This window comes from Kitasatospora sp. NBC_01300, assembly GCF_041435235.1.
In the GTDB taxonomy this organism is placed as follows: domain Bacteria; phylum Actinomycetota; class Actinomycetes; order Streptomycetales; family Streptomycetaceae; genus Kitasatospora.
The window spans coordinates 1,759,510-1,815,857 of sequence record NZ_CP108408.1 but is presented as its reverse complement, the minus strand read 5'-3'; the positions used below and the strand labels follow the sequence as shown (position 1 = coordinate 1,815,857).

Below are 56,348 nucleotides of genomic sequence, written 5' to 3'. Positions count from 1 at the left end.
CGCCCAGCAGGTCACCGACGCGCTCACCCCCTACGCGACCGCCGTCAACCTGCGGATCACCACCGTCGTCGGCGGCATGTCGATCAACCGCCAGGCCAACGCCGTCCGCCGTGGCACCGAGGTCCTGGTCGCCACCCCCGGCCGGCTCGACGACCTGATCGGCCGCGGTGACGTCAACCTGTCCGACGTCGCCATCACCGTCCTCGACGAGGCCGACCAGATGGCCGACATGGGCTTCCTCCCGCAGGTCAGCAAGCTGCTGGAGCAGGTCGCCGAGGGCGGGCAGCGGATGCTGTTCTCCGCGACCCTGGACCGCAACGTCGACCGCCTCGTCAAGCGCTTCCTCACCGACCCGGTCACCCACTCGGTCGACCCGTCGGCCGGCGCGGTCACCACCATGGACCACCACGTCCTCCAGCTGGACCAGGCCGACAAGGCGTCCACCACCGCGCACATCGCCTCCCGCGACGGGCGCGTGATCATGTTCGTGCACACCAAGCACGGCGCCGACCGCCTCGCCAAGCAGCTGCTCGCCACCGGCGTCCGGGCCGCGGCCCTGCACGGCGGCAAGTCCCAGCCGCAGCGCAACCGGGTCCTCGACCAGTTCCGCGACGGCCACGTCACCGCGCTGATCGCCACCAACGTCGCCGCCCGCGGCATCCACATCGAAGGCCTCGACCTGGTCGTCAACGTCGACCCGCCGGTCGACCACAAGGACTACCTGCACCGCGGCGGCCGCACCGCCCGGGCCGGCGAGTCCGGCACCGTCGTCACCCTCGTCCTGCCCGAGCAGCGCCGCGAGGTCAACCGGCTGATGACGGTCGCGGGCATCCGCCCCACCGTCACCAAGGTCCGCCCCGGCGACGCCGACCTCGCCAAGATCACCGGCGCCCGCACCCCCAGCGGTGTCGCGGTCGCCGTCGCCGTCCCCGCGCCCGCCGAGGCCCCCGCCGCCAAGGCCGACGCCAAGTCCGGCAACCCGCGCCGCCGCCCCGGCAAGCGCTCCGCGCTGCCCGCCGACGTCGACATGAACGGCAACCCGCGCCGCCCCCGCCCCAAGCAGCGCATGGGCGGCGCCGCCGCCCAGGGCGACCGCCCCCAGGCGGCCGGCTTCATCGGCCGCTCCTCCGGCCGCGCCAAGCCCGGCAGCGGCGCCAAGTCCGGCTCCAACTACGGCACCGGCCGCCAGCGCCGCGCCTTCGACTAATCCCCGGCGAACCACCGACGGCCCGGCCCCCTCACCCGAGGGGGCCGGGCCGTTTCGTCGCGGGGCCCGTCTGTCTGACGGACACCATCACCCTGCGGCGGTCCGAACCTCCGTTGATGTTGGTCATGTGCAATGCTATGTACATCACCAACATCGATCGACGGAGGTATCCGGATGTCCGTGACACAGATCGACATCGATGAAGAGGCGCTGGAACGAGCAATGACGCTCGCCGGAGTTCGGACCAAGAAGGACGCCGTCAACCTCGCACTGCGCTTCTACGCCGAGCGGCAGGAACGTGCTGCCCGGATCAGCCGGCATTTCGAGCGGGCTCAGCACTGGGGCGCCGTCGAGGACGCAGAGCGGATGCACCGAGCCGAGAAGGACGCCCGGTGATCTATCTCCTCGACACCTCTGGACTTGTCCGGCTGTTGGGCGAGCCCAAGCTCCTGGCCGTTTGGTACGACGCGATCGACGCAGGCTCGATCGCGTCGTGCTACCCGCAGCGCGCAGAGTTTCTGTACAACGCGCGCAGCGGCCGGGAGTACGACGAGATCACCGAGATGTTCGCCGACCTGTACCCGGACGTCTCGGTACCGAAGAACGCTGGGCGCTGGATCGACACGGTTCAGCGGCGCATGGCCCTCGCCGGGCAGCACCGTAGTGCCTCCGCGGTCGACCTCATGATCGCGGCGACGGCCGCACACCACGGCCTCACGGTCCTCCACGACGATGCGGACTACCGCACTGTGGCGCGGCACGCCGCTGATCTGAGCGAGCACAGCATCCTCGATCACGAGTGAGCCGGCCCCGTGGTCAGGCAGTGAGCGTCTGGGGCATCGTGGCGGCCGTACGCGCCTCGTCGTAGCGCTCCAGGAGGAGGGCGGCCAGTTCGGGGGCGGGGCCCAGGACGGCGGCGACGGCGTCCGCTCCGGCGGCGGCCTCGGCGATGCGGTCGGGCAGCAGGCCCGGGGCCAGCAGGTAGGGGGAGACGGCGGTGCGGGCGGCGCCCGCGGCGCGCAGGACGGCCAGGGCGTCGGGCACGCGCGGGCCGGTGGCGGAGGCGTAGGCCACCTCGACGGCGGCCCAGCCGCGGCTGCGGCGCCACCCGGCGGCCACCGCGCGGGTGGCGGCGTCGGCGGCCTGGTCGGAGGAGCCGGCCGCCGCGAGCACCACGCCGGTGCGGGCCCGGACGGCGGCCGAGCGCACGTCCACCCCGGCCTCGGCGAGGCGGCGGTCCAGGGCGGCGAGCAGCAGCGGCGACGGGCCCAGGACGGCGGCGACGGGCAGGGCCGCGCCCGCCGTGCGCAGGGCGGCCGGGACGTCGTGCTTGGCGTGGTAGGCCCGGTTGAGCAGCAGCGGGACGGCCACCGCGTCGTCGAGCCGCCCGACGACCTGCGGGATGCGGGGCGCGCAGTGGTCCAGGTAGGCGGTGGCGACGTCCAGCCCGGGGCGCAGCGCCCGCACCTCCTGGACCAGTGCGGCCACGGTCGCGGCGTGCCGCGGGTCGCGGCTGCCGTGGGCGATCAGCAGGAGGGCGGGCATGGGCGTCGGCCTTACTTGACGGCGGCCAGCAGGCCGCGGTTGCGCAGCACCCGGCGCTCGACCGGGGTGAAGACGAGCAGTTCGATGGCGATGCCGACGAACAGGATCAGGATGATGCCGAGCAGCACCCCGGACATGTCGGAGAACTCGCGCTGGTCCTCCAGGAACCGGCCCAGGCCCCGGCCGAGGTCGGGGGAGGAGGCGACGAGTTCGGCGGCCATCAGGGAGCGCCAGGAGAACGCCCAGCCCTGCTTGAGGCCGGCCAGGTAGCCGGGCAGCGCGGCGGGGATCAGCACGTGCCGGGCGCCGGTGAGGCCGGTGGCGCCGATGGTGCGTCCGGCGCGCAGGAACAGCGGCGGCACCTGGTCGATGCCGGCGACCAGGCCGTTGGCGATGGAGGGGACGGCGCCGAGCAGGATCACCGCGTACATCATCTGGTCGTTGATGCCGAGCCAGATGACCGCGGCCGGCACCCAGGCGACCGAGGGCAGCGACTGCAGGCCCTGGAGGACCGGGCCGATGGCGGTGCGCACCGGCCGGACGCGGGAGACGACCAGTCCGATCGGGGTGCCGATGACGACGGCGAGCAGGAAGCCGGACAGTCCGCGCCAGACGCTGGTCCAGATGATCGAGAACAGCGTGCCCTGGTACCAGAGCTCCTGGGCGGAGTGCCACACGTCGGCCGGGCTGGGCAGCTTGTAGGCGGAGGTGAGGTGCAGGCTGTACGCGCCCTGCCACAGGGCGAGCACCACGAGGACGCCGATCAGCGGGGGCAGGGCCTTGGTCCGCAGGGCCTCGCCGAGCGAGCCGCGCTGGGCGGAGACGGCGTCGAGGGCGTCCAGGCCGGCGCCGACCCCGGCGGTGTCGGTGGCGGCGGCCCCGTCGGTCCGGTCGGCCTTGCCGGCCTTCTCCAGGACCGGGGTGCTGTCAGTGCTGGCCATGGCGACGGATCTCCCCACGCAGTTCTTCGGTGATCTCGATGGACAGGTCGGCGACGCCGGTGGACTCGATGCGGCGCGGCTGCGGCAGGTCGATCCGCCACTCGCGGGCGACCCGGCCGGGGCGGGAGGAGAGCAGGACGACGCGCTGGGCCAGGCGCACGGCCTCGCGCACGTTGTGGGTGACGAACAGGACGGACAGCTGCCGCTCGGCCCAGATCCGGGTGATCTCGTCGTGCAGCACGTCGCGGGTGATGGCGTCGAGCGCGGCGAACGGCTCGTCCATCAGCAGCACCTGGCTGCCCTGGGCGAGCGCGCGGGCCATCGCGACGCGCTGGCGCATGCCGCCGGACAGTTCGTGTACGCGCTTGCCGTACGAGCCCTTGAGGCGGACGAGTTCGAGCAGGCGCTCGGCTTCGGCGCGGCGCTCGGGGCGGGGGACGCCGGCCAGCTTGAGGGCGAGTTCGATGTTGCGGCCGGCGGTGAGCCAGGGGAACAGCGCGTGCTCCTGGAACATCAGCGCGGGGCGGCCGCCGGGCACCTCGATGGCGCCGGCGGTGGGCTGGTCGAGGCCGGCGACCAGGTTGAGCAGGGTGGACTTGCCGCAGCCCGAGGCGCCGAGCAGGGTGACGAACTCGCCGGGCGCGACGTCGAGGGTGATGTCGTCCAGGACGTGGGTCTGCGCGCCCGGGCGGCCGAAGGACTTGTGCACGTGCGAGATCCGGACGGCGGGCGCGGCGCCGCCGGCGTCGGCGCCGGCGGTGTCCGCCGAGGTGGTCAGTGCCGGGGTCATCCGGACACCTCCTGCGTGAGTGGTCTGGCTGAGGGCTGGCGGGGCGGGAGCGGGGCCGGGGCCCGGCCCCGCCCGTCCCGGTGGGCATCGATCGCGGATCGACCGGGCGGGCGGGGGTCCGGACCGCGGAGTCGGGGGCGGACCCGGCGCTGTTCGGCGTTGCTCGGCACCGCTCGGTGCCGTCTCGGTGCCGTTCTCGGCGCCGGGTGGCGCTACTTGGCGCCGAGTCCGGCGTCCGCCACGGGGCCCTGGCCCTTGGCCGCGAGCACCTTGTTGAGCAGGGTGAGGTCGTAGATGCCGTTCAGGTTGGCCCCCGCGCCAGCGGAACTTGATTTGGGCAGCTTGAGCAGCCCGGCGGTGACGGCGTGGTCGGCCTCGGCCTGGAGGGTGTTCGCCAGCGGGTCGTCGAGGAAGTCGATGTCGGCCCAGGCCGGGTCGAGGATGGCCGGCTCCAGCGCGTTGCCGGCCTCCTTCTTGATCGCCTCGTTGGCGTCGGCCTTGGCCTTGTCCGGGTTGGCCTTGATGAAGGCGTTGGTGTTCACCGAGCCGCGCAGCACGGCCTCCACCACGTCCGGGTGCTCCTTGAGGAACTTCTGCGAGACGATGATGTTGGTGATCACGAACTTCCTGTCCGGCCAGACGTCCTTCTCGTTGAGCAGGACCTTCGCGCCGAGGGTGACCAGCTTGGAGGCGGTGGGCTCGGGCACCCAGGCGCCGTCGATGGAGCCCTGCCGGTAGGCGTCGGGGGTGACCTTGTTGTCGGTGCGCACCACCGAGACGTCGCCGGCGCCGGACGCCGCGTCGACCTTGAAGCCCTTGCCGGCCAGGTAGTTGAGCAGCGCCACGTCCTGGGTGTTGCCCAGCTGCGGGGTGGCGATCTTCTTGCCCTTGAGGTCGTCCAGCGAGGAGATCTTGTCCGGGTTGACCACCAGCTTGACCCCGCCGGAGGCCGAGCCGCCGATGATCTTCAGGGACTGGCCGTCGGACTTGGTGTAGCCGTTGATCGCGGGGGAGGGGCCGATCCAGCCGATGTCGATGGAGCCGGCGTTGAGCGCCTCGATCTCGGACGGGCCCGCGTTGAAGACCTGGGTCTTGATCTGGGTGGCGCCCAACTCCTTCTGGAACAGCCCCTCCTGGAGGCCGACCAGGGCGGTGCCGTGGGTCAGGTTCGCGAAGTAGCCGATCTTCACGGTGTCCGCGGACAGCTTCGCGCCGGAGGTGCCGGCCGAACTGGCGGCGGAGTCGGCGCCCGGCTTCTTGTCGTCCGCCTTGGAGCCGTAGCTGCACGCCGACAGCAGGGTCACGGCGGTCAGGCCGGCCACGGCGGCCACCGCGGAGCGTCTGATCCGGCCGGCGTTGGGGCGGGCGTGGGTATGCGAGGGGGCCAGGTTCGGTGCCATGGTGAAGTCCTGTTCATCGACGGACCGTCAGGAGGCGGTCTCGGGGACGTGGCGGTCGCCCGTCGGGGCGGCCGGGGGTCGCAACTCAGCGCTGTCGGCCCGCACATCGGGTCAGGCCGCCCTGGCCGCTGCCGAGGACGCCGCTGCCGATGCGGCCGCCTTCCTTGTCCATGTCCGAGAACGCCTCGCTGGGCATCAGACCCAGTCCTCCTCGGCGCCGGAAGGAATCGATTCAGTGGTGGCGCGTACGGTCGCGAAGGCCTCGCCCGCCATGCCGGCGGTGAGGGTGGTGCCGTCGGCCGGGTCGATCAGCAGGAACGAGCCGGTGCGGCGGTTGTCGGAGTAGGCGTCGAGCGCCAGCGGCTCGGCGGTGCGCAGCACCACGTGGCCGAGGTCGTTGACGTTCAACCCCTCGGCGCCGGAACGCTGTTCGAGGGTGTCGCCCGCCTTGGTCGGCAGAGCGATGCGGTAGGTGATGTCCTTGACCAGCGCGCGCACGGTGCGGGTGGTGTGCTTGAGCAGGACCTTGTCGCCGACGCGCAGCGGGCGCTCGTCGAGGTGGCTGACGGTGGCCTCGATGTCCCTGGTGGGCACGGGGAGCGCCCCGGCGGCGATCAGGTCGCCGCGGGAGACGTCGAGGTCGTCGGCGAGCCGGACGGTGACCGACTGGGGCGCCCAGGCGAGGTCCGTCTCGCGGCCGAGCGCGTCGATCCCGGCGACGGTGGTGGTGTGGCCCGAGGGCAGTACCGTCACCGGGTCGCCGACCCGCAGCACGCCGGAGGCCAACTGCCCGGCGTAGCCGCGGTAGTCGGGGTGCTCCTCGCTCTGCGGGCGGATCACGTACTGGACCGGGAAGCGGGCCGGCGCGGCGCCGGGGTCGCTGCCGACCGGGACGGTCTCCAGGTGCTCCAGCAGGGTCGGGCCGCCGTACCAGTCCATGTGCGCGGACGGCTCGACGACGTTGTCCCCGGCAAGGGCGGAGATCGGCACGGCCACCACGTCGCCCACGCCGAGCGAGGCGGCGTAGGCGGTGAACTCCTCGGCGATGGCGGCGAAGACGGGCTCGGCGTAGTCGACCAGGTCCATCTTGTTGACGGCCAGCACCACGTGCGGCACCCGCAGCAGCGCGGCGACGGCGGCGTGCCGGCGGGTCTGCTCGACGACGCCGTTGCGGGCGTCGACCAGCACCACGGCCAGTTCGGCGGTGGAGGCGCCGGTCACCATGTTGCGGGTGTACTGCACGTGCCCGGGGGTGTCGGCGAGGATGAACCGCCGCCGGGGGGTGGCGAAGTAGCGGTAGGCCACGTCGATGGTGATGCCCTGCTCGCGCTCGGCGCGCAGGCCGTCGGTGAGCAGCGCGAGGTCGGGCGCTTCCTGGCCGCGGCCCAGCGAGACGCGTTCGACGGCCTCCAGCTGGTCGGCGAGCACGGACTTGGAGTCGTGCAGCAGGCGGCCGACCAGGGTGGACTTGCCGTCGTCGACGGATCCGGCGGTGGCGAAGCGCAGCAGCGACGTGGCGGTGGCTTCCTGGGTGGTGCTGGTCATCGTTAGAAGTACCCCTCGCGCTTGCGGTCTTCCATCGCGGCCTCGGACAGCTTGTCGTCGGCCCGCGTCGCGCCGCGCTCGGTGAGGCGGCTGGCGGCGATCTCGGCGATCACGGCCTGGATGTCGGTGGCGTCCGAGTCGACGGCGCCGGTGCAGGACATGTCGCCGACGGTGCGGTAGCGGATCAGCCGCCGCTGGACGGGCTCGTTCTCCTTGGGGCCGCCCCACTCGCCGGCGGTCAGCCACATGCCGCCGCGGGCGAAGACGTCCCGCTCGTGGGCGTAGTAGATCTCCGGGAGGTCGATGCCCTCGCGCTCGATGTACTGCCAGACGTCCAGCTCGGTCCAGTTGGACAGCGGGAAGACGCGCACGTGCTCGCCGACGGCGTGCCGGCCGTTGTACAGCGACCACAGCTCGGGGCGCTGGCGGCGCGGGTCCCAGGCGCCGAACTCGTCGCGCAGGGAGAACACCCGCTCCTTGGCGCGGGCCTTCTCCTCGTCGCGGCGCCCGCCGCCGAACACCGCGTCGAAGCGGTTCGTCTCGATGGCGTCGAGCAGCGGGACGGTCTGCAGCGGGTTGCGGGTGCCGTCCGGGCGCTCGCGCAGCCGGCCGTCGTCGATGAAGTCCTGGACGTGGGCGACGTGCAGGCGCAGGCCGTGCTCGGCCACGACGCGGTCGCGGTAGGCGATCACCTCGGGGAAGTTGTGGCCGGTGTCGACGTGCAGCAGCGAGAACGGCACGGCGGCCGGGTGGAAGGCCTTGAGCGCCAGGTGCAGCATGACGATGGAGTCCTTGCCGCCCGAGAACAGGATCACCGGGCGCTCGAACTCCCCCGCGACCTCGCGGAAGACGTGCACCGACTCGGCCTCCAGCGCGTCCAGGTGGGACAGCGCGTACGGCGTGTCGTCGGTGCGGACCGGGCTGTCGGTCGCGGTGGTCATGCGAGACCCCTCTCGGTCAGGAAGGCGTGCAGCTCGGCGGCGGACTCGGCGACCGCGCGGCCCTGCGTCTGGATCCGCAGCTCCGGCTTCTCCGGCGCCTCGTACGGGTCGTCCACGCCGGTGAGGCCGGCCAGCTCCCCGGCGGCCTGCTTGGCGTACAGGCCCTTGACGTCGCGTTCGGCGCACAGCTCGACCGGGGTGGCGACGTGGACCTCCAGGAACTCGGTGCCGGCCGCCGCGTGCCGCTCGCGCACCGCGGCGCGCGAGTCGGCGAACGGGGCGATCACCGGGGCGAGCACCTTGACGCCGTGGGCGGCGAGCTTCTCGGCGACGAAGCCGATCCGGGTCACGTTGGTGTGCCGGTCCTCGCGGGTGAAGCCGAGGCCCTTGGAGAGGAACTCGCGGATCTCGTCGCCGTCCAGGACCTCGACCTGGTGGCCCTCGGCGCGCAGCCGTCCGGCCAGCGCGAAGGCGAGCGTGGTCTTGCCCGCGCTCGGCAGCCCGGTCAGCCACACGGTGGCGCCGCGCTCGCAGGGGGCGGCCGCGGGGGCCGCCTCCGCGGCTCCGTCGGCGGCCCGGGTGTGAGCTGTCACAGTCTCAAGTCCTTCGTCGGTAGTGGGGGGGTGGGTCAGAGGTGGATGCCGCACTCGGTCTTGCCGGAGCCGGACCAGCGCCCGGCCCGGGCGTCCTCGCCCTCGGCGGGCTTGCGGGTGCAGGACAGCGGCGAGCAGCCGATCGAGGTGTAGCCCTCCCACAGCAGCGGGTTGAGCAGCACCCCGTGGGCGGCGACGTAGGCGTCCACGTCCTCCTGCGTCCACCGGGCGATCGGGGCGATCTTGACCTTGCGGCGCCGGGCGTCCCAGGACACCACCGGGGTGTCCGCCCGGCTCGGGGACTCGTCGCGGCGCAGCCCCGTCGCCCAGGCGTCGTAGCCGCCGAGGCCGCGGTTGAGCGGCTCGACCTTGCGCAGCGAGCAGCACAGGTCCGGGTCGCGGTCGTGCAGGTGCGGCCCGTGCTCGGCGTCCTGCTCGGCCACGGTGCGCAGCGGCCTGAGGGTGATGACGTTGACCGGCATGGTCGCGGCCACCGCGTCCCGGGTGCCGATGGTCTCCGGGAAGTGGTAGCCGGTGTCCAGGAACACCACGTCCACGCCGGGGAACACCGAGGAGGCGAGGTGGGCGACGACCGCGTCCTCCATCGAGGAGGTGACGCAGAAGCGGCGGCCGAAGGTGTCGGCGGCCCAGGCCAGGATCTCCTGGGGCGTCGCCTCCTCCAGCTCGCGGCCGGCCCGGACGGCTATCTCCTCGTAGTCAGTCGTCGCGCTGGTCACCGGACGAACCCCCGTCGTTCGCAGTCGAGTTGGCCGAAGCCGCGGCCGCAGGCGCGGCCGGGGCGGTCGGGGACAGCAGGCCGAGGAACTTCAGTTGGAAGGCGCGGCGGCACCCGTGGCACTCCCAGGCGCCGTGCCCGACCTCGGAGGGGCGCAGGTCCTCGTCCCCGCAGTAGGGGCAGAAGAACGGCGCGGCGCGTTCGCTCACGACAGCTGCTCCTCGCCGGCCCGGGCCGCCCACTGGGCGAAGCGCTCGCCCTCGGTGCGGTCGGCCTGGTAGCGGGTCAGGACGCGCTCGACGTAGTCGGGCAGGTCGTCCTTGGTGACCTTGAGGCCGCGGACCTTGCGGCCGAACCCGGCCTCCAGGCCGAGCGCGCCGCCCAGGTGCACCTGGTAGCCCTCGACCTGCCCGCCGTTGCCGTCCGGGACGAGCTGGCCCTTGAGGCCGATGTCGGCGACCTGGATGCGGGCGCAGGCGTTCGGGCAGCCGTTGATGTTGATGGTCAGCGGTTCGGCGAAGTCCGGCAGGCGCTTCTCCAGCTCGTCGATGAGCGTGCGGCCGCGCTCCTTGGTCTCGACGATGGCGAGCTTGCAGTACTCGATGCCGGTGCACGCCATGGTGCCGCGGCGGAACGGCGACGGGGTGACCCTCAGATCCAGCGCCTCCAGGCCGGCCACCACCGAGTCGACCTGGTCCTCGGCGATGTCGAGGACCAGCATCTTCTGTTCGGCGGTGGTGCGCAGCCGGTCGCTGCCGTGCGCGGCGGCGAGGTCGGCGATCTGGCCGAGCAGCCGGCCGTCGACCCGGCCGACGCGCGGCGCGAAGCCGATGTAGTACCGGCCGTCCTTCTGCCGGTGGACGCCGACGTGGTCGCGCCAGCGGCCGCTGGGCTCCTGCGGCGCGGGGCCGTCGACCAGCCGGTACCCGAGGTACTCGTCCTCCAGCACCTGGCGGAACTTCTCCACGCCCCAGTCGGCGACCAGGAACTTCAGCCGGGCGCGGTTGCGCAGCCGGCGGTAGCCGTAGTCGCGGAAGATGCCGATGACGCCGCCGTAGACGTCGGCGACCTCGTCCAGCGGGACCCAGGCGCCCAGGCGCACGCCCAGCTTGGGGTTGGTGGACAGCCCGCCGCCGACCCACAGGTCGAAGCCGGGCCCGTGCTCGGGGTGGACCACGCCGACGAAGGCGACGTCGTTGATCTCGTGCGCGACGTCCAGCAGCGGGGAGCCGGAGACGGCGGACTTGAACTTGCGCGGCAGGTTGGAGAAGTCCTTGTTGCCGATGAAGCGCCGCTGGATCTCCTCGACGGCGGGGGTGCCGTCGATGATCTCGTCCTCGGCGATGCCGGCCACCGGGGAGCCGAGGATGACGCGCGGGGTGTCGCCGCAGGCCTCGGTGGTGGACAGGCCGACGGCCTCCAGCTTCTGCCAGATCGCCGGGACGTCCTCGATCCGGATCCAGTGGTACTGGACGTTCTGGCGGTCGGTCAGGTCGGCGGTGTTGCGGGCGTACTGCTCGGAGACCTCGGCGATCGCCTTCAGCTGGGCGACGGTCAGCCGGCCGCCGTCGATCCGCACGCGCAGCATGAAGTACTCGGCGTCGAGCTCGTGCGGCTCCAGGATCGCGGTCTTGCCGCCGTCGATGCCCTCCTTGCGCTGGGTGTACAGGCCCCACCAGCGCATCCGGCCGCGCAGGTCGGCGGGGTCGATCGAGTCGAAGCCCCGGTGCGCGTAGATCGTCTCAATACGTGTCCGTACGTTGAGACCGTCGTCGTCCTTCTTGAACTGCTCATTGGCGTTCAGGGGGGTGAAGTGGCCCATGCCCCACTGGCCCTCGCCGCGGTGACGGGTCACCTTGCGAGGCGCGGCGGGGCGGCGCGCGACGGCGCGGTCGGCCGTGGGCTCGGCGGTCTCGGGGGTGGTGGCCATGGTGAAGTCCTTCGGGGCAGATGGCTCTGACGCCGGGTGGGTCGCTGGGGGTGCGTGGCGGTGCGGTGCTGCTGTGACCTGCGGGTATTCCCAGGTCCGGAGAGAGCAGTGACCGTGGCCGGCCGGGCGCCTGCGCGTCCGCTCCAGCGGGGACGGCGAGGTGGGTGGCGCCGGGTGCGGTGGTGCGGCGGGGTGGGCTCAGATCGCCGGACAGATGGCGCTGGACACGCGAAGGAGATCGACGTGGAGTCGACCAACTAGGGTGGTTCCGGCGCTCGGCATGGCAAGAGATTGGCACGGCGCGGGACTCGCGGTCCACTAACATCCGAATGGCGGACGCTGAGGTTTCGCCATGTGAGACCGCCGGGAATCCCCGCCGCTCCCCGCCCCGACGTCCGTCCACGCGCCCGTACCCCGGGGGAGATCAACCGCGCGGCCCCGGCCCGATACCGTTAGACCCGTGCAAGCAGCAGGCGAGACGAGCAGACCGAACCCCGAACGGCCCTCCCGGCGCCGGGGCAAGGGCTCCCGACGCGCGGCCAAACAGGCCGCCTGGCGCCGCACGGCGTGGGAGCTGGTCAAGGACACCACCAACACCTGCGTCGAGTACCGGGTCACCGGACTCGCCGCGGAGGCGGCCTTCTTCACCCTGCTGTCGATCCCACCGCTGCTCCTCGGCCTGGCCGGCACCCTCGGCTACCTCGACGAGTTCCTCGGCGCCGGCACCATCGACCGGCTCAAGCACGACATCGTCTCGGCCTCCGGGACGGTCCTGTCGGACTCGTCCGTCAAGGAGGTCGTGGTGCCGCTGCTGGACCAGGTCTTCGCCCACTCCCGGCCCGACCTCGTCTCGATCGGCTTCCTGCTGTCGCTGTGGTCCGGCTCCAGAGCGCTCTACATCTTCATCGACACCATCACCGTCATGTACGGGCTCGACGGCAAGCGAGGCATCGTCAAGACCCGGCTGATGTCCCTCGGCCTCTACTTCGGCGCCCTCGTCATCAGCTCCCTGGTGCTGCCCCTGCTGATGGCCGGACCCGGACTCATCGAGAACGCCGTGCCCGGCGTCGCCGGACTGGTCGGCGCCGCCTACTGGCCGGTCGCCATCGTGCTGCTGATCGTCTCCCTCACCACCCTCTACCACCTGGCCGTCCCCGTCTCCACGCCCTGGCGCGAGGACGTCCCCGGCGCGCTGGTCGCCCTGGTGGTGCTGGTCGTCTGCAGCGTCGCCCTGCGGATCTACCTGGTCAGCTCGGTCGAGGTCCCCTCCGTGTACGGCTCGCTGGCCGCGCCGGTGGCCGTACTGCTGTGGATCTTCGTGGTCGCCCTGGCCGTCCTCATCGGCGCCGCCATGAACGCCGCCATAGACCGCCGCTGGCCCACCCTGGAGACCGCCGACGCCCGCGCCGAGAACGAGCGCGCCCAGGAGGAGGCCGCCGCCGCCGTGGTCCGCGAGGTCGCCGCCCGGCGCGCCGCCGAACGGGCCCGGCGCGCCCGCGAACTCGGCCTCGCCGAAGGCGCCGAGGAGGAGTGGGGCGAGGAGGACGGCGACGACGTCGACGTCCCCTCCGAGTACCCGGAGCGCTGGGCCGACGTCCTGGCCGCCGACAACGTCCGCGGCCGGCTCACCGCCCGCGGCGGGCCCCACCACCGGCCCGGGCCGCCCCCGCCGGACAGCGACCGGCCGTCCGGGCCGCCGCCGGAGCGGCGGGCGCCCGACTACCCGCCCCGGCCGCCGTGGGAGCGGCAGTAGCGGGGCAGGACGGCGGCACCACGACGAACGGCACAGGGCCTCCTCCGCGGGATGCGGGGGAGGCCCTGTGCCGTTCGTCGTCTCCTGACGTCCGGTCGTCTCCTGGTGCCGGTTCGCCGGTTCGTTCCTGCCCGTTGCCCGTTGCCCGTTGCCCGTTGCCCGTTCGCCGTTGCCCGCTGCCCGGAGGGCGGCTCGCGGCCGGCGGTGGGTCAGGCGGTCGCCGGGTTCGGCGGGAAGGGGGACTGCGGGGCCGGGTGGTACCCGTACGGGGACTGCTCGGCCGGAGGGTACGGGGCGGCCGGGTTGACCTCGGTCCGGTCCGGATCCGGGCCCGGGCCGGCCGGGCGTGGGAGCGTCAGCTCCGGGGCCGTCGCGTTCGGGCCGTTCGGCGCGGTCGGGCTCGCGTTCGGGTTCGGATCCGTCGCGGCCGGACCGCCCGGGGCCGCAGACCGGCCCGCCGGCCCGGCCTGCGCCGGGAGCGGATCCGGGCTCGGCGGCGCCGGCTCCAGCGCCGTGCGTCCGGCCGAGTCGCTCAGCTTGATCAGCAGCGCCACGATCAGCCAGTTCGCCAGCAGCGACGAACCGCCCGCCGCCAGGAACGGCAGCGCCTTGCCGGTCAGCGGCACCAGCCCGCTCACCCCGCCGACCACCACGAACACCTGCAGCGCCAGCGCCGTCGACAGCCCCGTCGCCAGCAGCTTGCCGAACGGGTCGGTCAGCCCGACCGCCGTCCGCAGCCCGCGCTGGACCAGCAGCAGGTACACCAGCAGCACCGCCGTCACCCCGGCCAGGCCCAGTTCCTCACCGATCGTGGTGAAGACGAAGTCGCTGCGCCCGGCGAAGCCGATCAGCCACGGCCGCCCCGAGCCCAGGCCCGTCCCGGTCAGGTGCCCGGTGCCCAGGCTGAACAGCGCCTCGGCGGGCTGGTCGGAGATGATCGCCGGGTCGTGGTGCTCCTTGTAGATGTCGAGCGGGTGCAGCCAGGCCTCGACGCGCCCGTGCACGTGCGGCTCCACGGTGCCGACCACGGCCGCGCCGCCGACCGCCATCAGCAGGCCGAGCACCACCCAGCTGGTGCGCTCGGTCGCCGCGTACAGCATCACGACGAAGACGCCGAAGAAGATCAGCGAGGTGCCGAGGTCGCGCTCGAAGACCAGCACCAGCAGGCTGACCACCCAGATCGCCAGCACCGGGCCGACGTGCCGCCCGCGCGGGAGGGTCATCCCCCAGATCTTCCGGCCGGCCAGCGCGAGCGCGTCCCGGGAGGCCATCAGGTACCCGGCGAAGAAGATCGTGATCGCGACCTTCACGAACTCGTCCGGCTCGAAGGAGAGCCCGAACAGGCGGATCCAGCGCTTGGCGCCGAAGTCCTCCGGCCGGCCCGGGAAGAACGCGGGCGCCGCCAGCAGGATCAGCGCCCCCGTCATCAGCAGGTACACGTACCGCTGGAAGAACCGGTGGTGCTTGATCAGCGCGATCAGCGCGATCGCCACCGCGACCGAGACGAACACCCACATCAGCTGCGAGGGCGCGGCCGGGAGCTTCTGGTAGTCGCCCTTCCTGGCGTGCGCCGCCGCGTAGGAGATGTCCAGCCGGTCCAGCAGCATCAGCCCGAAGCCGGTCAGGAAGACGCCCAGCGGCAGGATCAGCGGATCCGCGTACGGGGCGAACCGCCGCACCGCCAGGTGCGCCACCCCGGCCAGTCCGCCCAGCGCCAGGCCGTGGACCAGCAGCCCGGGCGGCATCTTGCCGGTCAGTGCCAGATCGGCGTCGATGTGCCCCGCCAGACAGACGGCCACCGCGAGCGCCAGCAGGCCCAGCTCGATGTTGCGGTGGCGCGCCGCCAGCCGGCGGCCCTCGCCGCGTGCAGTGCTTTGCACCCTTGTCGTCCCCTTGTCATCACCCGCGTGGCCGGTATCGCCGACGGTGCATCCTGCCAGACGAACACGGCCCCGCGCCGGTTGCGGTCCGGGGGCCGTCGAGGCCGGAACTTTGCCTGGGCAAAGCTTTTTCCGGGCTCGGTAAAGCTTTGTTCAGGTGCAGGTATAGAGGCGGGCCCCGGGTGCGGCGGGCCCCGGCCGGGAGGCCATCATGGCCGGGCGCCGCGGTCCGGTCCGCGGCGCCCGACGGACCGCCGCACGGCGCCGGCGGCGGCAGGGCGCGAACGAGGTGGGCGGACGGATGGACGGCGCGGTGCGAGTGCTCGCCTACAGCGGACCGCCGCCCTGGCAGTGGTCCGACCTGGCCACGTCGTGGACGGCCGAACCGCTCGTGCTCACCCTCTCCGTGCTGCTCGGCGGCTGGTACCTGGCCGCGGTGCGCACCGTCCACCGGGCCGGCGGCGAGCGCTGGCAGCCGTCCCGCACCGCCGCCTTCCTGGGCGGGCTGCTGCTGTGGATCTGGTGCACCTGCTCCGGCCTCGGCGTGTACGAGCGGATCCTGTTCACCGACCGGGCCGTCCAGGTCGTGCTGCTGCTGATGCTCGTCCCGCTGCTGCTCGCGCTCGGTGCGCCGGTCTCGCTGCTGGTCGCGGCCGCGCCGCCGGCCCGGCGCGAGCGCGTCCTGCGGGCGCTGCGCAGCCGGCCGTCCAAGGTGCTGATGTTCCCGGCCGTCTCCACCGCGCTGCTGATGGCCCCGCCGTGGCTGCTCTACTTCACGCCCTGGTACGAGGAGTCGGTGTCCAGCGCGTTCGGGAACGTGCTGCTGCACCTGGCGCTGGTGCTGCTCGGGCTGGCGTACTTCTGGCCGCGGCTGCAGATCGACCCGGTCGGGCGCGAGTACCCGCACCTGGTCGGGCTGTTCATCACCTTCGCCGAGGTGATCTTCGATGCGGGGCTCGGGCTGGTGCTGATCTACGGCGGTCACCTGGTCGCCGAGCACTACTACGTGGCGCTCGGGCGGCCGTGGGGGCCGAGCCTGGCGCAGGACCAGACCTGGGGCGGCAACATGCTCTGGGTGCTGGGCGACCTGGTCGGGCTGCCGTTCCTGGCCGCGCTGGTGCGGCGGATGGTGGTGCAGGGGCGGGAGGAGATCAAGGCGGTGGACGCCGAACTCGACGCCCGTTTCGAGGAGGCCGCGGCGCAGGCGCAGGCGGCGGGGCTGCCGGCCGAGGAGGAGGCCGGGATGCGGCCCTGGTGGCTGGACGACCCGAACCTCAAGCACCGGTACGGCGGCTAGCCGGCTCCGGCGGGTTCCTCGGTGCGGGTCCGCACTTTTGTAGGTCCAATGTTGGCCCCTTGTGGCTCCCTTCACCGCGTTTCCGCAGGTCAAAAATCACTTGGCCCCGCCACCCCGACCAGCTAGCGTTTCTCCCGTCCAGATCGGGGGCCTTCACGGCCGCCCGAGGAGCAGAGAGCAGGAGGTGAACCCCGTGGTCGTTGTCGCCCCGATAGCTGCCTTGGGCAGCACTCGCGTTCACCTCCTCTTCCCGGCCGCCGGCTGACCCTTTCCGCGCCAGCCGCAGCCCGCCGGGATCATCTCCTCCCGAAGGGCCCACCGCGTTGTTCAACGCTGCCTCCACTTCGTCGTCCCCCTCTGGCTCCCTCTCCGACGAGCTGCCGCTGTCCGGCTACGGCTGGACGCCCGAGCTCGCGGAACTCTTCACCCCGCTCGCCGAGGCCGGTCTGATCCCGGCCCGGATCGTCCGCGTCGACCGCGGCCAGTGCGACGCCGTGCTCACCGATCCGGAGACGGGCGAGCCGCGCACCGTCCGGCTCGACACCCGCCCGGTCGGCGACGCCGACATGATCAACTGCCCGTGCACCGGCGACTGGGCCGCCGTGGACCTCCACGCCCAGCCGATGGCCGCCGTCAGCGCACTGCTGCCCCGCTCGACCGCGATCATCCGCAAGGTGGCCGGCAAGCGCTCCGACGGCCAGGTGCTCGCCGCCAACGTCGACACCGTCCTGATCGCCGCCTCACTCGCCGCCGATCCGGACCTCGGCCGGATAGAGCGCTTCCTCGCCCTGGCCTGGGAGTCCGGCGCCGACCCCCTGGTCGTCCTCACCAAGGCCGACCTGGTGGACGACGCCGAGTTCATCCGCGCCGACGTCGAGGCGGTCGCGCCCGGCGTGACCGTGCTCGTGGTCAGCGCCGAGACGGGCGAGGGCATGGACGTGCTGCGCGCCTGCGCGCCCGGCACCACGGCCGTGATCGGCCAGTCCGGCGTCGGCAAGTCCACGCTCACCAACGCGCTCGCCGGCGTCACGGCGATGGCCGTCCAGGAGGCCCGCTCGGTCGACCAGAAGGGCCGTCACACCACGACCACCCGCGAACTGATCCCGCTGCCCGGCGGGGGTGTGCTCATCGACACCCCTGGGCTGCGCGAGGTCGGCCTCTACGGTGGCGAGGGCGTGGACCTGGCCTTCGCCGACATCGCCGGACTGGCCGAGGACTGCCGCTTCCATGACTGCGGGCACCACACCGAGCCCGGCTGCGCGGTGCAGGCGGCGCTCGCCGACGGCACCCTGCCGCAGCGCCGGATGGACAGCTATCTCAAGCTCCAGCGCGAGAACGAGTGGATCGCCTCCCGCTCGGACGCCCGACTGGCCTCGGCCCGGGCGAAGAAGTGGAAGTCGCTCTCCAAGTCGATGCGCGCCGCGGGAGGCCCCGTGAAGCGCTGACCAGGAGCCGACCAGGAGTTCAGGAGGCTGCAGCCGGCCTCCGCCCGGGCCACCAGGCTCGGCGGAGGCCGGGCGGGCCGGCAGCCGGAAGTGCTTCAGGGCCACTGAGGTGGCGTCGTCCACGGTGAAACCCGGGTCACCGAGGGCGGCGAGCCGCCCTGGCCGGAGGCCAGACCGCGAGCAACGCGCGCGTGCACCGAGCGCTGCGGCGTGGTCTTCTCCCGGCGTGGGCTCGACGGTGCGGGCCTCCCGGTGCGGGCTTAGCGGCGTGGGCCTCCGCTGTGGCCCTCGGTGTGGTCCCCACACCGGGCCCCTGTGAGGGGCCCCCAGCGCGGGGACCAGGGTGGGCCCCCTGTGGAGGGCCCCCGGCGCGCGGGCCCTCCGGGCCGGTGCTCGGGATGGGTGGGTGGAGGTGGGCGGAGGGTGGGGTGGGGGAGGGGGGAGGGGGGAAGCCCCCAACGGCCATGTCCGATTCCCGCCAGTCACCCCCGCCCCAGTGCCGCAAACTGGACAGCGTGATCGACGACGACATCCGGTACCGAGCCGTGGACAGCCGAGACGCCCGCTTCGACGGCGTCTTCTTCACGGCCGTCACCTCCACCGGCATCTACTGCCGACCGAGCTGCCCCGCCGTGACCCCCAAACGCGTCAACTGCGTCTTCTACCCCAGCGCCGCGGCCGCCCAGGGCGCCGGCTTCCGCGCCTGCCGCCGCTGCCGCCCCGACTCCGTGCCGGGTTCCCCGGAGTGGAACCACCGCGCCGACCTGGTCGGTCGCGCGATGCGCCTGATCGGCGACGGCGTGGTGGACCGCGAGGGCGTCGCGGGCCTGGCCAGCCGCCTCGGCTACAGCTCCCGCCAGCTCCAGCGCCAGCTCATCGCCGAGCTGGGCGCCGGCCCGATCGCGCTGGCCCGCGCCCGCCGTGCCCAGACCGCCCGCCTGCTGCTGCAGACGACCGAACTCCCGGTCACCGACATCGCGTTCGCCGCCGGCTTCGCCTCGGTGCGCCAGTTCAACGACACCGTGCGCGAGGTCTACGACCGCACCCCCAGCGGTCTGCGCGCCGAGGTCGTGGCCGGCCGCCGCGTCGCGACCCCGGCCGGCGGCCTCACCCTGCGCCTGGCCTACCGCGGCGCGCTCGACAGCGACCACCTGATCGACTTCCTCGCCCTGCGCGCCGTCCCCGGCGTGGAGGAGGTCGTCCCCGGTCCGCGCCCCGGCGTCCGCACCTACCGGCGCACCCTGGCGCTCCCGTACGGGCACGGCATCGCCGAGGTCGACGGGCTGGCGCCGGGCGAGCCGCGCACCCGCGGCTGGCTCGACTGCCGCCTGCTGCTCGCGGACCTGCGCGACCTCCCGACCGCCGTCCAGCGCCTGCGCGGCCTGTTCGACCTGGACGCCGACCCGGACGCGGTCGACGAGCAGCTCGGCGCCGACCCCGTGCTCGGCCCCCTGGTCCGGGAACGCCCCGGCCTGCGCTCGCCCGGCCACGTGGACCCGCACGAGCTGGCCGTCCGCGCCGTGCTCGGCCAGCAGATCACGGTCAGCGCCGCCCGTACGCTGGCGGGCCGGCTGGCCGAGAAGTACGGCACCGCGCTGCCCGAGCCGAGCGGCGGCCTGCGGCTGCTGTTCCCGACGGCGGCGGTGCTGGCCACCGCCGACCCGGAGGACTTCGCGATGCCCGCCGCCCGCCGCCGCGCGCTCACCGGCCTGTGCGCGGCCCTGGCCGAGGGGGCGGTACGACTCGACGGCGGGGTGGACCGGGAGGAGTCCGCGGCCAAGCTGCTGGCCCTGCCCGGCATCGGCCCCTGGACCGTCGGCTACCTGAGGATGCGGGCCCTCGCCGACCCCGACGTCTTCCTCCCGGGCGATGTGGGCGTCAAGCACGGCCTCGTCCGGCTCGGCGCCCCCGGCGACCCGAAGGACGCCGCCCGCGCGGCCGAGGCGTGGGCCCCGTGGCGCTCCTACGCCGTGCACCGGCTGTGGGCCGGGCCCGCGAGCGCCAGCACTGGAACGGAGAAGGCACAGGTATGAGCACCACCGTCTACACCACCATGGAGAGCCCGTTCGGCCGGCTGCTGCTGTCCGGTGTCCTGCCCGAGGGCGGCGGCGCGGCGGCGCTGGCCACCGTCACCGCGCCCGGGCAGAAGTACGCGCTGGCCGAGCCCGCCGACGACTGGGTCCTCGACCCGGAGGCGCTCGCCGAGCCGGTCGCCCAGCTGACCGCCTACTTCGCGGGCGAGCGCACCTCCTTCGACCTCCCGCTCGCCCCGGCGGGCACCGAGTTCCGTCGGCGGATCTGGGCCGCCCTGGACGGGATCCCGTACGGCGAGACCGTCACCTACGGCCAACTCGCCGATCTGGCAGGGGAGTCGCCGCGCGCGGTGCGGGCGGTCGGCGGCGCGGTGGGCGCCAACCCGCTGCTCATCGTCCGCCCCTGCCACCGTGTCATGGGCGCCAACGGCTCGCTGACCGGCTTCGCGGCGGGCGTGGACTGCAAGCGCCGGCTGCTGGAGCTGGAGAGCGGCACGCTGTTCTGACGCCGCCGCCCGGGCGGCGGCGCGGCTCAGCCCGCCGCCGCCCGCAGGTCCACCCGCCAGTTGTGGCTGCGCATGAACCGCCCGGGCGGGAACTCGAAGTCCGTCTCGCCGACGAGGCTGAACCCGGCCTTCGCGCAGACCGCGTTGGAGGCTGGGTTGTCCACCGAGGGGAAGGCGTGCAGGTGGCGGTGGGCGGCCTCGCGGCGGGCGGCCGCGACGGCGGCGCGGGTGGCGGCGACGGCGATGCCCCGCCCCTGGTGGCCGGGCAGGACGTTCCACCCCATCTCGTGGACGGTCTCGCCCTCCCAGGTGCGGGTGCCGTAGCCGACGGTTCCGACGGCCTCGCCCTCGGGGAGCAGCACGATCCGGTACATGCAGCCCAGGCCGGACGGGACGAAGTCCAGGTAGCGCCGGTGCCGGACGAGGAGTTGCTCCTCGGTCTCCGGGCCGCCGACGTGCTTCTTCATCTCCGGGGTGTTGACCCGGCGCAGCAGTGCGAGGTCGGCGTCCGTCCAGGGCTCGATCAGTACCTGTGCTGTGCTCATGCCGGGGACGGTAGCGGTCCGTACGGGTCGGCGACCAGCGGTTTTGGGGCGCCCGGGGGTGCTGACCAGGGTTCGGCCGGGGTCGGACCGGGGCCAGGCCGGGGTTCAGGCCGGGGTTCAGGTCTGGTCGGGGCCCTGGCCGGTCTCGGCAAGGGCGCGGGCGAGCTGTTCGAGGGCGGGCAGCGCGTGGACGACGGCGTCGCGGTCGGTGGGGTCGAGGGTGCCGAGGGCGGTGGCGATGCGGCGCTCGTGGGCGCGCTGCCAGTCGTCGAGCTGGCGCCGGCCGGCCGGGGTGAGGGCGATGCGGGCGGTGCGACGGTCGCCGGGGTCGGCCTGGCGGTCGACGAATCCGGCGTCGAGGAGCTTGCCGATCAGTCCGCTGACGGTGTTGGGGGCGAGCCGCTGCCGGGCGGCGAGTTCGCCGACCCGCAGGGGGGCGGCGGCGAGGGTCTGGAGGAGTTCGACCTGCGCCATGGGCAGGGACTCCCACGGGTAGTCGGTGCGGATGCTGCTGCGCAGGGCGCGGCGCAGGCGGGTGACGGTGTCGGTGAGCCGCCGGGCGTGGTCGACCGCCGTTTCGGGGGTTTCGGTGGCGGGGTCGGGGACGTGTGGTGACGACGGCATGGCGGACAGCGTATCGCCTGGTACGGGCCGGTCCGGCGGACTGTCCACCGTCGGGCGGGGGCCTCCCGGAACTCTGCGGATACCCCTGGGGCCCTGTGGAACTCGGCGCCCCCGGGCTCCCGTCGGAAAGCGAGCAACTCGTAGAAAGAACATATCTGCATCCGATATATTTGTGGCATGAACGCCACCGCCCTTGCCGCGCGGCTGCTCACCGAGCGGCCCCGGCCGCGCGGCATAGCCGGCTGGCGTCACGCCCACTGGCTGGCCGTCGGCACCGTCTGCCTCGGGGCCTTCCTCGGCCAGCTCACCGCCAGCGTCACCGCCCTCGTCTTCCCGGCCCTCGGCCGGCACTTCGACGCCGGCTTCGCGGCCGTCGAATGGGTCGCCCTCGCCTACCTCCTGGTGCTGGTCGCGCTGCTCGCCCCGGTCGGCTGGCTCTCCGACCTCATCGGCCGCAAGACCATGTACCTCGGCGGCTTCGCCGTCTTCGCCCTGGCCTCGCTCGGCGCCGGATACGCCGGCAGCCTCGGCGTGCTGGTTGCCTGCCGGGCCGTCCAGGCCGTCGGCGGCGCGATGATGCAGGCCAACAGCGTCGCCCTGGTGGCGCGCGGCGTCCCGGAGCACGCGATGCGGCGCGCGCTCGGCATCCAGGCGGCGGCCCAGGGGCTCGGTCTGGCGCTGGGCCCCAGCCTCGGCGGGCTGCTGGTGGAGCACGCCTCCTGGCGGTGGGTGTTCTGGATCAACGTGCCGATCGGGGTGCTGGGCATCCTGGCCGGCTGGTTCCTGCTGCCCCGTACCCGTACCGGGCCCCTGCCCGCCGCCGGTGCCGGGAAGCAGCCCGCCGCCGGTACCGGGGGCCCGCCCGCAGGAGCTGCCGCCCGCCTGCCCGCCCCCCGCACCGAGGACGGCCCGCTCGCGCCGGGCGCGGTGAGCCCGCCCGGCGCCGTGCCTGTCACCGCGCCCGGCGGCCGCTTCGACCTGGCCGGCCTGCTGCTGCTCACCGGCTCCACCACCGCGCTGCTGCTCGCCCTGTCCACCGCCTCCGGACTGCCGCTGCCCGGCTGGGCCGTCGCCGTCCTGCTGCTCGCCGCCGCCGTCCTCGCACTCGCGCTGGTCCGTCAGGAACGGCGGGCCGCCCGGCCGATCCTGGCGCCCGGCCTGGTCAACACCCCCGGGGTACGGTCCGGGCTGGTGGTCTCGCTGATCGGCTACCTGCTGCTGTTCTGCCCGCTCGTGCTCGGCCCGGTGCTGCTCACCGGCGCGGGCGTGCCGGTGGCCCGGGCCGGCTTGGTGATCACCCTGCTGCCCGCCGCGTTCGCGCTCGCCGCGACCGTCGGCGGCGCGCTGCTGCCGCGCGGCTGGTCGGACGTCGCCCGCTGCCGCGCGGGCGCGGTGCTCGCGGGCGCGGGGCTGCTGCTGTTCGCGCTGCTGCCGGTCTCCGGGGCGGCCGTGGCGGTGCCGCTGCTGCTCGCCGGCTACGGGCTGGGACTGCTGCTGCCGGCCAACAACGCGCTGGTGATGCGGGCGATCCCGGCGCAGTGCTCGGCGGTCGGCGGCGGCATGGTCAACATGGCCCGCAGCCTCGGGACGGCGCTCGGCACCGCGCTGCCCGTCCTCGGCGTCCACCTGGCGGGCCCGGCGGCCGGCGGCCGGACGGTGCTGCTCGCTCTCGCGGCGGTCGCGGTGGCGGCCGTGGCCCTGACCCGGCCGGTCCGCCCGGCCTGAGCCGGGGCCTCCGCCTCGGGCCTCCGACCCGGACCTCCGCCCTCGGACCTCCGGCCCTGGCTAGGCCTCCGAGCGGACGTTCAGCGCGTCCTGGGCCCGGTTGAGGCCGCGTCGCACCAGCGTGTCCAGCGCGTCCGCACACCGGTCCAACACCCCTGGCAGGGCGGCCTGTTCATGGTCCGAGAACTTCTTCAGCACGAAGTCGCCGACGCTCTGCCCTTTCGGTGGGCGTCCGATGCCGAAGCGCAGCCGCACGAAGTCGCGGGTGCCGAGCACCTCGCCCACCGAGCGCACGCCGTTGTGGCCGCCGGGGCCGCCGCCGCGCTTGAGCCGTCCGGTGCCGAACGCGAAGTCCAGGTCGTCCTGCACGACCACCAGGTGCTCGACCGGGACGCCGTAACGCCGCAGCAGGCCGGACACCGGTCGGCCGGACAGGTTGATGAACCACTGCGGCTTGGCCAGCACCACCCGGTGGCCGTCGATCTCGATCTCCGCCACCAGGGCGCCGATCCCGCGCCGCCGGAACCGCGCGCCGTGCCGTTCGGCCAGCCGCTCCACGGTCAGGAAGCCGGCGTTGTGCCGGGTCAGCCGGAACCACGGGCCGGGGTTGCCCAGTCCGGCGATCAGCCAGGGTGCGGCGGGGGTCATCGGGAGCTCCAGGTGCTTGGCGCGGACGCGGGACGGCCGGGGCGCGGTACGCACGGTACGGGACCGTCGACCGCGCCCCGGCCGTCCAGGACACGCGCAGTGGGGTGGGTCAGGACTCGGGCACGCCGGGGGCGGCGCCGCGCTCCGTGAGCATGTCGGTCATCAGCTGCACCTCCGAGGTCTGCGCGACCACCATCGACTGGGCGAGCCGCTTCTCGGCGTCGTTCCTCGCCAGGTCCACGTAGCCCTGGGCCATTTCGACGCCGCCCTTGTGGTGCTGGATCATCAGCTGCAGGTAGTACACCTCGGCGTCCCGCCCGCTGAGCGAACGCAGCTTCGCCAGTTGGGTGTTGGTGGCCATGCCGGGCATCAGCGAACCGTCGTGGGCCTGGTAGTCGTGGCCCATCTTCATCCACGCCATCGGCTTGGCCGCCGAGTGCTGCGGCAGCCCCCACTGGTCGATCCAGCCCATCATCATCCCGCGCTGGTTGGCCTGGGTGTTGATGATGTCGAAGGCGAGGGTGCGGGTCGGTTCGTCGTCGGTGCGGTCCCGGACGATGAACGACAGGTCCACCGCCTGCTGGTGGTGGGTCGCCATGTCGCGGGCGAACCCGGCCTCGGGCGAGTCGTCCGCCGGGACGGCCACCGAGGCCGACCCGGACGCCGACGTCCCGCTCGCCACCAGGGCGGGCACCCCGAGGGCCAGCGCGAGGGCGGCGGCCAGCGCGGCCGGCCACCACAGCCGCCGACGGGCCGGGCGCGGCGCCCCGGCCTCGTCCGCGAACGCCTCGGCGGCGTGCTCGGAACCGTCCTCGGGCGGCGCCGCGTCGGCGGTCACATCTGCCCCATGGTGCAGGAGGCGCCCGGCTCCTGGGTCTGCTTGCCCTGGACGTACTTGGTGAAGAACTGGTTCACCCGGGGGTCGCTGGCGCTCTCCACGATCAGCTGGGTGCTCCAGGCGTTCAGGGTGATGGTGCCCTTCTCGTCCGGGTACGGGCTCATCAGCGAGTACGGGGTGGTCTTGACCTTGTCGGACAGGGCCTTGATGTCGTCCGGCGTCGCCTTGCCGTTGTACGTCACCCAGACCGCGCCGTGCTCCAGCGAGTGGACGGCGCGCTCGTTCTCGACCGGCTGGTCGTAGACGTGGCCCATGCAGTCCAGCCAGATCGCGTTGTGGTCGCCGCCGACCGGCGGGGTCATCGGGTAGCTGACCTTGTCCTTGACGTGGGTGCGGCTCAGCTCGCCGAAGGTCTGCACGCCCGGGATGTCCGCGTTGGCGGCGGCCTGCTCCTTCTTCTTGCTCTGGTTGGCGTCCATGACGATCCAGGTGCCGGTGGCGATCGCGCCGATCACCAGCACACCGGCCGCGACCGAGGCGATGACCTTGTTGCGGCGGTCGCGGCGCTGCTCGCCGGCGCGCAGCTCGGCTATCCGGGCGCGGCGGTCGGTCGGGCCGGGCTTGCCGGACTGCTTGCTGGACTGCTTCGAGGCGGAACCCATGGTGGTTGTCCTTGTCCCCGCCGCGCACTGCTGGAGGCGCGGCGGTCAGCTGAAAGAAGGGGAGGGGCGGATCCGCCGGCGGATGCCGGGCGGTGGGTTCCGCTCAGGACCGGTGTACTTGCAGCTCGTGTAGATCGGGTGCCGGATGCGGACCGTCCAGCAGCCCGGCGGGCACCACCCTGGGCAGGGCCTCGGCTGCCGGCGCGAGCGGTGACGCGGCCGGCTGCGGATGCGGCGGCGGGTTCGGAAGCTGGGCGTCCTGCGCGCAGTACGGGTGGCTGGAGCAGCCGTTGTCACGGCGCGGCTGCCCGCCGTCGGCGGTGCACCACGTCCAGTGCCGCTGCTCCCCGGCGCGCTGGCGCTGGTCGGAGGCCTTGGCGGCGGGGCCGGCGTGCGGGCCGTGGCCGGCGACCGTCGGGACGGTGGCGGCGGTGATGGTGGTGGTCACGGCGGCGGTGACGGTGGTCGGCGTCGGAGCGGCGTGCGCGCCGACCGCCTTCGACTGGCTGGCGCACGGCAGCGTCGTGAGCAGCGCGACCAGCAGCAGGACCCACAGCACACCCACCGGGCGGCCCGCCGGTGCGGCCCTCCCCGGTCGAGGTGAGCTGGGGGCCGACGCGGTCATGCGCACATTTAATCAGCCGAACGAGTGAAGCGATGCCCCTCCTCCGCCCCGATTTTCGGCCGCTCCCGGGCCCGAACACCCCGGAAACGCCCTGCTCCGGGCACATCCGGCAAGCACGGACGGAACGGGACCGAACGCGGGGGTGAACCCGGGGGTGGGCGCGGGGCCGGGCTCCCCGGTGAAACCCGAGGTGGGCGCGGTGGCCGGGAACGGCCCGGCGCTGACCGGTTGTCGCCGAAACCCGGACAGCGTCGTTGCACTTGGAGACAATGACGTCGAGTCCGGCCCCGCCGGGGGCGGCGCGACCACGGACCGACCAGGAGCCGCCAGATGAGCAAGCAGGGTGCCCCCGCACAGTCGCACCGGCCGGACGACGGCTGGTGGGACACGGTCTACGACGGCCCGGCGGGCACCCTCCCCGACACCCCGCACGCGGACCCCGGCGACGGCAGCGTCGACGACTGGTTCGAGACGGCGGTCGGCCTCATCGGCCAGCAGCGCACGGCCGAACCGGAGCCGGTTCCGGACGTGGGGCCGGTTCTGGACGCGGAGCCGGCAGCGGAGCCGGAGCCGGTATCGGAGCCGGAGTCGCTGTCGGCAGCGGAGCCGGCAACGGACGAGGCGCCGGAACGGGACAGCATCGACGACTGGTTCGACACCGCGATCGGCGTCATCGGACCCCAGCGGGCGGACGAGGAGCGGGTCTTCGCCCCTGACGTCCAGGAAACCGAAGCCGACACCGCCCCCACACCGGTCTCCCTGGACAAGCCCACCCCCGAGCCCACGCCGCAACCCGCGCCGGAACCCGAACCCGAGGTCGCCGCCGAGGAGCCCGAGCCCGAGCCCGAAGCCGAGCCCGAGCCCGAGCCCGCCGAGGAACCCGACACCCTCGCCACCGCCACCGCCACCGTCCCCGACCCGCGCCCGGCCGTCCGCTCGCCGCTCGCCGACGACGCCCCCGCCGTGCCGCACATCGGCGAGCGCCCGCCGACCTACGGGCCGGAGCCGACCGCCGTCCCGGAGGCGGACCCGGGCGTCCTCGGGGCGCTCGTGCCGGACACCGTCCTGGAGGGCGCCCAGTACGGGTCGTCCGTCCTGCGCGCCGTCTCCGTCCGCGGCGACTCCGCCCGCTACCGGGGCGAGTCGCGGCGCGACGCGCTGCTGGTCACCAGGTTCGGCGAAGGCCCGGACGGACTGCTGCTCGCCGTGCTCGCCGGCATCGACCGGACCGGCACCGCCGCCGACGAGGCGCTCCCTCCGGAGGCCGTCGCCACCAGCACCCGCGAGGCCTGCCGCCAGCTGGCCGCCGCGGTCGGCCGCAGCCGCGAGGGCCTGGCCGCAGACCTGCGCGACGGCGCCCGGGACCGGCTGCGCTACGGCCTCCAGCGGCTCGCCACCGGCGCCGTCGCCCCGCTGCGCGCGCTCGTGCCCGGGAACGAGGAGGACGGCACGCCGTCCCCGGCCTCGCTGCACTGCCTGCTGCTGTCGCTCGACCCGGCGGTCGGCCACCGGGCGGCCTTCGGGGTCGGCCCGGGCGGGCTCTACCTGCTGCGCTCCGGGCACTGGATCGACGCCTACGCGGCCCGCCTGCTGCACCACCCGGACGGCCGGCAGCCGTCGGAGGAGCCGAGGCCGTTCCGCTTCCGGCTGGTCCCCGCCACCCCGGGCGACGTGCTGCTGCTCTGCACCCCCGGCCTGGCCCGCCCGATCGCCGACGAGCCGGCCGTCGCCCACTTCCTGTCCACCCACTGGGCCCACCCGCATCCGCCCGGCACCGTCGACTTCCTCCGCCAGGTCCAGGTCCGCGCCAAGGGCTACGCCGACGACCGTACGGCGGCCGCCGTCTGGACCGAATGACGACCGACTGATCGACGGTTCGGAACACCGCCGTCCCGCCGGTGCCGCGCCCGACACCCGGTCAGCGCGCCTTGGGAAAGACGGCGCGCAGCGCGGAGCCGCGGACGGTGACCGCGGCCCGGAGGACGGGCAGCATGCAGACGACCTGCACGGCGGCGTACCAGGGCGGGCAGACGCCCGGGATCAGGTCGACGCCGATGATGGCGACCGGCATGACGACGGTGAGGGCGCCCAGCCGTTCGAAGGCCCGGCGGGACCCTCGGGAGGCAGCGACCGCCAGCCGGTGGACCAGCACGGCGACCACCGGCAGCAGCACCGCCCGGACCCACATGAACGTGTTCACCGGGTGGCCGCTGCCCGCCACCGCGACGACCGCCAGGAACGCGACGGTGCCGAGCGCGCCGTAGACCTTGACGCCGGCCGTCACGGTGCCGAAGGCGCGCCGGGTACGGGGGTCGTGGAGCAGCTCCGCCCGGGGCGCGTGGGGAGTGTCCGTGCTGTGCGTGCCTGTGCTGTGCGTGTTGGTGTCCATGTCCACCGACGCTACGAACCGCCCGGCCGGGGCGGTATCGGTCTGGGCCCACGGGTGGGTGGGGCCAGCCCCACTCCCCGGCCGATCGGGGCGGTGGCGGGCTCGGCACGGTGCACAGTGGGAGCACCGTACGGAAGGGGAGAGACGTGGGACGGCTGGGTTCGTGGGTGGCGCGCGCCGGGGTGGGGTTCGTGCGGGCGTGCGTGGTGGCGGCCGTCTGCCTGCTGCTGCCGGCCGTGTGGGCCGCGGCCGTGGCGCTGGGGGTCTGGTGGGGGGCGGGCAACCCGTGGTCGTGGACGGCGCCGTTCGTGCTGGTGGGCGTGGGCACGCTCGCCCTGCCCCGACCCGTCTGCCGGGCCGTCCGCTTCCTCGTCGCGCGGTGGACGGGCACGGTGATCCCCGCCGGATACCGGCAGGCCGGGCCGGTGACGCGGATGTCCACCGGGTTCTGGTGGAACGGCTTCTCCTACGAGCGCACCCGCCGGGACGCGCTGATGGACCAGCGCTGGCGGGTCCGCTGGCGGGACCCGGCGAACTGGCGCGACCTGCGGTTCGCGGGGATCGCGCCGTTCACCGCCGGCCTGCTCGCGTGCCTCCCGCCGGCCGGGGCGGTCGTGGCGGCCCTGGCGGTCCTCGGGTTCGGCGGGCCGGAACCCGCCGCGCGCCTGGCCGGGGCGTTCGGCGCGGTCGTGGCCGTGGCCTCCGCCCCGTACGCCTGGCGGCCCGTCGTGCCGGTGGCGGTCCGCTTCCTGCGCCCGTCGCCGGCGATGGCGCTGGCGGAGCGGGTCGCGGAACTGACCGCCCAGCGCGCGGACGTGACGGTCGCGCAGGCCGCCGAGATCCGCCGGATCGAACGGGACCTGCACGACGGGGCGCAGGCCCGCCTGGTCGCGCTCGGGCTCTCCCTGGCGACCGCCGGGAAGCTGATGGAGCGTGACCCCGACCAGGCCAGGGCGCTGATGCGGGACGCGCAGGCTGGTGCCACCGCCTCGCTGGCCGAACTCCGCGACCTGATCCGGGGGATCAGCCCGCCGGTGCTGAGCGAGCGGGGGCTCGTCGACGCCGTCCGCGCGCTCGCCCTGGACGTCCCGCTGGAGGTGACCGTGAGCGCCGACGCCCCGCTGAGCCTGGACCCGCCGATCGAGTCCGCCGTCTACTTCGGCGTCGCCGAGCTGCTGACCAACGCCGTCCGGCACGCCGGGGCGTCCGGGGTGCGGATCTCCCTCACGCGGGACGGCACCGGTGTCGCCGCCGTGGTCGTCGCCGAGGTCGAGGACGACGGCCGGGGCGGGGCCGGCGTCCGGGCCGGCGGCGGGCTGGCGGGCCTGCGCCGCCGGCTCGCGGCCTTCGACGGCACCCTGGAGGTCACCAGTCCGTCGGGCGGTCCGACCCGTGTCAGGATGACGGTGCCATGCGAATCGTTGTAGCCGAAGACCTCTACCTCCTGCGCGACGGGATGGTCCGCCTGATCGAGGCCTGCGGGCACCAGGTGGTGGCCACGGCCGCCACCGGGCCCGAGACGCTCGACGCGTTGCGCAGGTGGCGCCCGGACGTGTCCGTCATCGACGTCCGCATGCCGCCGACCCAGTCGGACGAGGGGCTGCGGGCGGCCCTCGCCGCCCGCGGCGAGATGCCCGGGCTGCCGGTCCTGATCCTCTCCCAGCACGTCGAGCAGCTGTACGCCCGGGAGCTGTTGTCCGACGGTTCCGGCGGTGTCGGCTACCTCCTCAAGGAGAGCGTGTTCGACGCCGACCAGTTCATCGGTGCCCTGGAGCGCGTCGCGGACGGGGGGACGGCCATGGATCCGGCCGTCATCGCGAGGCTGCTGTCCACCACGCCACCGAGCCGGGGGCTCGAACGGCTCACCGAACGCGAGTACGCCGTGCTGGGGTTGATGGCCGAGGGGCTCTCCAACCAGGCCATCGGCCGCCGGCTCTTCCTGAGCGAGAGCGCCATCGGCAAGTACACCACCGCGATGTTCGGCAAGCTCGGCATCACCGACGACGACGACACCAACCGCCGCGTCCGCGCCGTCCTCACGTACCTGAACAAGCCGTAGGGCCTGTCCACCCCGCCGTAGCCCCCCGGGGTCAGTTGCGCAGGAGGATCGCGGTGACGGCGCCGGCCTGGGTGAGGGCGGCGGGGCGGTGGGTGTCGGGGAGGCCGATGGCGAGGGGGACGGCCAGGCCGTCGAGGAGGGCGCGGATCTGGGTGGCCCGGTCGGCGGCGGGCCCGGGGGTGAAGTGGCCGGTGGCGGTGCCCTCTTCGATGAGGGCGACCAGGTCGGCCTGCCAGGGCGCCTCGATCTCCTGTTGCCCCTGGCGGATCTCGGCGCTGGCGGGGGAGCGCCCCCACACCTCGACCCACAGGATCCAGCGCGGATCGCCCGCCCCGTCGGGCAGGTAGAGGCGCAGGTAGGCGTCGAGCCGCTGCCAGGGGTCGCGCGAGCGGTCGGCGAGGGCGTCGCGGCGCCGGGCGCCGAGCTGGTCCTCGCTCCAGCGGAGGGTTTCCAGCAGCAGCTGGTCCTTGCTGCCGAAGTAGTAGAGCAGGTGTCCGGCGCTCATCTGGAGCTGTTTGCCGAGCCCGGCCATGGTGAGTTTGGCGAGCCCGTGTTCGGCGATCGCGGCCCGGGCGGTGGCGAAGACCTCCTCGCGGGGGCGCGCCGGTCGGCGCGGGCGGGGGTCGGCCATGTGCGGTGCGCTCCCTCGGTGGTGCGGGGGTCGGAAGGCTGCCGGGGCGGGGGAGGTGCCCCCGCCCCGGCAGCCGGGTGGCCCTGGTGCCCAAGGTGGTCCAGGTGCCCCAAGTGGCCTGGGATCAGGCCGACTTCGGCTGCTGCTGGGTGATGCAGTGGATGCCGCCGCCGTTGGCGAAGATCTCGCGGGCGTCGACGAGTTCGACGGTGCGGCCCGGGTAGGCGCGGCCGAGGACGGCGGCGGCCTCCTGGTCGCGCGGGTCGTCGAAGGCGCACAGGATCACGGCGCCGTTGGCCACGTAGTGGTTGATGTAGGAGTAGTCGACCGGTTCGCCGTCCTCGTCCAGCAGGACGGTGGGGGCGGCCAGTTCGATGACCTCCAGCGCCCGGCCCCGGGCGTCGGTGGCGGCGCGCAGGATGGCGACGAGCTCCTGGCAGACGGCGTGGTCCGGGTGGGCGGGGTCCGGCTGGACGTGGGCGACGACGACGCCGGGGCGCACGAAGGAGGCGACGATGTCGATGTGCCCGCGGGTGCCGAACTCGTCGTAGTCGCGGGTGAGTCCGCGCGGCAGCCAGATCGCCTTGGTGGTGCCGAGGAAGGCGTGCAGCTCGGCCTCGACCTCCTCCTTGGTCCAGTCCGCGTTGCGGCCCTCGCCGAGCTGGACGGTCTCGGTGACCAGGACGGTGCCCTCGCCGTCGACGTGGATGCCGCCGCCCTCGTTGATCAGCCGGGAGGCGAAGCGCTGGACGCCCGTCAGTTCGCTGATGTGCTCGGCGATGTGCTGGTCGTTGTCCCAGCGGGCCCAGGACTGGGCGCCCCAGCCGTTGAAGATCCAGTCGGTGGCGGCCAGCGAGCCCTTGCCGTCGATCAGGAAGGACGGGCCGATGTCGCGCATCCAGGCGTCGTCGAGCGGGCGCTCGACGATCTCGACCTGCTCGGAGACGTACCGGCGGGCGTCCGCGGTCTCGCCGGTGTTGACGACCAGGGTGACCGGCTCGTACCGGACGATGGTGTTGGCGACGGCGGCCCAGGCCTCGCGGCCCGCGTGCAGGTTCTCGGGGGTGTCGAAGGTGGGGTTGGTGGTGGGGAAGGCCATCCAGGTGCGGTCGTGCGGGTGCCACTCGGCGGGCATCCGGTAGCCGAGGGAGGCGGGCGTGGGGGTGGTCATCCGGGAGTCCTAGGGGGAGGCGTTCGGGGGAAGTGCCGACGGAAGCGTCGGCGGAGGTGTCAGAGGAAGTAGAGGCGGCTGAGCGAGACGCTGTCCGCGGGTTCGGAGCGCAGCGGTTCGCCGTCCAGCGAGACCAGGCCGGTCTGGGTGACGTCGACGCGGCCGACCCGGGCGTTGCGGACCATGTCGCGGGGGCCGATGCCGCGGGTGTTGCGGACGCCGACGCGGCGGCGGCGGGTGGGCAGCCCGTCGGCGGGGCGGTCGAGGTAGGCGCCGTCGGCGGCGGCCTGGGCGACGAAGGCGACCGAGATGTCGGCGGCGGTGGCGCCGTGGGCGCCGAACTGCGGTCCGAGGACGAGGGGTTCGCAGGTGTCGGTGGAGGCGTTGGGGTCGCCGACCACGCCGTAGGCGGGGAAGCCGGCCTTCAGGACGAGCTGCGGCTTGGCGCCGAAGTGGTCGGGGCGCCACAGCACGATGTCGGCGAGTTTGCCGACCTCGATGGAGCCGACCTCGTGGGAGAGGCCGTGGGCGATGGCGGGGTTGATGGTGAGCTTGGCGATGTAGCGCAGCACGCGCTCGTTGTCGTCGCCGCCCTCGGTGGTGCCGTAGCCACCGTCCAGGGGGCCGAGTTCGGCCTTCATCTTGCCGGCCATGGCGAAGGTGCGGCGGACGGTCTCGCCGGCGCGGCCCATGCCCTGGGCGTCGGAGGAGGTGATGCCGATGACGCCGAGGTCGTGCAGGACGTCCTCGGCGCCCATGGTGCCGGCGCGGATGCGGTCGCGGGCCATGGCGGCGTCGCCGGGCAGGTCGGTCTTGAGGTCGTGGGCGGAGACGATCATGCCGAAGTGCTCGCCGAGCGCGTCGCGGCCGAACGGCAGGGTGGGGTTGGTGGAGGAGCCGATGACGTTGGGCACGCCCGCCATCTTCAGCACGTTGGGGACGTGTCCGCCGCCGCAGCCCTCGATGTGGAAGGCGTGGATCGTCCGCCCCTCCAGCACCTTGAGCGTGTCCTCCACCGACAGGCACTCGTTCAGGCCGTCGGTGTGCAGGGCGACCTGGACGTCGTACTCCTCGGCGACGCGCAGCGCCGTGTCCAGGGCGCGGGTGTGGGCGCCCATGTCCTCGTGGACCTTGAAGCCGGAGGCGCCGCCCTCGGCCAGGGCCTCGACGAGCGGGGCCGCGTCGGAGGACGAACCGCGGGCCAGGAACCCGATGTTGACGGGCCAGGCGTCGAAGGCGTTGAAGGCGTGGCGCAGCGCCCAGGGGGAGTTGACGCCGACGCCCCAGACCGGGCCGAACTCCTGGCCGATGATCGTGGTGACGCCGGAGGCCAGCGAGGCCTCCATGATCCGCGGCGAGAGCAGGTGGACGTGGGTGTCGATGGAGCCGGCGGTGGCGATCATGCCCTCGCCGGAGACGATGGTGGTGCCGGTGCCGACGACGACGTCCACGCCGTCGAGGGTGTCGGGGTTGCCGGCGCGGCCGATCGAGGCGATCCGGCCGCCGATCAGGCCGATCGAGGTCTTGCGGATGCCCTGGACGGCGTCGATCACCAGGACGTTGCTGATCACCACGTCGCAGGTGTCGCGGACGGCGGCGGCCTTGAGGTGCAGTCCGTCGCGGGCGGTCTTGCCGAAGCCGGCCAGGAACTCCTCGCCGGGGGCCTGCGAGTCGGACTCGACCCGGACGATCAGGCCGGAGTCGCCGAGCCGGATCCGGTCGCCGGCCCGGGGGCCGTGCACCGAGATGTAGTCATGGGGGGTGATGGACGTCATGACGGCACCTCGGCGTCGTCGAAGGCGGTCAGGTAGCCGGTCGCGCGGGCCTTGGCCAGGGCGGCGTCCTTCGCGCCGGGCGCGTCCAGCGGGCCGTCGACCAGGCCGGCGAAGCCGATCGCGACGCGCTCGCCGCCGATCGGCACCAGGCCGACCTGGACGGTGGCGCCCGGGTCGAAGCGCACCGAGGAGCCGGCCGGGACGGCCAGGTGGGTGCCGTAGGCGGCGGCGCGGTCGAAGGCGAGGCGCGGGTTGGCCTCGAAGAAGTGGAAGTGCGAGGTGACCGAGATCGGCACCTGGGAGGTGTTGTGGACGGGCAGCAGCACCGTCTCCTCGACCGGGTCGTAGCCGGCGCCGTCGCCGATCAGCGCGCCGCCGGGGGCCTCGTCGCCGAGCGAGCCGGCGCCCCGGAACGGGTCGTTGACGACGGCCAGGCGGGTGCCGTCGTCGAAGACGGCCTCGACCTGGACGACGGTGACGACGTCCGGCACACCGGGCAGCACGTCGGCGGCGGTGAGCACGCTGCGACCGGCCTCGATGGCCTCGGCCAGGCGCCGGCCGTCGCGGGCGGCCTCGCAGACGGCGTCCGCGATCAGGGCGGTGGCCTCGGGGATGTTGAGGCGTACGCCCCGGGCGCGGCGGGCGCGGGCCAGTTCGGCTGCTGTGAAGATCAGCAGCCGGTCCCGCTCGGTGGGGGTCAGTCGCACGGTTCCTCGCTCGCGGTCGCCGGGGGAGGGGGGCGGCTTTCGGGGGCAATGTTAGAACGTCGTTCAAACATCTCGGGCCATTGAACCCGGACCGGGCCGCCCTGTCCAGCGTTGCCGGTCCGCAGGGGTTCGGCTCGCCGGGCGCGCGGCGGGGGTGAAGGCCCGGGGCGGCGGGGGTGAAGGCCTGCGGGGAAGGCGGCGCGGCCGGGGTGCGCCGGGCGCACGGAGCGGGCCGGGGCCGGCCGGGGCCCGGCGCTCGGCGGGGTGCGACGGGGAGCGGGAGGGCGGCGCGGGCCGGCGCCCGGGCGCCGGGCGTGCGCGGGATCGAGCAGGGGCGGGCTCGAAAACAGGCTCTGCGCTTCGCAAACCTGTCCGGCGCGGGCAGTTGGATCACGTGAACCTCCCCGTGCCCCTTTCACCCCACGTGATCGGACGCACACTGTTGCAAACGCCGTCAACTGGGCATGAGGATGGGTGGTCAGAACGTGGGGGCCACCCGGCCGGCGGGGGATCCGGAGGCGGGGGCCCGGATTCGAGGGCGGGGGCATGTGTTGATGGACGGTCAGTCGCGATTCCCGCGGCAGCGGACGAGTTCGGGTGACACCTACCGGTCCGGGCCCGCCCCGGGCGCCGCCGGTGGCACCGGGACGACCCTGCCGGGCACCTCGGCCCCCGGCTGCGCCCTGCACCGCCGGCTGCACCTGACGCTCGACCCGGCCGACCTGGTCGCGGTCGGCGCGGTCCGCCGGCGGCTGCGGACGGCGCTCAGCCACTGGGGGGTGCCGGAGCTGTCGGACACCGCCGAACTGCTCTCCTCCGAGCTGGTCACCAACGCGCTGCTGCACACCGGCAAGGGCGCGGTGTTCGACGCGGTGCTCGGGTCGGACCACCGGCTGCGGATCGAGGTGCAGGACGGCACGACCCGGCTGCCCGGCCGGCGCCGCGATCCGGACGCCGAGTACGCGACCTCGGGGCGCGGCCTGCTGCTGGTGGAGTCGCTCGCGGACGCGTGGGGCGTGCAGCTGCGGGGCGACGGCAAGGTCACCTGGTTCGAGCTCGCCCTGCCCTGAACCCTGCCCTGAGCCCGGCCGTTCGCGGAGCACGGGCGCGGGGTACGGGCGCGGGGCGCGGACACGGGCACGGGGCGCTCGGGGCGTGTGGGGGCGCGGGGTGGGCGAGGGCGCGCGGCCCGCCGCACCGTTCGCCGTCGATTCATTCGCCGTCGAAGCATGCCCAGAACAGAAGGCGGAGCGGAAGATTTCCGGCCCGTTGCCATTGCCGCTCGGCCCAACATTGGACAGGATGGTGGGAATGTGTGTCCACGTGCGGGAAGCAGCGGGGAGACCGAACCTCGACCGACCCCGCCCGTCGACACCGTCCGATCCAGCACCACCCATCACACCGCCACGCGGCCCGTCCGGACGGTCGGCACGGTCCGCCACGGCAGCGGCAGGAGCAGCATGCCCACTGAGCCCGAGTCGCCGGGGCCGGCGCTTCCACCCGGTGCGCCCACCGCCGAACCGCAGCAGGCAGCCTCCACCCACACCACCGGTCCGAACCCCGCCGGCCCCACCGCTCCCGTGACGGTCGACCAGCCCCCCGCCGGCCCCGCCGCGGCCGGGCCGGGCCGGGCGAAGCCGCCCGCGCAGACGGTGCGCCGGCCCGTGCCGCGCCCGGCGCCCGCGCTCGCCGCCGGACGGCTGGCGACGGTGCTCCCCGGCAGCCTGCCGCCCGCCTCCGCGGACACCATGCCGGACTGGCTGGAGCCCGCGATGGCCGCCAACGGCATCGGCTCCTTCGACTGGGACATCCGCCGTGACGTCCTGGAGGGCGACCACCGGGCCTGCGCGATCATCGGCCTGGACAGCATGGACCAGGGCCGCTTCGACCGCACCGCCGGCTCCTTCCTGGCCCTGCTGCACCCCGAGGACGCGCCGGTCGTGCGCCGCCGGGTCGAGCGCGCGGTGGCCGAACTGGGCCAGTGCGGCGCCTACTACCGCACCGTCGGGCCCAACGGCACCATGCGCGCGGTGCGCTTCCGCGGCCGGGTGCTCGCGGACGCCTTCGGCCGGGCCTCGCGGATGGTCGGCTTCGTCTGGGACGCCACCGTCGAACTGCACAAGCGCGACCGCGCCGACCGGATGGCCCTGCTGCGCGAGGAGCGCTCCCGGTTCATCAAGGAGGCGGCCCGCGCCCTCTCCGAAGCCGTCACCGTCCGCGACGTGGCCCGGGTGTTCACCGGACTGCCGCTGCCCGGGCTGCCGCCGGACGGCCTGGTGCTGGCCTCCTTCGAGGCCGGCCGGGCGCAGGTGCTCGGCGCCTCCGGCTACCGGACCGAGGCGCTGGCGGTCTGGGACCGCACGGTGCTGCCGGCCGGGCACCCGGCCGCCGAGGCGGTGCGCCACCGGGCACCGGTGTTCATCCCGACCCGCGAGGAGTTCCGCGCGTCCTACCCCGAGGTCTGGGAGCCCACCAGCCGTACCGGGCGCGGCTCCTGGGCGTTCCTGCCGCTGGTGGCCAGCGGGCGGGCGATCGGCGTCTGCGTGGTCAGCTTCGACGACGAGCGCGAGCTGGACGCGGACGAGCGCACCCTGCTGTCCACCCTGGGCGGGCTGGTCGCCCAGTCCCTGGCCCGGGCCCGGCTGCACGACGCCGAGCACGAACTGGCGGCCGGCCTCCAGCGGGTGATGCTGCCGCGCACCGTGCCGTCGGTGCCGGGGGTGACGACCGCCGTGCGCTACCTGGCGGCCGGCTCCGGCCTGCAGATCGGCGGCGACTGGTACGACGTGGTGCCGCTGCCGGGCGGGCACGTCGGCCTGGTGATCGGGGACGTCCAGGGCCACGACGTGCACGCCGCCGGGATCATGGGCCAGCTGCGGATCGCGCTGCGCGCCTACGCGGCCGAGGGGCACCCGCCGGCCGCGGTGATGGCCCGCGCCTCCCGCTTCCTCGCCGACCTGGACACCGACCACTTCGCGACCTGCGCCTACGCCGAGGTCAACGTGGACTACGGCGTGGTCTACGCCGTCCGGGCCGGCCACCTCGACCCGGTGGTGCGCCGGGCGGACGGCACGGCTGCCGTGGTGCCGGTGGCCGGCGGGCTGCCGCTGGGCATCGACCCGGACCAGGAGTACCGGGTCACCCGGTTCAGCCTGGACCCGGGCGAGACGGTGCTGCTCTGTACCGACGGCCTGGTCGAGGCGCGCGGCATGGACCTGGACGAGGGCATCGCCCGGCTCACCCGGGCGTTCGCCCGCCCGCTGCCGCCCGCCGAGGAGTCGGCCCGCGACCCGCTGGAGGACCTGGCCGACCGGATCGCCTCCCAGGCCGCCGACTCCAGCGAGCGCGAGGACGACATAGCGCTGCTGCTCCTGCGCTGGGACGGTCCGGCCGGCGGCCTGGCCGCCCAGCAGCTGCGCCGCCGGATCGGCCAGGCCGACCTGGCGCGGATCTCCGAGGTCCGGGCCGAGCTGCGCGACGCGCTGCGCCGCTGGGGCGTCGCCGAGTTCATCGACACCGCCGAACTGCTCTCCTCCGAACTGGTCACCAACGCCATCCGGCACACCGACCGGGACGCCATGTTCACCGCCCGGCTCTACCGGGAGCCGGCCTCGGACGGCGGCCGGGCCCGGCTGCGGGTCGAGGTGGAGGACGAGTCGGACCTGTGGCCGACCCGCCGGACCCCGGGGGAGCAGGCCTCCTCCGGGCGCGGTCTGATGCTCGTCGAGGCGCTGGCGGACTCCTGGGGCGTGGAGCCGCGCGGGTCCGGCAAGCGGATGTGGTTCGAGCTCAGCGGCTGAATCCGGTTACCCGAACTGCTGCTCCAGGTCCTTCAGTTTGCGCTCCAGCGAGTCCAGCCGCGGCAGCGTCACGGTGTCCTCGTCGACGGTCAGGTCGATGGTGCGCCGCTCCGGGCGGGCGGGCAGGCCCGGCTGCGCCACCGTGCCCTCGGCGGGCACCACCGTGCCCTCGGCGGCCTCGACCTCGCGCGGCCCGGCGGGCCGCTCCGCCGCGGGCCCGCCGGCTATGGCGGGTTCCGAGCCGGACTCCAACTGCCGTGCGGCGCCGCCGCGTCCGCGCCAGGCGCTGTTGCTGCGGCTGATCGCCCGGATCTCCGCCCGCTCGCGGCGGCCGGCCAGCCTGCGGCGCTCCCGCTCCACGGCCCGCTCCCGCTTGTCCTCGCGGACCTCGTCCACCGCCTCGTCGAGGCTGCGGACGCCCTCCAGGAGCATCAGCGACCAGGCCGCGTAGGTCTCGCGGGGGGCGCGCAGCCAGCGCACGATGCGGATCTGCGGCAGCGGGCGGGGGACGAGCCCCTGCTCGCGCAGCGCGGCCCGGCGGGTCTGCTTGAGCGCCCGGTCGAACAGGATGGCCGCCGAGAGGGACATGCCGGAGAAGAACTGCGGGGCGCCGGCGTGGCCGAAGCCGCGCGGGGCGTGCACCCAGTTGAACCAGGCCGAGGCGCCGGCGAACAGCCAGACCAGCAGCCGGGAGCCGAGTGCGGCGTCGCCGTGGCTGGCCTCGCGGACGGCGAGCACCGAGCAGAACATCGCGGCGCCGTCGAGGCCGAACGGCACGAGGTACTCCCAGCCGCCGGACAGCCCGAGGTTCTGCACCCCGAAGCCGACCAGCCCGTGGAAGGACAGCGCGGCGGCGACACCGGCGCAGCAGAACAGCAGCGTGTACGAGGCGCCGCCGTACAGGGATTCCTTGCGGCGGCGCCGTTCCTCGGAACGCTCCCAGGAATCCGGCCCTCCGGCGGCGGCGGATCCCCGGCTCCGGACCAGGGCCACCAGGAGCGCGCTGACCAGCAGGCCCGCACCTCCGGTGACGGCCCAGCCGAGCGGTATGTCGGACAATTTCATCGCCGGAACCAGCCTCGCTTTCCTGCGTCGCGTTCCTGCGTCGTGATGGCGGGGACCATCATGGCGGATGCTCGGCGGGGGAATGGCTGATTCGGTGCCAATGCGCTGAGTAGGGGGATTTCTGACCCCGCGACAATCGCATTTTCTTACGTATTCGAAGCGGGTTGTTCCCGGAATTCCGGGCTTTTCCAGGCCGGATATCGCACGTGTTTTCGTCAACCCCGCATGACGCGGGGGCAGCCGCCGCAGATGTCCTCCGGTTGGGCGGTGTACACGAGGCAGCAGCTGGCCCGGGCCCGGTCGGTGCCCGAAGCATCCCCGCACCCGGCCGCCGGCGCGGCGAAACCGGCGCCCGGGGTGAAGGGGGACGGGGCCGGAGCGTGGCCGCCGGTCACGCCGGGCGCGCGCGCCGGTGCCGACGCCGCGCCGCCCGCCTGCGGGGGCTCCAACAGCGCGGACAGCTCGGCGCGCGCCCGCTCCTGCTCCCCGAGCAGCCCGCCGGCGTACCAGAGCCCCTCCACCGCCGCGTCCGTGGCCATCGCCCACAGCACCCGCGGCCCGCGCCGCACCTCGGGCCGGAAGGCGGCCAGCACCGGCTCCAGGAACCCGCCCAGCGCGCACCGCAGTTCGGCGGCCAACGCGTCCGCGTCCGGAACCGTACGGGCCTGCGGCGCGCCGGCTGCCGGGTCGTCCGGCAGACAGGCGAACGCCTCCGGGCGGACCGTCAGCTCCACCCGGTCGGCACCGCGGCGCACCGAGACGTCCTCCGGGCCGAGCAGCAGGACCCGGCGCTCCAGGAACCACGGCAGCGTGAACAGCAGCGAGAGCGGCCACACGGCGCGGTGCAGGCCGAAGCCGGCCGCCACGTCCGGGCGCAGCGGCCGCCCGTAGCGGGCCAGGCCCTGCCGGGCGTCGTGGGCGATCAGCTCGCGGACCGCCTCGGGCCGGGTGGTCAGGTCGGCGGCGGGGATCCAGCCGTCGCCGCGGCGGGGCGGGGCGCAGCGCACCCGCAGGACGGGTGCGAGCGCGGTGAGCCGGTGGTACGAGGTCGCGCCGGGGGCGTCGGGGGTCGGCGCGGGGGCGAGGGCGTGCGCCTCGGTGGTGCGGGGGGCGCACGGCGTGGGGCCGGGCCGGGTGCTGCTCGCGGTCATGGGCGGGCCCCATCGGGTCGACCGGGGACCGCCCATGGACCGCCCGGCGGTGCCCGGTCGGGGTGGTGGCCCGCCCGGGCCCGGCCGGACCGGGGCATGGCGGTGCCCGGGGAACGGCAAGGCGAACCCGGCCGGGGTACTGCTCACCCCGGCCAGGTTAGGCTCACCTTAGCTGATCGTCCCCCAGGTCTCGCTGGTGATGCGCCCGTCCGGGGGAGGCCCCGGCGTGTGGGCCCCTTCCGGGGGGAGCCCCGGCGCGCGGGCCCCGTCCGGGAGAGGCCCCGGCGTGCGGGTGGTGCCCAACTGGCGCGCGAGCCAGACCGGCACGCCGCCCAGGGCGTGGACGAGCCGGGCCGCCTCGGCGCGCAACCGGGCGGCCTCGGCCGGCTCGGACACCTCGGCGAGCGCCGCGAGCGCCGGCGCCACCCCCACCGTGAAGCCGAGTTGCTCGCGCAGCCGGAGCGAGGCGTCGAAGCCCTCGCGGGCGTGGTCGCGGTCCCCGCGGGCCAGGGCGAGCGCCGCCAGGTGGCGCCAGGTGTACGAGCGCAGCAGTTCGTCCCCGCGTTCGCCCGCTCCGTCGTGCGCCCGGCGGTAGGCGATCCAGGCGGCGCCGCGGTCGCGCAGCAGGTTCTCGGCGACCAGTCCGCGCCGGAAGTCCAGCAGCGGGCGGCCCGGCGCGTCCGGCGGCAGCAGTGCCGAGGTGCGTCCGAGCGCGGCCTGCGCCTCGTCCAGTCGGTCCCGGGGGCCGAGCACGCTGGCCACGTACGCCAGGAAGCCGCGGGCGCAGGATGCGGCCGCGCGCTGTTCGGTGCTGGCCACCACGGCCTCCGCGAGGCGCAGCGCCTGTTCCGCCTGGGTCCACTGCGCGGCGGTGAACAGGCACTGCTCGATGAGGAGTTCGGCCCGTGCCAGGGCCGCCGTCGGGTCCTGTTCGGCGGCCGGGCGCAGCAGTTCGGCCGCCTCCTGCCAGCACCCCCGGGACCTCAGTCGCCACACGGTGTCGCCCGGCTCCTCCGCTGCCGCCCGCCCCCGCCCGTTCGGGCCGTTCGGGCCCCATCCGTGCTCTGACAACGCCACCTCCTTGTGTGCGCCATCCAGCGGGGCGCGGCCCTGCCCGCGTCGCCGCCGTCGACTGTCGGCGGCACGGCGACGGCAGCGCAAGGGCCCGCGCTGTGGCGGCAATTCAACACGGGGGTGAGCTTGTGCACCAGATCACGAGCGGAGGTTCTTGCATTCGCGGGGGAAATGATCTAGGCCCTGTCCGGTCCACAAGGCGCGCCTTGGCGGACGCGCCCGGGTGGCTGCCGGTCGGTCAGGACGTCCAGCCGGTTTCCATCAGGGCCTCGGCGGCGCCGTTGGCGGGCTGCGGCACCCCCGCCAGGTCCAGGCTGAACAGGGCGACCAGCAGCTGTTCGCCGCGCACGGTGGCCTGGTGGGAGTAGCCGGCCAGGGTGAACATGGCGGCGGCCATCTCCTCGGCGTGCAGGGTCTGCAGCCACAGGCACTCGACGGACTTCACGTCGGCCGGCTCGGTCCAGGTGTCCACCTGGGCGACCATCCGGCTGCCCAGCAGGGTCACCCCGTCGCGCTCCTGGGCCTCGGTCAGTTCCAGGTCGTCGAAGCCGAGCCACTCCAGGTACCGGGCGGCGGTGAAGACCGCGTCCTGCGAGGTGCGCACCGGGTGCGGGCGGAACGGCGCGCGGTGGCGGAACGGCTTGGGCTGGCCGCCGGAGCCGCCGGGCGGGGCGGGCACCGGGGCGCCCATCGGGTGGGCCGGGTAGGGGCGGGAGGCCTGCGGGCCGGGGGTGGCGAGCGGGCTGGCCGTGCCGCCGCCGAGTCGGGTGGTGCGGTCCACCGGCAGCCGGACGGTGGCGCCGCAGTTGCAGGTGAACTCGGGCTGCGGCCACTGGTCGGAGCGGCCGCAGTGCGGACAGCGCATGCTCAGCCAGGAGTCCTCCCAGGAGCGGAACCGCACCTGCACCGGCACCCCGCCGCGCAGCAGCGGCACCTTCAGCGAGGCGCCGCACGGACAGGGCAGCGACGGCGGCTCGTAGAGGTGCTCGCGGCGGCAGGCGGGGCAGCGGATCGCCCGGGCGCCACCGCCCGCCCCGTGCCCTGGCCTCGCGGGGTCGTGTCCGGTGAAGTCTTCGGGCAGTCCGGCCATCGCGGGCTCCGTCCGTTCGAGTCGGGTGGTGGAACGGTTTCCATGCTCCCCGAAACGTTGGGTCCTTGGCGCGGAATGGGGCAATCCTCAGGGTCGGATCAGGGGTGTGCGCCCGGCCGGTTCCCACCACGGGTGCTTCGGACACCCCGGTCGGCGGGGTGCGGTCAGCCGGCGGACCAGCGGGCCAGGTCGGCGGGGGTGTCCAGGTCGTCCGGGACGGCGACGTCGGCGCACTCGACCAGCGTGACCGCGTCCGGGTGCGCGGCCAGCAGGGTGCGGGCCCCGGCGTCGCCGGACGCGCCCGCGGCCGCCTCCGCGAAGTGCCGGGCGCCGATCAGCACCGGGTGCCCGCGCCGCCCGCCGTAGGCCGCCGCGGCCAGTTCCGCGCCGGCCCGGTGCGCGGCCAGCAGCCGGGCCACCGCGGCCGCCGTGACGCCCGGGGTGTCCACCAGCATCACCAGCACCGCCGACACCTCCGGCGCCAGCGCGGCCAGCCCGGCGCGCAGCGAGGAGCCCATGCCGCCCGCCCAGTCCGGGTTGGCCACCAGCCGGCAGCCCGGCAGGTGCGCCGTCGAGCGGACGCGGTCGCCGGCCGCGCCCAGCACCACCGTGACGTCCGCGCAGCCGCCCGCCCGCACCACCGCCACCGCGTGCTCGACCAGCGGGCGGCCCGCGTACCGGATCAGGGCCTTGGGCCGCCCGCCGAGGCGTCGCCCGCCCCCGGCGGCGAGCACCAGTGCGGCAACGGGCCCGGTCGGGTCTTCGGTGGTCTGCATGGGCCCAGCCTGCCCGCCGGGGCCGCCGCCGCGCAGCCGTACGAACCCACAGTTGTACGAATGCACAAGGGGAACCCGCAGGTGGTGGCCGCCCCCCGGCGGTTCGGCCGCTGGTCCTGCGGCCCGCCGGCCCCTGTACTGGGTCGATGAACACCGCACCTGGGTCGATGAACACCGCACCGCGCCCGCTGCTGGACCGTTTCGGCCGCGTCCACACCGACCTGCGGGTCTCGCTGACCGACCGCTGCAACCTGCGCTGCACCTACTGCATGCCGGCCGAGGGCCTGGACTGGCTGCCGAGGGCGCAGACGCTGGACGACGACGAGGTGGTGCGGCTGGTGCGGATCGCGGTCGGGCGGCTGGGGATCGCCTCGGTGCGGCTGACCGGCGGGGAGCCGCTGCTGCGGCGGGGCCTGCCGGACCTGGTGGGGCGGATCGCCGCGCTGGGGCCGGAGGTGTCGCTGACGACGAACGGGATCGGGCTGGCCCGTACGGCGGTGGCGCTGCGGGCGGCGGGGCTGGAGCGGGTGAACGTCAGCCTGGACACGCTGCGCCCGGAGCGGTTCGCGCGGATCACGCGGCGGGACCGGATCGCGGACGTGTTCGCGGGCCTGGCGGCGGCGCGGGCGGCGGGGCTGGGGCCGGTGAAGGTGAACGCGGTGCCGGTGCGCGGGGTGAACGAGGACGAGATCCCGGAGCTGGCGGCCTTCGCGGTGGAGCACGGGTACCGGATGCGGTTCATCGAGTCGATGCCGCTGGACGCGCAGGGCGCCTGGGACCGTTCGGCGATGGTCACCGCCGCGGAGGTCCTGGAGCGGCTCGGGGAGCGCTTCGACCTGGTGCCCGTGGGGCGGCGGGGCAACGCCCCGGCGGAGGAGTGGCGGATCGCGGGCACGGACGCCGTCATCGGGGTGATCGCCTCCGTGACCCGCCCGTTCTGCGGGGGCTGCGACCGGGTCCGGCTCACCGCCGACGGCCAGTTGCGCAACTGCCTGTTCGCGACGGAGGAGTCCGATCTGCGGGCGCTGCTGCGCGGCGGTGCCGACGACGACCGGATCGAGGCGGCCTGGCGGGCCTCGGTGGCGGGGAAGGGGCCCGGACACGCCGTCAACTCCGCCGGCTTCGTCCGGCCCGACCGCCCGATGTCCGCCATCGGCGGCTGACGCCCGGGGTGTGAGCTTCGACATGGTCGGCGGGGTTCGCGTGGCGCCGCCTTGACCTGCTCTTGGGGTGGCTGATCTGCTGGTTCGCCGTCAACCCGCCCCAGATCCCGGGAGTTATCCGTGCCCGCCCGCCGCACCGCCCTGTCCGCCGCCACCGTGTTCCTGATATGCGCGCTCGCGCTGGCCGGCTGGCTGCTCGGCGGCCGTGACCACAAGAGCGGCGACTCCGCCGCACCCGCCGGGGGCCTGGGCACCAGCCCGCTGCAGAACCCGGACGGCACCAAGCCGGGCCTGGCCCCGCTGACCACGCCCGAGGAGCAGAAGGCGGGCCGGGACGTGATAGCCAAGGTCGCCACCGCCGCCGCCGGCCCCAAGGACGGCTACGACCGCAACGAGTTCGGCCCCGCCTGGACGGACAACGTCGACGGCGTCCCGCTCGGCCACAACAACTGCGACACCCGCAACGACCTGCTCGCCCGCGACGGCACCGCCGTCGAGCGCAAGGACGGCTCGAACTGCGTCGTCACCGCGATGACCATCTACGACCCGTACACCGGCAAGAACGTCCAGTGGACCAAGCAGCAGGCCACGAAGATCCAGATCGACCACGTGATGCCGCTGTCCTACGACTGGCAGCTGGGCGCCGCCAAGTGGGACAAGGCCAAGCGCGTCCAGATCGCCAACGACCCGCTCAACCTGATCCCCGCCGACGGCTCGCAGAACGCCTCCAAGGGCGACTCCGGACCGGCCACCTGGCTGCCCGCCAACACCGCCGTCCGCTGCTCCTACGCCGTCCGCTTCGCCCAGGTCTCCCTGAAGTACCAGCTCCCCGTCACCGTGGCCGACAAGCAGGCCATGCTGCAGCAGTGCGGAGGCTGAGGAATCGTTACGGCAGGTGCTGGTGTGACGCGGGCGGGCGCCGGGTGGTATTCGTGGGCGGTGCACTCGTCGAACCCCCGCCGCCCGCTCCGCGTCCTGCTCACCGTCGCCCTCCTCGTGCTCGCCGCGGGCTGCACCGGGCCGTCTGACCCGGGCGCCCGCCGGCCCGGCACAGCGGCCGCGGCCGCGGCCGGGCCCCAGGACCTGGTGCCCGGCACGGCCGCCCCCGCGCTCGCGGCCCTGTACCTCCAGCCGCTGGACTGGAAGGACTGCCCGGACCGGCCCGAGCGCCCGGCCGGGGAGCCGGTCGCGCAGTGCACCGGACTCAAGGTCCCGCTGGACTACGCCGATCCGGGCGGCGAGACGATCGACGTCGCCGTCTCCCGGATCCGCGCCACCGAGGCCGACCGGCGGATCGGGGCACTGGTGCTCAACCCCGGCGGGCCGGGCAACTCCGGCGTGGACCGGGTGGTCTGGGGCTGGGAGGACTACCGCGGCACCCTCTCCGACCACTTCGACCTGGTCGGCTTCGACCCGCGCGGCGCCGGCCGCACCACCCCCGTGCACTGCCTCGACGACCGCACCCGGGACGAGTGGACCAGCACCGACGACCCCGGCTACGACCGCGGCCGGGTGCTCGCCGACGCCTGCCAGGCCCGGTACGCCACCCTGCTGCCCCACCTCTCCACCCGTGACACCGCCCGCGACCTGGACGTGCTGCGCGGCGCCCTGGGCGAACGGCGGCTCGACTTCCTCGGCAGCTCCTACGGCACCTACCTGGGCGCCCTCTACGCCGAGGAGTTCCCCGCCCGCACCGGCCGCCTCGCCCTGGACGGCGCCTTCGAGCGCAGCCTCGACCCGGTCCGGATGAACGTCGAGGCCGCCGCCGCCACCGAGACCGCGCTGCGGGACTTCGCCGCCGACTGCGCGGGCCGCGACGGCTGCCCGCTCGGCCGCGACCGCGCCGCCGCCCCGCAGCGGCTCGCCGACTTCCTGGACGGCCTGCGCGCGCACCCGCTGCCCGCCGCCGACGGCCGCCGCCTCACCGCCACCCTGGCCTGGAACGGCACCCTCGACACCCTCTACGACGGTCACCGCTCCTGGGAGCGGCTGCGCCAGGCCCTCGACCCGGCGATCACCCGCGGCGACGCCGCCGAACTGCTCGCCCTCGCCGACGGCGCCAACGGCCGCGCCGAGGACGGCGGATACTCCACCGCGGCGGACGCCTTCGTCGCCATCAGCTGCGCGGACGCCCTGATGGCCCCCGGCGCCGGGGACCTGCGCACCGACCGCGCCGAACTCGCCACCCGCGCCCCGCTGATGAGTCGGCACGACACCTCGGCGGCGCTGTTCGCCCCGGACTGCCGCTCCTGGCCGTACCGCACAGCCGAACGGCCCGCCCGGATCCGGGCCGAGGGCAGCGCCCCGATCCTGGTGGTCGGCTCCACCGCCGACCCGGTCACGCCGTACCCGTGGGCGCAGCGGATGGCCTCCAACCTCGCCGACGCCGTCCTGCTCACCCGGGACGGCGACGGGCACACCGGCTACGACAAGAGCGGGTGCGTGCGGGACGCGGTGGCCGCGTTCCTGGTGGACGGCACGCTGCCCGCCGCCGGGACGCACTGCCCTTCCGCCTGACGGGGGCTGACGGGGGCTGGCGGGGTCTGACGGGGGCTTTCCCGCGGGGGCAACGCGAAGGGGCGCACCGCCGGCTGCGGTGCGCCCCCTGGGGTGGGACGGTCAGGAGGTCGGACGGTCAGGAGGTCGGGGCCGTCAGGTCGTAGAAGGTGGTGGAGCCGACCGTCTTCGCGGTGAAGTGGCTCGTCACCCAGCTCTCGATCTGGGAGGTCTCCGACTCCTTCTCCCCGGTGTCGCCCCGTCCGCTCTCGGCCCCGCCGAAGCCGCGGTGGGAGCCGCCGGCGATGAACCAGTGCACCTTGCCCTCCTGGACGTACTTCTGGAAGCCGGCCAGGCTGAGCGAGGGGTCGGTGCCGTTGAAGCCGCCGAGGGCCATCACCGGCTTCCCGGTGGCGAGTTGGTAGCTGGCGGCGTTCTGCGAGCCGCTGGTGGCGGCCGCCCAGGTGTACTGGCCGGCGTTCTCCTTGAGCAGGGCGGCGGCCTCCTCGCTCACCTTGGTGCCGCCGAGCAGGCCGCCCATGCCGCCCGCTCCGCCCATGCCGCCCGCGCCGGGGCCGCCCGCGCCGCCGGGGCCGAAGGCGCCGGGGTCCTCGCCGCCGCCGGGGTTGCCGGTGCCCGGGTCGGCGGTACCGGGGTTGCCGGTGCCCGGGTCGGCGGTACCGGGGTTGCCGGTGCCGGGGTTGGCGCCCGTGCCGCGCTCGCGGTGACCGTTGCCGCCGTCCGGGCCCTTGCCCGAACCGCCGCCCGGCCAGCCGCCGTTGAAGCCGTTGCCGCCGTTGAAGCCGCGCTGGCCGCCCTGGCCGCCGCCGTTGCCCCCGCCGTTGAACCCGTTGCCGCCGCCCTGGCCGAAACCGGGTGCGCCGCCGTTCTGCCCGCCGCCGTTCTGGCCGGGCTGGAAGCCCCGCCCGTTGCCCGCGAAGCCCTGCCCGCCGTGCCGGCCGCCGCCGCCCGGGCCGGAGGCGCCCTGGACGGCCGGCCCGGCCGTCACGATGGAGCCGCTGTGCGCCGTGTTGACGGTGTCCACCGCGTACGCGGCCGGCCCGCCGAGCGCCGCCGCCAGGCCGACCAGGCCGGCGACCGAGGCGATCCGCGCCCCGAGCCGCCCGTCGGCCCGCCCGGCCAGCTGTCCGGCGACCAGCGCGGCCGCCGCCACCAGCCCGCCGACCAGCACCGCCCAGCGCAGCCAGGGCAGGAACTCCGCGCTCCGCCCGAGCAGGACGAACGCCCACACCGCCGTCACCGCGAGGGTGCCGGCCAGCACCAGCGCCCACGGAAGCCGGTGCCGGGCCCGCCACAGGCCGTCCACGCCCATGCCGACCAGCGCCGCGACGGCCGGGGCGAGCGCCACCGTGTAGTACTGGTGGAAGATCCCGGACATGAAGCTGAACACCAGCGCGGTGGACAGCAGCGCGCCGCCCCAGACCAGGAACGCCGCGCGGGCGGTGTCGGTGCGGGCGTAGCGGCGGGTCGCCCACAGGGCGGCGACCAGCAGGATCAGCGCGGCCGGCAGCAGCCAGGCGATCTGCCCGCCGATGTCGCTCCCGAACAGCCGGGTGAGGCCGGTCTGGCCCCAGCCGCGGCCGCCGCGCATCGCCCCGGCGGGCAGGTCGAGCCCGGCCGGGAGCCGCCCGCCGCCGCCGACGCTGCCGGTCTCGTCGCCGTTGATCCGGCCGAGGCCGTTGTAGCCGAAGGTGAGGGAGAGGAAGCTGTCGTCCTGCGAGCCGCCGACGTACGGGCGGGCCGAGGCCGGCAGCAGCTCGACCACCGCGACCCACCAGCCGCCCGCGACCACCATGGCCGCGCCCGCGAGCAGCAGCTGCCGCACCCGCCGCCACAGGCCGGTGGGCGCGACGACCAGGTAGACCAGCGCGAAGGCGGGCAGCACGAGGAAGGCCTGCAGGGTCTTGGTGAGGAAGGCCAGGCCGAACATCGCCCCGGTGAACACCAGCCACCGGGTGCCCGCCGCCTCGATGGCCCGCACCAGCCCGTACGCGGCCAGGGTGAGCAGCAGGGCCAGCAGCGCGTCGGGGTTGTTGAAGCGGAACATCAGCGCCGCGACCGGGGTGAGCGCCAGGGCGGCCCCGGCGAGCAGGCCGCCGAGCGGCGAGAAGCGCCGGCGCACCGTCGCGTACACGACGCCGACGGTGGCGGCGCCCATCAGGGCCTGCGGGGCGAGCACGGACCAGGAGGACAGGCCGAAGACCCGCACCGACAGGGCCATCGGCCACAGCGACATCGGGGGCTTGTCGACGGTGATGAAGTTCCCGGCGTCGGAGGAGCCGAAGAAGAAGGCCTTCCAGCTCTGGCTGCCGGCCTGGACGGCGGCCGAGTAGAACGCGTTGGCCCAGCCGGAGGCGCTCAGGCCCCAGAGGTAGAGGACGATGGTCGCGGCCAGCAGTGCCAGCAGGGCCGGGCGCACCCAGCGCGGGTCGTCCGCGCGGCCGCGCCAGGCGCGGGCGGGGAGGGTGCGCAGCCGGCCGGACCAGGAGGCGGGGCCCTTGGGGCCGGTGGGTGGCAGGGGCTGCTCGGGGAAGAGCGGCGCCGGGTCCGGCCGGGCGGGGTCCGGCTGCGGCACCTCCGGCGGCGGGAAGTCCGCGGCCTCGGGCCACGGTTCGCCGGCCGGTGTGGAGTAGCTGGTCGTGGTCATGCGCCATACCGTGCGTGGTGCGGCTGAGAGGAGCGTGAGACGACGCTGTGAGACGGGTGTGATCTGCGGGGCGTTCGGGTGATCGCGTGATCGGGCGGGGCCGCCGGGGGCCGGTCGGGCGGCCTTCGGCGTGGTCAGGCGGCCTTCGGCATGGTGAGGTGCTGGCCGAGCCACTCCAGGGCCGGGGGGATCTCCCGGGTCCAGGTGTGGAAGTTGTGGCCGCCGGTGTCCAGGGTGATGGTGGACAGCTTGGTGGGGGCCTTGAAGGCGCCGACCATGGCCTGGGTGTCGGCGTAGTTGTTCTCGTCGTAGCTGGTGGTGAGCAGCAGGGAGACGGGGGCGGCCGGCTGGTTCTTCAGCCGCCACAGCAGGTCGTTCTGCTCCTTCAGCTGGTCGTTGCCGCCGAAGAGGTCGCCGGTGGTTTCGTCGTGGGCCGCGCTGTAGTAGCCGGAGAGCGCGACCGCCGCGCGGTAGGAGTCGGGCTTGCGCATCGCGAACTTGAGCGCGCAGTAGCCGCCGGTCGAGTTGCCGATCACGGCGCGGCTCGCCGGGTCGGTGCCGAGCCGGTAGGTGGTGGCGAGCGCCTTGGGCAGGTCGGTGGTGAAGAAGGTCTCCGCCTGGGGGCCGCCCGGCACGTCGACGCACTCGGTGTCCCGGTTGCCGACGACCGTGGGGCGCATCATCACCAGGACGGTCGGCGGCAGCTTCTTCTGCTCGATCGCGGTGAGGGTGGAGGCCGGGTACTGCATCAGCGAGATCAGCTTCTCCGGGGTGCCCGGGTAGCCGGTGAGCACCAGGGCCATCGGGAACCGCTGCTGCGCGTAGTCCGGCTGGAAGTACTGCGGGGGGAGGTAGACGAACGCCTCGGTGCTCAGGCCGGTCGAGGCTCCTTTGACGGCGACCTGCTGGATCAGCCCGGAGCGCTCCCGGTCGGAGCCCTGGGCCGAGTAGAACTTCTGCTCGCCGGTGACGGCCACGGCGGCGTTCGGCGTGTGGTCGACGACCGTGCCCGGCTTGCCGTCGGTGCCGAGCAGGTCGCTCCAGGAGCTGTAGAAGCCGAAGTAGCCGTTGGCGATCAGGCCCATGGCGACCAGCACGGCGATCTGGGTGGCGAGGAAGGCGCCGATCCGGCCCGTCCAGGACTTCCAGCCCTTCCCGCCGAAGCGCGGCCAGAGCCACATGGTGGCGCCGAAGACGAGGATCGCGACGACCGAGGCGACGATCTGGAGGGGGAGTCCGGTGAGGCTGAGCACGCCCCGATCGTAGTTGACCTCGATCAGCGCCCCCGGGCGCCCCCTGCGCGCTCCCCGCACGCCCTCCGCACGCCCTCGGAATCCGGTTGACCGCGCCGGGCGGGCCCGCCAGCATGGCGGCGGACACGTGCACGCTGTGTGCGCGGGGCGTCACGGGGGCGGGGTTCATGAAGTCCATCAGCAAGGCCGGTCTGGCCGTCGGCACCGTACTGCTGCTCGCGGCCTGCTCCAGCGGTACCGGGGGCGGCGCGGGGAGCGCCGCGGGCGGGCCGTCCACCGGCGCGGCCCCGGCCCCGCCCGCGCCGACGCGGACGCCGACCCCCACCCCGACGCCGCCGCCGTACGGCCCGGTGCTCGGCACGAACATCGACCCGGTGAACACCGCGCTCGGCCAGGTGGCCGGGGCCAGGACCCTGGGCGACCTCGACGGCGTGCTCGGCGGCATCGCCGGCAGCGCGCGGACGGCCGGGCGGGGCCTGGGCCTGGTGACCGAGCCGGCCGCGGTCACCACGGCGCGGACCGAGCTGGTGGCGGCGCTGACCTCGCTGGCCGCCGACGCGACGAAGGTCCGCGGCGACATCAAGAGCAGGGCCGTCTGCGCGGTCGGTTCCGCGCAGGCCGAACTGGGCGCCTCGCAGGGCCTGGCGGCGGTGTCAGCGGCCCTGGCCAAGATGGCGGCGGCCGGCTACCCGACGACCTTCGCCGTCCCGCAGACCCCCAAGCAGCAGTCCCGGTCGCTGGACAACGGCACCCTGGTGCGCGAGGGGCGGCTGCGCGGCGAGGGCGTGTTCAAGGTCGACAACGGCGGCAGGGGGGACGCGGTCGTCTCGCTCGCGCTGAACGGCAAGTCGGTGCACTCGGTGTACGTGGCCAAGGGGCAGAAGGCCAGCATCGAGGGCGTCGAGGACGGCACGTACGAGGTGTACTTCGCGGGCGGCGTGGACTGGGACTCCGACGCGAAGGCGTTCACGCAGAGCTGCCGGTTCACCAAGTTCCAGGACGCGCTGGCGTTCGAGACCGGGCGCACCGCGACGTCCTGGTCGATCACCCTCCAGCCGACGGTCGGCGGCAACGCCAAGACCGACGAGGTGGACGGGAACTCCTTCCCGCAGCCGTAGCCCGGGCGAGCGGGCGGGCCGACACGAGGCCTCGACAGACGGGCACGGCCGGTGCCGGCGGGTGCCATCGCGCCCGCCCTTAACGGGCATACCGGGGCGGATGGTTGCCGCCCCGGGGCGCAACGGCCGATTGCCGTCGGCGAGTTCGGCCAATACGGTTGACCACTTGAAGTGACCATGGCACTTTCGTGCGGCGCGGGCCTCGGCGACCAGTCGTACACCCCGCGATCCCCCACAAGGAGAGCCATGTTCAAGAGACTTGCCGCGATGGCCGGCGTCGGCGCCGTCGTCGCGGGCGGGCTGACCCTCGCCGCCGTCCCCGCGCACGCCGTCCAGGCCAGCGATCTGACCTCCACCATTGCGCTGAGCAACTGCTCGGCCTCGCTGGTGCGTTACCCCACCTCGGTGGCCGGCGACCGGGCCCTGATGCTCACCAACGGCCACTGCCTGCCGACCATGCCCACGGCCGGCCAGGTCATCCAGAACGCGAGCGCGAGCCGCAGCGGCACCCTGCTCGACGGCGCCGGCAACAGCCTCGGCACCGTCCAGGCCGACAAGGTCGTCTACGCGACCATGACCGGCACCGATGTCGCGCTCTACCAACTCACCGACACCTACGGCTCGATCAGCTCCAAGTACGGCGCCACCGCGCTGACGGTCAACGACACGCACCCGACCGACGGCGCCGCGATGTACATACCCTCCTCGTACTGGAAGCAGGTGTGGAACTGCTCCGTCAACGGGTTCGTGCCCACCCTGCGCGAGGACCAGTGGACCTGGCACGACTCGCTGCGCTACAGCTCCGGCTGCAACACCACGCACGGCACCTCCGGTTCGCCGATCATCGACTCCGCCAGCGGGCGGATCATCGGCATCAACAACACCGGCAACGACAACGGCGAGATGTGCACCCTGGACAACCCTTGCGAGGTCGCCGCGGACGGCACCACCAAGGCCGTCAAGGGCCAGAGCTACGGTGAGGAGACCTACTGGTTCACCACCTGCCTCGGCAACGGCCGGGTCATCGACCTCAACGTGGCGGGCTGCCTGCTCACCAAGCCGGCCGGCAGTGGCGCGGTCTCCGTCAGCAGCCCCGGTGACCAGTCCACGGCGGTCGGCGGTGCGGTGAACCTGCAGATCAACGCTTCCGGTGGTACGGCGCCGCTGTCGTACAGCGCGACGGGTCTGCCGGCCGGGCTGGCGATCAACGCCTCCACGGGTGCGATCACCGGTACCGCGACGGCGGCGGGTTCGTCGAACGTGACGGTGACGGTGAAGGACTCGGCGGGCAAGTCGGGTGCGGCGAGCTTCACCTGGACGGTGACCGGCGGCGGTGGCGGCACCTGCGCGCCGGCGCAGCTGCTGGGCAACGCGGGCTTCGAGACGGGCTCGGCGGCGCCGTGGACGACCAGCTCCGGCGTCGTGGACAACAGCTCCTCGCAGGCTGCGCACGGTGGTTCGTGGAAGGCGTGGCTGAACGGCTACGGTTCCTCGCACACCGACACGCTGTCGCAGACGGTGACGATCCCGGCGGGCTGCAAGGCGACGCTGAGCTTCTGGCTGCACATCGACACCGCTGAGACGGGCAGCACCGCGTACGACAAGCTGACCGTGGCGGTGAACGGGACCACGCTGAAGACGTACTCCAACGTGGACGCGGCGGCGGGCTACCAGCAGCGGACCTTCGACCTCTCGTCCTACGCGGGCCAGACGGTCACCCTGAAGTTCACCGGCACCGAGGACGCCTCGCTGCAGACGAGCTTCGTGATCGACGACACCTCCATCCAGACCAGCTGACGCGCCACCGGTACACCGTCCGGCCCCGGGGCTCCCACGCCCCGGGGCCGGACCGTGCGCCCGGTGTCACGCCCGGCGGGCGTCGGTGATCTGGGCGGGGACGGCGCCGAGCCACCAGGTGGGGTTGGCGGTGCCGTCGGTGGTGCGGCCGTCGTGGTGCACGTAGTGCCGCACGTCGCGCCCGGCCTCGGCGAACTCGCCGTTCAGGGCGCGCTCGATCCACTCCGCGCCGAAGCGGAAGATCTCGGCGGCGACCCCGCCCAGCGGGTGGAACTCGTTCTCGTAGACGCGCAGTTCCTTGGGTGCGCGGACGCGCTCGTAGTTGGCCAGGGCCTGCTCCAGCCGGGTCAGTTCGTCGAACTCGCCGATGCCGTACAGGACCGGGCAGTCGATCTCCTGGACGAGGTCGCCGAGCGGCATCCGGGCGACCAGTTCGCGGTCGAAGGCCTCCTCGTCGGTGTAGCCGGCCATGTACATGTAGTTGTTCTTGAAGGTCGGCTGGGCCTGCTCGAAGATCGTCTGGAAGTCGCCGGTGACCGCCTCGAAGGCGGCCAGCGCGGCGAGCCGGCGGTCGGTGGCGGCGGCGCGCGAGCCCCAGTAGCCGCTCATCGAGATGCCGAACATGCCGATCCGCTGCGGGTCGACCTCCGGGAGCGAGGCCAGGTGGTCGAGGTAACGGCCGATCGCGCGCTCGTAGTTGGTGAGGTCGACGGTGAGCCCGTTGGCCCGGGTCTCGCCCTGGCCGGGGCCCTCGATGGACAGGGCGACGATGCCGCGGGAGGTGTAGTACCGCTCGGCGGCGTAGATGTAGTCCTCCTTGATCATGTCCATCCCCGGGCCGAGGATCACCGCGGGGGCGTTGCGCACCTCGCCGGCCGGCAGGTGCAGCAGGCCGTAGATCCGGCCGCCCTCGAAGTCCAGCTCCACCCGGCGGACCCGGTCGTCGCGGAGCGCGCCCAGGCGCTCCACGCAGTGGTTGGCGTGCTCGCGGAAGGCGAGCTTGCGCGGGTCGGTGGCGTCGAAGACGGAGTACTGGGCGCGGCCCCACATCACCGCGGCGCGCACGTACAGGTCGGCGGCGGTCTGGGCGAAGCCGCCCCGCTCGTGGTGGGCGGCGCGCTCCTCGGCCTGCCCGGCCACGGTGGCCCAGGCCTTGGGGAGCATCGCTCCGCTCTGCACCAGCGCGAAGACCTTGTCGAAGTCGGTGTGGTCGTGGCCGAGCTGCTCCAGGGTGCCCTTGGCCTGGGGGTGCAGGGCGTCGAAGCCGCCCTGGGCGAGGGCGATGTCCAGGGCCCAGCTCTGTCCGGTCGAACGAACGGTCATGACGGGTGTCCTCCATGCGGATAGGGGGCTCGGCGGCGGTGCCGACCGAGTCGCTAAGTACTTATCTATTAAGTACTTAGGATATTCTGCTGTCAACCCGCCCATCGATCGAGCCACGGAGGCCGCCCCCATGTCGCAGCCCCAACCCGCCCCCGCCCGCGAGCAGGCCCTCGACCGGCTCGCCCGCGCCGCCTACAGCCTCAGCGCCGCCGACTCCCGCCTGCGCGGACGCGCCACCCGCACCCCCGGCGCGCTCTCCCTCACCCACGCCCGGGCCCTGCGCGTCCTGGCCGAGACGGGCCCGCTGTCGATCGGCCAGCTCGCCGCCGCCACCGAGACCACCAGCGCCGCCACCACCCAGCTGGTCAACAACCTCGCCACCGCCGGCTACGTCACCCGGGAGCGCCCCCCGGGCGACAAGCGGTCCGTCCTGGTCGCCCTCACCGACGCGGGCCGGCGCCGCCACGGCGAACGCCAGGACGCCCTGGCGCAGGCGCTCGACACCGCCCTCGCGCACCACGACGCCCCCGCCCTGGACGCCGCGACCGACGTGCTGCGGCAGCTGGTCGCCATCTACGACCGGCTCTGACCGGGGGGCGGGGGTGTGTCCTGCGTGCGGATCGCGGTTCGGGG

General features: G+C 74.2%; 50 protein-coding genes and 2 pseudogenes (1 of these 52 running past the window's edge). 21 read left to right on the top strand and 31 right to left on the bottom strand.

Translation table 11 applies throughout. The features are described 5' to 3' along the window. From OG556_RS08025 to OG556_RS08015, 3 genes are all read left to right on the top strand, one after another. A protein-coding gene (locus OG556_RS08025; RefSeq protein ID WP_371516509.1) for a DEAD/DEAH box helicase crosses the window boundary here: on the top strand, positions 1-1,207 show its 3' portion. Its footprint begins 560 nt before the window's first position; 1,207 of the gene's 1,767 nt are visible here — the last part of the coding sequence; its start codon lies beyond the left edge, outside the window; its stop codon occupies positions 1,205-1,207. 174 nt (positions 1,208-1,381) lie between these two features. After that, the gene (locus OG556_RS08020; protein WP_371516508.1) at positions 1,382-1,603 is read left to right on the top strand and encodes a type II toxin-antitoxin system VapB family antitoxin; all 222 of its coding nucleotides are present in this window, start codon (positions 1,382-1,384) and stop codon (positions 1,601-1,603) included. After that, positions 1,600-2,010 (top strand): PIN domain-containing protein, encoded by a 411-nt coding sequence (locus OG556_RS08015; RefSeq protein ID WP_371516507.1) that lies wholly within the window; start codon positions 1,600-1,602, stop codon positions 2,008-2,010. Before OG556_RS08020 ends, OG556_RS08015 begins: the two co-directional genes overlap by 4 nt. A 13-nt stretch (positions 2,011-2,023) precedes the next feature. Here OG556_RS08015 and OG556_RS08010 read toward each other — a convergent pair whose 3' ends face one another. The 11 genes from OG556_RS08010 to OG556_RS07960 form a co-directional block, all read right to left on the bottom strand. Further along, positions 2,024-2,752: a sirohydrochlorin chelatase gene (locus tag OG556_RS08010; protein WP_371516506.1), complete on the bottom strand. Its 729-nt coding sequence runs from the start codon at positions 2,750-2,752 to the stop codon at positions 2,024-2,026. Positions 2,753-2,763: 11 nt separating this feature from the next. Next, positions 2,764-3,693: an ABC transporter permease gene (locus OG556_RS08005; RefSeq protein ID WP_371516505.1), complete on the bottom strand. Its 930-nt coding sequence runs from the start codon at positions 3,691-3,693 to the stop codon at positions 2,764-2,766. Further along, positions 3,680-4,483: an ABC transporter ATP-binding protein gene (locus OG556_RS08000; RefSeq protein WP_350881622.1), complete on the bottom strand. Its 804-nt coding sequence runs from the start codon at positions 4,481-4,483 to the stop codon at positions 3,680-3,682. Before OG556_RS08000 ends, OG556_RS08005 begins: the two co-directional genes overlap by 14 nt. 212 nt (positions 4,484-4,695) lie before the next feature. Beyond that, positions 4,696-5,883, bottom strand: a complete 1,188-nt coding sequence (locus tag OG556_RS07995; RefSeq protein WP_371516504.1) for an aliphatic sulfonate ABC transporter substrate-binding protein — start codon at positions 5,881-5,883, stop codon at positions 4,696-4,698. Positions 5,884-6,078: 195 nt separating this feature from the next. Next, complete coding sequence (locus tag OG556_RS07990; protein ID WP_371516503.1) at positions 6,079-7,428, bottom strand: sulfate adenylyltransferase subunit 1; 1,350 nt, start codon at positions 7,426-7,428, stop codon at positions 6,079-6,081. 2 nt (positions 7,429-7,430) lie between these two features. Beyond that, complete coding sequence (cysD, locus tag OG556_RS07985; RefSeq protein WP_371516502.1) at positions 7,431-8,369, bottom strand: sulfate adenylyltransferase subunit CysD; 939 nt, start codon at positions 8,367-8,369, stop codon at positions 7,431-7,433. Further along, positions 8,366-8,962 (bottom strand): adenylyl-sulfate kinase, encoded by a 597-nt coding sequence (cysC, locus tag OG556_RS07980; RefSeq protein WP_371516501.1) that lies wholly within the window; start codon positions 8,960-8,962, stop codon positions 8,366-8,368. Before cysC ends, cysD begins: the two co-directional genes overlap by 4 nt. A gap of 35 nt (positions 8,963-8,997) precedes the next feature. After that, positions 8,998-9,699, bottom strand: coding sequence for a phosphoadenylyl-sulfate reductase (locus OG556_RS07975; RefSeq protein WP_363368686.1), 702 nt, complete (start codon positions 9,697-9,699; stop codon positions 8,998-9,000). Then, positions 9,680-9,907, bottom strand: a complete 228-nt coding sequence (locus OG556_RS07970; protein ID WP_371516500.1) for a hypothetical protein — start codon at positions 9,905-9,907, stop codon at positions 9,680-9,682. The genes OG556_RS07975 and OG556_RS07970 overlap by 20 nt, the downstream gene beginning before the upstream one ends. Next, complete coding sequence (locus OG556_RS07965) at positions 9,904-11,628, bottom strand: nitrite/sulfite reductase (protein ID WP_371516499.1); 1,725 nt, start codon at positions 11,626-11,628, stop codon at positions 9,904-9,906. Before OG556_RS07965 ends, OG556_RS07970 begins: the two co-directional genes overlap by 4 nt. A 198-nt stretch (positions 11,629-11,826) precedes the next feature. Beyond that, on the bottom strand, positions 11,827-11,910 hold the full coding sequence (locus OG556_RS07960; protein ID WP_347878562.1) for a putative leader peptide: 84 nt from the start codon (positions 11,908-11,910) through the stop codon (positions 11,827-11,829). A gap of 178 nt (positions 11,911-12,088) precedes the next feature. On the opposite strand from OG556_RS07960, the gene OG556_RS07955 reads away from it, so the two are divergent. Beyond that, positions 12,089-13,381, top strand: coding sequence for a YihY/virulence factor BrkB family protein (locus tag OG556_RS07955; protein WP_363584111.1), 1,293 nt, complete (start codon positions 12,089-12,091; stop codon positions 13,379-13,381). Positions 13,382-13,590: 209 nt separating this feature from the next. Here OG556_RS07955 and OG556_RS07950 read toward each other — a convergent pair whose 3' ends face one another. Further along, positions 13,591-15,261 carry an FtsW/RodA/SpoVE family cell cycle protein gene (locus tag OG556_RS07950; protein ID WP_371516498.1) on the bottom strand — a complete coding sequence of 557 codons (1,671 nt, stop codon included), beginning with the start codon at positions 15,259-15,261 and terminating at the stop codon, positions 13,591-13,593. A gap of 211 nt (positions 15,262-15,472) precedes the next feature. Between OG556_RS07950 and OG556_RS07945 the strand changes: the two genes are divergently transcribed. From OG556_RS07945 to OG556_RS07930, 4 genes are all read left to right on the top strand, one after another. Next, positions 15,473-16,558: a cytochrome c oxidase assembly protein gene (locus tag OG556_RS07945; protein ID WP_371516497.1), complete on the top strand. Its 1,086-nt coding sequence runs from the start codon at positions 15,473-15,475 to the stop codon at positions 16,556-16,558. A gap of 323 nt (positions 16,559-16,881) precedes the next feature. Continuing rightward, a complete protein-coding gene (rsgA, locus tag OG556_RS07940) occupies positions 16,882-18,003 on the top strand; it encodes a ribosome small subunit-dependent GTPase A (RefSeq protein ID WP_371516496.1) in 1,122 nt (373 codons plus the stop codon). Positions 18,004-18,467: 464 nt separating this feature from the next. After that, a complete protein-coding gene (locus tag OG556_RS07935; protein WP_371516495.1) occupies positions 18,468-20,036 on the top strand; it encodes a DNA-3-methyladenine glycosylase 2 family protein in 1,569 nt (522 codons plus the stop codon). Beyond that, positions 20,033-20,542: a methylated-DNA--[protein]-cysteine S-methyltransferase gene (locus OG556_RS07930; protein ID WP_371516494.1), complete on the top strand. Its 510-nt coding sequence runs from the start codon at positions 20,033-20,035 to the stop codon at positions 20,540-20,542. The genes OG556_RS07935 and OG556_RS07930 overlap by 4 nt, the downstream gene beginning before the upstream one ends. Before the next feature lie 26 nt (positions 20,543-20,568). Here OG556_RS07930 and OG556_RS07925 read toward each other — a convergent pair whose 3' ends face one another. Both OG556_RS07925 and OG556_RS07920 read right to left on the bottom strand, forming a co-directional pair. Next, a complete protein-coding gene (locus OG556_RS07925; RefSeq protein ID WP_371516493.1) occupies positions 20,569-21,087 on the bottom strand; it encodes a GNAT family N-acetyltransferase in 519 nt (172 codons plus the stop codon). Positions 21,088-21,204: 117 nt separating this feature from the next. Further along, positions 21,205-21,711 carry a MarR family winged helix-turn-helix transcriptional regulator gene (locus OG556_RS07920; RefSeq protein WP_371516492.1) on the bottom strand — a complete coding sequence of 169 codons (507 nt, stop codon included), beginning with the start codon at positions 21,709-21,711 and terminating at the stop codon, positions 21,205-21,207. A 177-nt stretch (positions 21,712-21,888) separates the two neighbouring features. Between OG556_RS07920 and OG556_RS07915 the strand changes: the two genes are divergently transcribed. After that, entirely contained in the window at positions 21,889-23,436 is a 1,548-nt protein-coding gene (locus tag OG556_RS07915) for an MFS transporter (protein WP_371516491.1), read from the top strand. Positions 23,437-23,496: 60 nt separating this feature from the next. On the opposite strand, the gene pth is transcribed toward OG556_RS07915, so the two are convergent. From pth to OG556_RS07895, 4 genes are all read right to left on the bottom strand, one after another. Beyond that, a complete protein-coding gene (gene pth / locus OG556_RS07910) occupies positions 23,497-24,096 on the bottom strand; it encodes an aminoacyl-tRNA hydrolase (RefSeq protein WP_371522615.1) in 600 nt (199 codons plus the stop codon). 97 nt (positions 24,097-24,193) lie between these two features. Continuing rightward, a complete protein-coding gene (locus OG556_RS07905) occupies positions 24,194-24,826 on the bottom strand; it encodes a DUF305 domain-containing protein (RefSeq protein ID WP_371522613.1) in 633 nt (210 codons plus the stop codon). A 92-nt stretch (positions 24,827-24,918) separates the two neighbouring features. Beyond that, positions 24,919-25,584, bottom strand: coding sequence for a DUF3105 domain-containing protein (locus OG556_RS07900; protein ID WP_371516490.1), 666 nt, complete (start codon positions 25,582-25,584; stop codon positions 24,919-24,921). A 103-nt stretch (positions 25,585-25,687) separates the two neighbouring features. Continuing rightward, entirely contained in the window at positions 25,688-26,209 is a 522-nt protein-coding gene (locus OG556_RS07895) for a hypothetical protein (protein WP_371516489.1), read from the bottom strand. A 330-nt stretch (positions 26,210-26,539) separates the two neighbouring features. Here OG556_RS07895 and OG556_RS07890 point away from each other — a divergent pair, with 330 nt between their 5' ends. Next, the gene (locus OG556_RS07890) at positions 26,540-28,066 is read left to right on the top strand and encodes a hypothetical protein (protein ID WP_371516488.1); all 1,527 of its coding nucleotides are present in this window, start codon (positions 26,540-26,542) and stop codon (positions 28,064-28,066) included. 61 nt (positions 28,067-28,127) lie between these two features. Here OG556_RS07890 and OG556_RS07885 read toward each other — a convergent pair whose 3' ends face one another. Further along, positions 28,128-28,598, bottom strand: coding sequence for a hypothetical protein (locus tag OG556_RS07885; protein ID WP_371516487.1), 471 nt, complete (start codon positions 28,596-28,598; stop codon positions 28,128-28,130). 146 nt (positions 28,599-28,744) lie between these two features. On the opposite strand from OG556_RS07885, the gene OG556_RS07880 reads away from it, so the two are divergent. Then, complete coding sequence (locus OG556_RS07880) at positions 28,745-30,025, top strand: sensor histidine kinase (protein ID WP_371516486.1); 1,281 nt, start codon at positions 28,745-28,747, stop codon at positions 30,023-30,025. Further along, the gene (locus OG556_RS07875; protein ID WP_371516485.1) at positions 30,010-30,657 is read left to right on the top strand and encodes a response regulator; all 648 of its coding nucleotides are present in this window, start codon (positions 30,010-30,012) and stop codon (positions 30,655-30,657) included. Before OG556_RS07880 ends, OG556_RS07875 begins: the two co-directional genes overlap by 16 nt. Before the next feature lie 31 nt (positions 30,658-30,688). Here OG556_RS07875 and OG556_RS07870 read toward each other — a convergent pair whose 3' ends face one another. The 4 genes from OG556_RS07870 to OG556_RS07855 all read right to left on the bottom strand — a co-directional run bounded on the left by OG556_RS07870 (position 30,689) and on the right by OG556_RS07855 (position 34,941). Then, on the bottom strand, positions 30,689-31,288 hold the full coding sequence (locus OG556_RS07870; protein WP_371516484.1) for a TetR/AcrR family transcriptional regulator: 600 nt from the start codon (positions 31,286-31,288) through the stop codon (positions 30,689-30,691). Between the two features lie 124 nt (positions 31,289-31,412). Next, positions 31,413-32,459 carry an agmatine/peptidylarginine deiminase gene (locus tag OG556_RS07865; RefSeq protein WP_371516482.1) on the bottom strand — a complete coding sequence of 349 codons (1,047 nt, stop codon included), beginning with the start codon at positions 32,457-32,459 and terminating at the stop codon, positions 31,413-31,415. Between the two features lie 59 nt (positions 32,460-32,518). Beyond that, positions 32,519-34,234 carry an urease subunit alpha gene (locus OG556_RS07860; RefSeq protein ID WP_371516481.1) on the bottom strand — a complete coding sequence of 572 codons (1,716 nt, stop codon included), beginning with the start codon at positions 34,232-34,234 and terminating at the stop codon, positions 32,519-32,521. Then, complete coding sequence (locus tag OG556_RS07855; protein ID WP_371516480.1) at positions 34,231-34,941, bottom strand: urease subunit gamma; 711 nt, start codon at positions 34,939-34,941, stop codon at positions 34,231-34,233. The genes OG556_RS07860 and OG556_RS07855 overlap by 4 nt, the downstream gene beginning before the upstream one ends. A 554-nt stretch (positions 34,942-35,495) precedes the next feature. Between OG556_RS07855 and OG556_RS07850 the strand changes: the two genes are divergently transcribed. Together OG556_RS07850 and OG556_RS07845 are read left to right on the top strand one after the other, a co-directional pair. Then, entirely contained in the window at positions 35,496-36,011 is a 516-nt protein-coding gene (locus tag OG556_RS07850) for an ATP-binding protein (protein ID WP_371516479.1), read from the top strand. A 390-nt stretch (positions 36,012-36,401) separates the two neighbouring features. Continuing rightward, positions 36,402-38,741 carry a SpoIIE family protein phosphatase gene (locus OG556_RS07845; protein WP_371516478.1) on the top strand — a complete coding sequence of 780 codons (2,340 nt, stop codon included), beginning with the start codon at positions 36,402-36,404 and terminating at the stop codon, positions 38,739-38,741. A 6-nt stretch (positions 38,742-38,747) separates the two neighbouring features. Here the strand turns inward: OG556_RS07845 and OG556_RS07840 are convergent, their stop codons facing one another. From OG556_RS07840 to OG556_RS07820, 5 genes are all read right to left on the bottom strand, one after another. Further along, the gene (locus OG556_RS07840) at positions 38,748-39,806 is read right to left on the bottom strand and encodes a DUF2637 domain-containing protein (protein WP_371516477.1); all 1,059 of its coding nucleotides are present in this window, start codon (positions 39,804-39,806) and stop codon (positions 38,748-38,750) included. Between the two features lie 215 nt (positions 39,807-40,021). Beyond that, entirely contained in the window at positions 40,022-40,957 is a 936-nt protein-coding gene (locus OG556_RS07835) for a (2Fe-2S)-binding protein (RefSeq protein WP_371516476.1), read from the bottom strand. Between the two features lie 168 nt (positions 40,958-41,125). Further along, the gene (locus OG556_RS07830) at positions 41,126-42,028 is read right to left on the bottom strand and encodes a hypothetical protein (RefSeq protein WP_371516475.1); all 903 of its coding nucleotides are present in this window, start codon (positions 42,026-42,028) and stop codon (positions 41,126-41,128) included. Between the two features lie 241 nt (positions 42,029-42,269). Next, positions 42,270-43,121, bottom strand: coding sequence for a hypothetical protein (locus OG556_RS07825; protein ID WP_371516474.1), 852 nt, complete (start codon positions 43,119-43,121; stop codon positions 42,270-42,272). A 164-nt stretch (positions 43,122-43,285) separates the two neighbouring features. Next, positions 43,286-43,897: an NTP transferase domain-containing protein gene (locus OG556_RS07820; protein WP_371516473.1), complete on the bottom strand. Its 612-nt coding sequence runs from the start codon at positions 43,895-43,897 to the stop codon at positions 43,286-43,288. 146 nt (positions 43,898-44,043) lie between these two features. Here OG556_RS07820 and moaA point away from each other — a divergent pair, with 146 nt between their 5' ends. The 3 genes from moaA to OG556_RS07805 all read left to right on the top strand — a co-directional run bounded on the left by moaA (position 44,044) and on the right by OG556_RS07805 (position 47,577). Beyond that, positions 44,044-45,060, top strand: coding sequence for a GTP 3',8-cyclase MoaA (gene moaA / locus OG556_RS07815; protein ID WP_371516472.1), 1,017 nt, complete (start codon positions 44,044-44,046; stop codon positions 45,058-45,060). Between the two features lie 120 nt (positions 45,061-45,180). Next, positions 45,181-45,939, top strand: a complete 759-nt coding sequence (locus OG556_RS07810; protein WP_350881552.1) for an HNH endonuclease family protein — start codon at positions 45,181-45,183, stop codon at positions 45,937-45,939. Positions 45,940-45,999: 60 nt separating this feature from the next. Then, positions 46,000-47,577 (top strand): alpha/beta hydrolase, encoded by a 1,578-nt coding sequence (locus OG556_RS07805; protein WP_371516471.1) that lies wholly within the window; start codon positions 46,000-46,002, stop codon positions 47,575-47,577. Positions 47,578-47,695: 118 nt separating this feature from the next. On the opposite strand, the gene OG556_RS07800 is transcribed toward OG556_RS07805, so the two are convergent. Together OG556_RS07800 and OG556_RS07795 are read right to left on the bottom strand one after the other, a co-directional pair. Then, entirely contained in the window at positions 47,696-50,224 is a 2,529-nt protein-coding gene (locus OG556_RS07800; RefSeq protein WP_371516470.1) for an ArnT family glycosyltransferase, read from the bottom strand. Positions 50,225-50,358: 134 nt separating this feature from the next. Beyond that, a complete protein-coding gene (locus OG556_RS07795; RefSeq protein ID WP_371516469.1) occupies positions 50,359-51,477 on the bottom strand; it encodes an alpha/beta hydrolase in 1,119 nt (372 codons plus the stop codon). A gap of 167 nt (positions 51,478-51,644) precedes the next feature. Between OG556_RS07795 and OG556_RS07790 the strand changes: the two genes are divergently transcribed. From OG556_RS07790 to OG556_RS07780, 3 genes and pseudogenes are all read left to right on the top strand, one after another. Continuing rightward, positions 51,645-52,595 (top strand): hypothetical protein, encoded by a 951-nt coding sequence (locus OG556_RS07790; RefSeq protein WP_371516468.1) that lies wholly within the window; start codon positions 51,645-51,647, stop codon positions 52,593-52,595. A 177-nt stretch (positions 52,596-52,772) separates the two neighbouring features. Next, positions 52,773-53,459: pseudogene (locus OG556_RS07785) on the top strand (serine protease); the annotation flags it as partial. A 213-nt stretch (positions 53,460-53,672) separates the two neighbouring features. Continuing rightward, positions 53,673-54,392: pseudogene (locus tag OG556_RS07780) on the top strand (putative Ig domain-containing protein); the annotation flags it as partial. A 66-nt stretch (positions 54,393-54,458) separates the two neighbouring features. Here the strand turns inward: OG556_RS07780 and OG556_RS07775 are convergent. Beyond that, a complete protein-coding gene (locus OG556_RS07775) occupies positions 54,459-55,715 on the bottom strand; it encodes an alpha/beta hydrolase (protein WP_371516467.1) in 1,257 nt (418 codons plus the stop codon). Positions 55,716-55,845: 130 nt separating this feature from the next. On the opposite strand from OG556_RS07775, the gene OG556_RS07770 reads away from it, so the two are divergent. Beyond that, the gene (locus OG556_RS07770) at positions 55,846-56,304 is read left to right on the top strand and encodes a MarR family winged helix-turn-helix transcriptional regulator (protein WP_371516466.1); all 459 of its coding nucleotides are present in this window, start codon (positions 55,846-55,848) and stop codon (positions 56,302-56,304) included. The last annotated feature ends 44 nt before the right edge of the window (positions 56,305-56,348 follow it).

What these genes read in the sequence shown, in the direction of transcription:
- OG556_RS07900 (WP_371516490.1), bottom strand. Translation starts at nt 25,584, where the DNA reads ATGGGTTCCGCCTCGAAGCAGTCCAGCAAGCAGTCCGGCAAGCCCGGC.
- OG556_RS07865 (WP_371516482.1), bottom strand. Translation starts at nt 32,459, where the DNA reads ATGACCACCCCCACGCCCGCCTCCCTCGGCTACCGGATGCCCGCCGAG.
- OG556_RS07840 (WP_371516477.1), bottom strand. Translation starts at nt 39,806, where the DNA reads ATGAAATTGTCCGACATACCGCTCGGCTGGGCCGTCACCGGAGGTGCG.
- OG556_RS07945 (WP_371516497.1), top strand. Translation starts at nt 15,473, where the DNA reads ATGGCCGGGCGCCGCGGTCCGGTCCGCGGCGCCCGACGGACCGCCGCA.
- OG556_RS07850 (WP_371516479.1), top strand. Translation starts at nt 35,496, where the DNA reads ATGGACGGTCAGTCGCGATTCCCGCGGCAGCGGACGAGTTCGGGTGAC.
- OG556_RS07790 (WP_371516468.1), top strand. Translation starts at nt 51,645, where the DNA reads ATGAAGTCCATCAGCAAGGCCGGTCTGGCCGTCGGCACCGTACTGCTG.
- OG556_RS08020 (WP_371516508.1), top strand. Translation starts at nt 1,382, where the DNA reads ATGTCCGTGACACAGATCGACATCGATGAAGAGGCGCTGGAACGAGCA.
- OG556_RS08010 (WP_371516506.1), bottom strand. Translation starts at nt 2,752, where the DNA reads ATGCCCGCCCTCCTGCTGATCGCCCACGGCAGCCGCGACCCGCGGCAC.
- OG556_RS07825 (WP_371516474.1), bottom strand. Translation starts at nt 43,121, where the DNA reads ATGGCCGGACTGCCCGAAGACTTCACCGGACACGACCCCGCGAGGCCA.
- OG556_RS08005 (WP_371516505.1), bottom strand. Translation starts at nt 3,693, where the DNA reads ATGGCCAGCACTGACAGCACCCCGGTCCTGGAGAAGGCCGGCAAGGCC.
- OG556_RS07930 (WP_371516494.1), top strand. Translation starts at nt 20,033, where the DNA reads ATGAGCACCACCGTCTACACCACCATGGAGAGCCCGTTCGGCCGGCTG.
- OG556_RS08000 (WP_350881622.1), bottom strand. Translation starts at nt 4,483, where the DNA reads ATGACCCCGGCACTGACCACCTCGGCGGACACCGCCGGCGCCGACGCC.
- OG556_RS07835 (WP_371516476.1), bottom strand. Translation starts at nt 40,957, where the DNA reads ATGACCGCGAGCAGCACCCGGCCCGGCCCCACGCCGTGCGCCCCCCGC.
- OG556_RS07920 (WP_371516492.1), bottom strand. Translation starts at nt 21,711, where the DNA reads ATGCCGTCGTCACCACACGTCCCCGACCCCGCCACCGAAACCCCCGAA.
- OG556_RS07960 (WP_347878562.1), bottom strand. Translation starts at nt 11,910, where the DNA reads ATGCCGAGCGCCGGAACCACCCTAGTTGGTCGACTCCACGTCGATCTC.
- OG556_RS07915 (WP_371516491.1), top strand. Translation starts at nt 21,889, where the DNA reads ATGAACGCCACCGCCCTTGCCGCGCGGCTGCTCACCGAGCGGCCCCGG.
- OG556_RS07995 (WP_371516504.1), bottom strand. Translation starts at nt 5,883, where the DNA reads ATGGCACCGAACCTGGCCCCCTCGCATACCCACGCCCGCCCCAACGCC.
- OG556_RS07775 (WP_371516467.1), bottom strand. Translation starts at nt 55,715, where the DNA reads ATGACCGTTCGTTCGACCGGACAGAGCTGGGCCCTGGACATCGCCCTC.
- cysD (WP_371516502.1), bottom strand. Translation starts at nt 8,369, where the DNA reads ATGACCACCGCGACCGACAGCCCGGTCCGCACCGACGACACGCCGTAC.
- OG556_RS07870 (WP_371516484.1), bottom strand. Translation starts at nt 31,288, where the DNA reads ATGGCCGACCCCCGCCCGCGCCGACCGGCGCGCCCCCGCGAGGAGGTC.
- OG556_RS07800 (WP_371516470.1), bottom strand. Translation starts at nt 50,224, where the DNA reads ATGACCACGACCAGCTACTCCACACCGGCCGGCGAACCGTGGCCCGAG.
- OG556_RS07990 (WP_371516503.1), bottom strand. Translation starts at nt 7,428, where the DNA reads ATGACCAGCACCACCCAGGAAGCCACCGCCACGTCGCTGCTGCGCTTC.
- OG556_RS07845 (WP_371516478.1), top strand. Translation starts at nt 36,402, where the DNA reads ATGCCCACTGAGCCCGAGTCGCCGGGGCCGGCGCTTCCACCCGGTGCG.
- OG556_RS07860 (WP_371516481.1), bottom strand. Translation starts at nt 34,234, where the DNA reads ATGACGTCCATCACCCCCCATGACTACATCTCGGTGCACGGCCCCCGG.
- OG556_RS07925 (WP_371516493.1), bottom strand. Translation starts at nt 21,087, where the DNA reads ATGAGCACAGCACAGGTACTGATCGAGCCCTGGACGGACGCCGACCTC.
- OG556_RS07875 (WP_371516485.1), top strand. Translation starts at nt 30,010, where the DNA reads ATGCGAATCGTTGTAGCCGAAGACCTCTACCTCCTGCGCGACGGGATG.
- OG556_RS07895 (WP_371516489.1), bottom strand. Translation starts at nt 26,209, where the DNA reads ATGACCGCGTCGGCCCCCAGCTCACCTCGACCGGGGAGGGCCGCACCG.
- OG556_RS07965 (WP_371516499.1), bottom strand. Translation starts at nt 11,628, where the DNA reads ATGGCCACCACCCCCGAGACCGCCGAGCCCACGGCCGACCGCGCCGTC.
- OG556_RS07885 (WP_371516487.1), bottom strand. Translation starts at nt 28,598, where the DNA reads ATGGACACCAACACGCACAGCACAGGCACGCACAGCACGGACACTCCC.
- moaA (WP_371516472.1), top strand. Translation starts at nt 44,044, where the DNA reads ATGAACACCGCACCTGGGTCGATGAACACCGCACCGCGCCCGCTGCTG.
- OG556_RS07935 (WP_371516495.1), top strand. Translation starts at nt 18,468, where the DNA reads ATGTCCGATTCCCGCCAGTCACCCCCGCCCCAGTGCCGCAAACTGGAC.
- OG556_RS07890 (WP_371516488.1), top strand. Translation starts at nt 26,540, where the DNA reads ATGAGCAAGCAGGGTGCCCCCGCACAGTCGCACCGGCCGGACGACGGC.
- OG556_RS07820 (WP_371516473.1), bottom strand. Translation starts at nt 43,897, where the DNA reads ATGCAGACCACCGAAGACCCGACCGGGCCCGTTGCCGCACTGGTGCTC.
- OG556_RS07770 (WP_371516466.1), top strand. Translation starts at nt 55,846, where the DNA reads ATGTCGCAGCCCCAACCCGCCCCCGCCCGCGAGCAGGCCCTCGACCGG.